The sequence below is a fragment of the Flavobacterium sp. KH_035 genome, from assembly GCF_057839565.1.
Genome location: NZ_CM174492.1, coordinates 1209894 through 1267564 on the forward strand (window position 1 = coordinate 1209894; position 57671 = coordinate 1267564).

Consider the following 57671-nt stretch of genomic DNA (forward strand, 5'->3'; position numbering starts at 1 on the left):
TAAGTGTGATTTTTGGAGAATTAATGAACTATTTTTTATATCCAATTTTTACTCTCTCACTTTCATTTTCATTTTTCTCTGTTAATTCATCTAAATAGGAAAAAACCAATTCAATATTCTTGTCATGATTTTCTAATTTCTTTTGAATTTGTAGAATATCAACTTTAATTTCTGTTGTGTCCAGAAGCATTTGTCTCACTTTTGTGAAAATACGCATGATTTGGATGTTGGTTTGAATTGCTTTGTCGCTATTTAAAATGCTTGAAAGCATTAATATTCCATGTTCTGTGAATGCCATTGGGGCATAGCGCAAACCCATCTTTTCAGAATTGGAGGTCGCAAATTGCGACCTCCAATTTTCAAATTCTATTTTGGTGAGTTCAAACATGAAATCAATTGGAAAGCGGTTTCGATTCCTTTTGACTTGTTCTTTTAATCGTTTAGTTTCCACATCATAAAGCAATGCCAAATCACGATCCAACATCACTTTTTGATCGCGGATGTAATATATTTTATTAGAAATAGTTTCTTCTGAAAGTAAAGATTGATCCTGCATAAGTTTTTAATTAGAAAAACAAATGTAAGATTTTATTTATATTAAAGATAAGATTTAAATTGTTTTAACTTTCCACTTTTGCTTCTTTCTAAGACGGTTTTCCGGGTAAAACTAAAATGTAAATTGGGTTCTAAATACACAGCAATTGCCTGTTCTATTTTTTGAATTTGAGTTGCACTTAATTCAACATCACTTACATACTCAATTTCAAAAGAATTTAAATGTATTTGTTTGATGATAAATTCTTTAACATTTCCGTCATCTTCAATAATGCTTTTGGTTACGTAATAAAAGGTTAGACCAGGTGATTTTTTGCCGCTTGGCAGAATTGCAATGTCGTTGGTTCTTCCAACCAGTTTTTTTAGAATAGGTTTTTGCAGTGTACTTTTTTTGTCTAAAATTCCAATATCACCAATATCATATCTGATAAAGGGATGCGCTTTGTTGAATAAAGAGGTGATCACAATTCGACCTTCGTTACCGTAAGGCAAAACCTGATTGTTTTCGTCTAAAATTTCAACAAACAATGTTTCAGCATTTACTTGCCACTCTCTATTTGGGTTTTCAAAAGCAATCAAATCCAATTCTGAAGCGCCATATTCATTGATAACAGGAATTCCGAATTGTTTCTGCAAGAGTTTTTTATCCGATTCAAAAAGCATTTCCGAAGTAACAAAACATGCTTTTAAAGAGGGACAAATTTCTTTTAAAATTAGATTATTTTGTTCTAAGTATTTGGCAAACAAAACGATTGAACTCGTATAACCGTTGATATAATCGAATTTTTTAGTTTTAAACTTTCGGATAAATTTTTCAAGAACAGCATCGGATAAATCAAAAACCGTAAAGCGAAAACGATGCGTCAAAAAATCTTTAATCCGTTCTTTATGATAGCCAGTAAAATCCATCGGAATACCATAAAAACGAGCCTGATACGAGCGATTAAAATCGATATGGTACCAGCCGAAACGCATAAAAATAGAAGTCCAGGTTAGGGCATGGCAGTATTTATCTTTAGCAAAAACAAAAGGAGTGCCACTGGATCCGGATGTTTTGTTGAGGTATATGTTTTTTCTGGAATAACCTTTTGAGAGCCTCTCTTCGAGTGGTTTCTGTAAATTTTGTTTGTTTAAAACAGGCAAATTTTCCCATTTCAATTCGGTTATATTACCAACTAATTCTTTATAAAAAGAGTTGTTTTCCAGATGAAAAGCGACAATTTCTTCTTTTTTATTCTGAAGAAAACGAACATATTGTGCTTCAGATAAATTCTTGATTTCATCCAATTCGGCTTTGGCTTTCTTTATCGGAAAACCATTTAATTGTAGCGAAATATCGAAAATAGAAATCATTTGAAGGATCAATTTTCGTCAAAAATAATATTATACAATTACTAACAGAGAAGAATCAACAACTTTTTAAGATTTAATTATTTTTTACGTACAAAAGCAATTATTTTTGCACCACAACTAAATACAACTATACCATGACAATTTTACTATTGGGATCCGGCGGAAGAGAGCATGCTTTTGCGTGGAAAATGACTCAGAGTCCACTTTGCGAAAAACTTTTTGTTGCACCAGGAAATGCAGGAACGGCAGCAATTGCTACAAACGTTGCAATGTCTCCAACAGATTTTGATGCGATTAAAGCATTTGTAATTCAGGAAAATGTAAAAATGGTGGTCGTAGGACCGGAAGATCCTTTGGTAAAAGGGATTTACGATTATTTTAAAAATGACGAGAGTTTACAACATATTCCGGTTATTGGACCATCAAAATTAGGAGCTCAATTAGAAGGAAGTAAAGAGTTTGCTAAAGAGTTTTTAATGAAACATAATATTCCAACTGCGGCTTATGACAGTTTTACTGCCGAAACAGTAGAAAATGGGTGTGCTTTCTTAGAAACATTACAGCCTCCATATGTTTTAAAAGCAGACGGTTTGGCAGCAGGAAAAGGAGTTTTGATTATTCAGGATTTAGAAGAAGCTAAAACAGAATTAAGAAACATGCTGGTTCATCAAAAATTTGGAGCAGCGAGTTCAAAAGTAGTTATCGAAGAATTTTTGGACGGAATAGAATTAAGTTGTTTTGTTTTAACTGATGGAAAAAGCTATAAAATTTTACCAACGGCAAAAGATTACAAACGTATTGGCGAAGGTGACACAGGTTTAAATACAGGTGGAATGGGAGCTGTTTCTCCGGTTCCTTATGTTGATGCTGTTTTGATGGAAAAAATTGAAACACGTATCGTAAAACCAACCATTGAAGGTTTCCAGAAAGATGGAATCGAATATAAAGGATTTGTATTTATTGGTCTGATCAATGTAAAAAACGAACCAATCGTTATTGAGTACAATGTAAGAATGGGAGATCCTGAGACTGAAGTTGTAGTTCCAAGATTACAATCAGATTTAGTTGAATTGTTCCTTTCAGTAGCCAATCAAAAATTAGATTCATTCGAATTACAGGTTGATCCGAGAAGTGCGACTACAATTATGGTGGTTTCTGGCGGATACCCGGAAGATTTTGAAAAAGGAAAAGTAATTACTGGTTTAGAAAACATTACTGATTCTATTGTTTTTCATGCAGGAACAAAACTAGAAGGCGAGACTATCGTTAGTAATGGAGGACGTGTACTAACCGTAACATCTTATGGAGACGATTTCCAACAGGCCATAAAAAAATCTTACCAAAATATAGATAAACTAAATTTTGATAAGATGTATTTTAGAAAAGATATTGGCTTCGACTTACTTTAAAAAAGAGTGAGCTGTAGTATCTTGGTTTTCAGTTCCGGCGTCATCAAAAATGCGTAATTGTTTGATCCAATAAACGATTGCGCATGAACAGATGATCATAAAAATCCAGTTAATAGTATTAGCACCAAACCAGGTAACAAGTTCCAAACGACGTAAAAAATCAAGTGGAGCGAATAAAATGTTTACGAATAAGTACTGTATTCCTTCAAAAAAAGCGGTCATAATTTTATAAAATTATATGTTATTATTGTTTTTAACGCATTGAAACCAGAAGTCTAGTAGTAGAATCTTTTTTCAACTTGTTGGTTTTCCTTTTTAAACAAGTATTATATTTACAATCACAAAAGTATAAAATATCCTTATGATAACAAGTGTTTTTAAAAAATCTACGCCATTAAATTATTCATTGGTCGTAATTTTGATACTGGTTTTCTTTTTTCTTTTTCAAATTCAGGAACCATCATGGGTGAGTTCTTATTTTTTGGCGTTCCAAAAAGTGAGTTTGTTGTGCTTTATTTTGGCGTCTTTTTTCCTGATTAATTTTATCGTAAAAAAGAACGGACTTAGTAAAGACAATGGATACGCGATATTTTTTTACTTATTGTTTCTATTGTTTTTCCCCACGATATTTAACAATGCTAATGTAATATATGCGAACTTTTTTGTACTGCTGGCACTTCGAAGATTGATTTCGCTGCAATCTTTAAAAGCTTCAAAAGAAAAAATATTCGATGCTTCATTTTGGATTTTAATAGCTTCTTTATTTCAATTTTGGTGTATTCTCTTTCTGATTTTAGTTTTTATCTCCATCGTTTTTCATGTTTCGAGAGATTATAGAAACTGGATTTTACCATTTATAGCGCTTATTGCGGTATCGATAATCTTTTTATTGATCTCCTTAATCTTCCAGATTGATATAACTGAGTTTTTTCAGAAACGTGCTGTAATCGATTTTAATATTGATTATTTCAAGAGCAATTACGAAAACGGAGCACTTTCAATCTATGTGGCTGTATCTTTATTTTTTGTAGTTTCGATGCTGATGACGTTGTCTAATCGACCGCAAATACTACATTCTTCATACAAAAAAGTAGTAGCATGTTTTTTTATTGCGGCCTTTGTGTACATTCTTTCAACAGATAAAAGTAACGATTTACTCTTCTTTAGTATTGCACCTTTGACCATCATGGCAGCAAGTCATGTAGAGTATATGCAACAAAAATTGAATAACGAAATTGTATTTTATGTGTTGATTTTGTGTAGTTTATTTACATTTTTCTCTCAGTTATAATTTACTTCCGTAAGCAAGATCGCCTGCATCACCAAGACCCGGAACAATGTAGTTCTTTTCATTTAGCTTTTCGTCTAAAGAAGCGACCCATAAATGACAGTTTTCAGGAAGATTTTCCTCAAGAAAAGCAACGCCTTCTGGTGCTGCGATAACCACTACAATATGAATTTCTTTTGGAGTTGCATTTTGAATGAGTTTTTCGTGAACTGCAAGAATAGACTGACCTGTTGCCAGCATTGGATCAAGAAGTAAAACCGTTTTGTCGTTTATGTTTGAAACCGCTTGATATTCAACCCGGATTTCAAATTCAGCATCGTTATTTGGATGATACCTACAGGCCGAAACAAAGCTGTTTTCGGCATGGTCAAAGTAATTTAGAAAACCATTATGCAACGGTAAACCAGCTCTTAAAATAGAACATAAAACCAAATCACTTTCTATTTCGGTAGTTTCTTTAATGCCTAACGGAGTTTGAATTTCGACATTTTTATAAGCAAGATCCTTGCTCAGTTCATAAGCCATAATTTCGCCAATTCGTTCAATATTTCTTCGAAAACGCATACTGTCGTTCTGAACATTTACATTTCTGATTTGGCCTAAAAAATGATTTAAGACACTGTTGTTTTTGGAGATATAATGAATTTTCATAATGAAATTTTAGAATTATGGATATATTGTAGTGCAATAACGAAAAATTAATCGTTTTCTTCACACCATAAAAGTATAAAAAGTATCTTTGTGTCTCTAATAAATAAAGACATGTTTTCAAAATTAGCATATTCTGTTTTCGAACAAAGCATCAAAGATTATCACCAATTTGATAATGTTGATCAACCTATAAACAATCCTTACCCAAAGGATAAGTTTGAGCATTTATTGTATTTAAAAAACTGGATTGACACTGTTCAATGGCATTTTGAAGATATTATTCGTGATCCGAAAATCGATCCGGTAGCTGCTCTGACTCTAAAAAGAAGAATCGATGCCTCAAACCAGGAACGTACAGATATGGTTGAATACATCGACAGCTACTTTTTGCAAAAATACAGTGATGTAAAAGTAAAAGATGGCGCAAAAATCAATTCTGAAAGTCCGGCATGGGCTTTTGACCGATTGTCTATTTTAGCTTTAAAAATTTATCACATGCATGAAGAAGCCACTCGTGCTGAAGCTTCACAAGAACACAGAGATAAATGTCAGGAGAAATTAAATGTGCTTTTAGAGCAAAGAAGCGATTTGTCTACTGCGATTGATGATCTATTGACTGATATTGAAAATGGAGATAAATTCATGAAAGTGTACAAACAAATGAAAATGTACAATGACGATGAATTGAATCCCGTTTTATACCAAAACAAAAAATAATTTGGCAGAGTTGTCCAATAGAATAAAGCATATTGCCGTCATGAGACTATCCGCAATGGGAGATGTCGCCATGACGGTTCCTGTTTTGCGCGCTTTTGTAAAACAGTATCCAACGGTTAGAATCACCGTAATATCGCGTCCGTTTTTTAAACCCTTTTTTGAAGGAATTCCTAATCTTGATTTTTTTGCTTTTGACGAAAAAGAACGCCACAAAGGATTTGCAGGGCTTTTAAGATTGTACGCTGACGTAAAAAAACTTAAAATTGATGCTTTTGCAGATCTTCATAACGTTCTGAGATCTAAAATTATAAGTCTTTTTTTCGCTTTAAGCGGAAAAAAAAGAGCCACAGTTGATAAAGGCCGTGACGGTAAAAAAGAACTAACGCGCGCCGAGAATAAAATTTTTAAGCAATTGCCAACCATGTTTGAAAGACACGAAAAAGTCTTTGAAAAACTCGGTTTTCCTTTAGATTTATCAAATCCGGAATATCCTGCAAAGGCAGAATTAAGTTCAGATATTTTAGAAATCATTGGCAACCAAAACCAAAAATTAATTGGGATTGCACCTTTTGCCCAATACGATTCTAAAGTTTATCCGCAAGATCTGATGCAGGAAGTTATTGCTAAACTGGCCGAAAATAAAGACTATAAAATTTTACTTTTTGGAGGAGGAAAGAAAGAAATTGAAATTCTGGATTCCGTTTCAGAACCATTTAAAAATGTAATTAATATGGCTGGAAAAATTAAATTTCAGCAGGAATTACAACTTATTAGTAACTTGGACGTCATGCTTTCTATGGATTCCGGAAATGCCCATATTGCTGCAATGCTGGGAGTAAAAGTCATCACACTTTGGGGTGCTACACATCCGTATGCGGGATTTTTACCATTCGGACAAACTCTGGAAAATGCTTTGGTTTCAGACAGAAATCAATATCCAAAATTACCCACATCGGTTTATGGAAATAAAATTGTTGAAGGTTATGAAGACGCTATGAGATCGATTGCTCCAAAAGATATAGTAGAGAAGATTCAGTTAAGCATATAATCCATTTAAATCATAGAGAAAATATCCAATGGTTTTCTTTTTGTTTTTATTGGCAACAATTACAACAAAATGATTTTCTTTTTCTGTAGAGAGCAAAATGTGCTCAAAATCTTCGGTTGAATTTCTGTAGATTTTATGCACCAGTTGAGATTCTTTAACTTTGCTCGATAGTACTTTGGCAGCTTTTAATTTGCTTATATAAGGCCAAATATTAAAAGTATTCCTATCAGAAACCGTTATTTCGGTCATTTTACCAATCATTGTGGCACTATATTTCTCTTTGCTAAGTAATTTTGGTCCTTTTTTATTTCGTTGTTTTTTAATGATAAAGTAGATACAAAAAAGAGCTGTAATTACAAAAAGTGCTATAAATGATAAACGAAGTATGTGATGTATTGTCATGATATTTAATATTTAAACGTGTTGACAAATTCGATTTAGCTCTACAAATCTCCGGAAGAACAGGAGATTGAGATTGCTTTAATTTTACCCCTAATATAATGAAAATTTAGTAATATTTTAGAAAAAAAACAGCTTTATTGTAATTACAATTATAGCCAAATCTTCTCATCCTGGCATCTACCATAAATATAACTTTTTAGATTCGAAATCGTGGCTTGATAATTTGGTGCTTCATAACCAAACCGTTCGTGCTCCATTTGTTCTTTTTCTATAGCATCGCAGCCTTTTATAACTTCTTTGAGCATATCCAGCATGGCGAGTTCTTTGTTGTTTGTTTTCTGAAATTTAAATTCTATAAGTTCATCCTGAAGTTCTTCACAATATTCTACAAGTTTCTCAACCTCAGGATCATCTAAAGGATATTCTTTGTTTTTAAAAATTTCCTTTGCCGATTTCATAGCGCAATTTTTTAGTCTCGAATTCCAATTTTACAAAGATTACTAATACTTATAAAACAAAAAAAATTCCAAATCCCAATTGTAAGTTTGGAATTTGGAATTTGAATATTTTGACATTTTAACGTCTAAACATCGTCATAATCTACATAAATAGACTCTGAAGTTGGATGTGCCTGACAGGTTAAAATTAAACCTGAAGCGATTTCCTTATCAGTTAAAATAGAGTTTTTAGTCATTTCAGCACTTCCTGAAGTTACACGAGCCAGACAGCTGCTGCAAATTCCACCCTGACAAGAGTAGGGAGCGTCGATACCTTGTTTTAAAGCTGCATCAAGGATTGTTTGTTTTTGAGACATTTCGAATGAAACTTCATCATCATCTACCAAAACAGTAATTTTGGTATGCCCTTCTAATGAGGTATTTATTTTATTTTCCTGTGTAGAAGAAGTAAAAAGTTCAAATTTAATAGCCGATTCTTTTACATTTTTCTCTTTCAGAATTCCCGAAACCGTATCGATCATTTCCTCCGGTCCGCAAAGGAAAAATTTATCAAATTGCAGTTCTTTGTGTTTGTTATTCAGAACAAAATTTACTGCCGATTTATCGATTCTGCCAAACAAAGCATTTTCGGCTTTAGCCTGACTGAAAACATAATGCACAAAAAAGCGACCTACATATTGCAATTGTAAATCGTGTAATTCCTGATAAAAAATAGTTTCGTCTGGAGTTTTATTTCCATAAACCAATACAAATGAGCTTTTTGGTTCGCTTTTTAAAACCGATTTTATAATAGAAAGAACAGGAGTAATTCCGCTTCCTGCTACAAAAGCTGCATAGTTTTTTTGTCTTTCAGCATCCGGTTCAAAAGTAAATTTTCCTTCCGGATGACCTACTTCAAGAACATCTCCTGCCTTAAGTCTGGTATTGGCAAATTGAGAAAACAAACCATTTTTTACTGCTTTTACAGCAATGCGTAATTCACCGCTTTCCGGTGCAGAACAAATTGAGTAAGCACGACGAATCTCTTGATTGTCAAGAGTTAATTTTAAATTTATGTATTGTCCGGCTATAAATTTATAGTCCGGTTTTAGTTCTTCGGGAACATTAAAAAGTACAGAAACAGCATCGGCAGTTTCACGTTTTACCTCTTTAATTATTAGTTTTAAGAATGAAGGCATGATTGTATTTTTTATGCAAAAGTAGCAAACGATGGTTAATTCACAGGCACTAAGTTATTATTTTTAACTTTTTTTGTAACGTTTTCTTACATTTGACCACATACTAAGAAACTCAAAACAATTAACCATGATTAAAAAGTTTATTTATCTGGAATGGAAAGCCTTTGTTAGATCTGCATCATTTGGCACAAGTGTCGTGATGAAAGTTTTGATAGGTTTTTTAATGGTCTATTTTTCGTTGCTTTTTGTCGGAGCAGGGGTAGGGGCATTTTATATTCTAAAAAAAATGAATCTTGAACCGTTAGTGACCGTCAATCAATTTTTGATTTATTATTTTCTTTTCGATCTGGTCATTCGTTTATTGATGCAGGCAATTCCCGTGTTGAATATCAAACCCTTGTTGATTTTACCTTTCAAAAAACCAACCATCGTTCATTTTTCATTAGGCAAAACAGCTTTGTCTTTTTTTAATTGGGTTCATGCGCTCTTTTTTATTCCTTTTTCAATTGTGCTAGTTCTGGAAGGTTATGATCCTTTGGGGGCTATCTTTTGGTTTTTAGCTGCGTTCTCCTTAATCTATATCAACAATTTTTTGAATATTATTCTAAGCAATATTGATAAGTTATTTGTTGTTTTTGTTGGAGCAATTCTTGTTTTAGCAACAGCTCAATATTATAAACTTTTTGATATTACCAGTTTTACAACACCGGTTTTCCTGGGATTTTATGCTGTGAAAGGATTGTTTTTGATTCCAGTTTTAATCTTAGTTGGGCTTTATCTGTTTACATTCAAGTACTTCAAGAATAATTTGTTTTTAGATGCCGGACTTTCTAAAAAAGAAGACATTGCAACGACTGAAAATCTTTCCTGGCTGAATCAATTTGGAACTTTGGGAACTTTTCTTAAAAATGATATCAAATTAATTAAGAGAAATAAAAGGTCAAAAACGACTATATTAATGAGTTTTTTCTTTTTGTTCTACGGATTAATCTTTTTCGGAAACAAACAGCAGCCGGAAGTGATGAATATTTTTGCCGGAATATTTGTTTCGGGTGGATTTTTGTTTGTCTTTGGTCAGTTTGTACCTAGCTGGGACAGTTCGTATTACCAGCTAATGATGACACAAAACATTCCGTATCGCGGTTATATCACGTCAAAATGGTGGCTGATTGTGATTGCTACTTTTATATCGACCATACTTTCTTCTTTCTACCTTTTCTTTGGATGGGAGATTTATTTAACCGTTGTTGTTGGCGCTATTTATAACATAGGAGTCAATTCACATCTGGTACTTTTGGGTGGTGCCTTCACAAAAACACCAATCGATCTAAGTTCGGCAGGAGGTGCTTTTGGAGATAAAAAAGCATTTAATGTTAATGCCATGCTTTTAACGTTACCTAAGATATTATTGCCTTTAGGACTTTATGCAATCGGACTTTATTTAGGAAACAAAACCATTGGATTAGCACTTGTGGCAGGTGCCGGAGTTTTAGGCTTTGTTTTTAAAGACAAGGTTTTTTCTCTTATCGAAAAAAGATATAAAGTAGAGAAGTACAGTACGATAAGCGCTTATAAACAAAAAAACTAATTAGTTAATTAAAATGGATCGCATATAATTGAAAACCAATTAAATTAACGATTAAACAAATCAACAATTAAACTTTCAAAAATGATACAAGTAAATCAACTTTCAAAAAAATATAACGAAATAACAGTTTTAAACATTAACAATCTAGAAATTCCAAAAGGGCAGAGCTTCGGATTGGTGGGAAACAATGGAGCAGGAAAAACTACTTTTTTCAGTTTATTGCTAGATTTGATTCAGCCTTCCACAGGGAATATAAAAAACAATGATATTCAGGTAAATACAAGCGAAAATTGGAAATCTTTTACAGGATCATTTTTAGATGAAAGTTTCCTGATTGGATATTTGACTCCAGAGGAATATTTTTATTTTATCGGAGATTTGCGCCATCAGAATAAAGCAGATATTGATGCTTTGCTGTTAGAGCACGAAGAGTTTTTTAACGGAGAAATCCTGAACAATAAAAAATACCTGAGAGATTTATCTAAGGGAAATCAGAAGAAAGTGGGTATTATTGCAACACTTATTGGAAATCCTGAAGTCGTTATTTTAGATGAGCCTTTTGCCAATTTGGATCCGACAACTGTGAGCCGATTAAAAAAGATCATTAAAGATCTGGCCGATAATCCAAATGTTACGGTGCTGGTTTCCAGTCATGATTTGCAGCATACAGTAGAGGTTTGTGATCGAATTGTAGCATTAAATAAAGGAGAAGTGGTGAAGGATATTCAGACTTCAGAAGAAACCTTACAAGAACTGGAATCGTTTTTTGCTGTATAAGTTTCTATATTTCAAAAAGAAGCGTATTTTTACAAGTCAATATACTAAAAATCCTTTTTAGAAGTTAATTGATATAAACTCTTTTCTATTGAAAAAGAATACTCTTAAATATAGTTTTTTTATCGTTTTTTTATTCTTTTTGATAGCCTGTTCTACCAAGAAAAATACTTTTTTGGCCAGAAATTCCCATGCGCTTAGTACAAAGTACAACATTTTGTATAATGGCGGAATAGGTCTTGACAAGGGATTAAAGGCTATTCAGGCCAACAATCAGGATAATTTCTGGAAAATGCTTCCGATCGAAAAAATGCAGATCGATGAGAATTTTTCGGAAGGAGAAAAAGCGAAGAATGCTGATTTTGAAAAAGCCGAGACGAAGGCAACAAAAGCCATTCAGAAGCACTCTATGAATATTGGAGGAAGAGAGCGAAATTCACAAATTGACGAAGCCTATCTGATGCTTGGAAAGGCCAGATACTACGATCAACGGTTTATTCCCGCTTTGGAGGCATTCAATTATATTTTGTACAAATACCCCAACAGCAGTAATATCTACACGGCAAAAATCTGGCGTGAGAAAACCAATATGCGCTTAGGCAATGATGCTATTGTAGTAAAAAACATCAACTTGTTATTAAAAAATACAGATCTGAACAAACAGACTTTTTCGGATGCAAATGCTTTATTGGCAGAAGCCTATTTAAATTTAGAAGAAAAGGACAGTGCGGTTACCAAACTTAAAATTGCGGAAAAGTTTACCAAGATAAATGAAGACCGTGCACGGTACCGTTTTATCTTAGGGCAGATGTATCAGGAAGCCGGAATAAGAGACAGTGCCTTTTATTATTATGACGGTGTGATCGATATGAATCGAAAAGCCGATAGAAAATACATGATGCATGCCTATGCAAAAAAGGCGCAAATGTTTGATTATAAAAACGGAGATCAGGATTTGTTTATAGAAATGTACAATAAATTACTGGCAGATCGTGAAAATAGACCCTATCTTGATGTGTTATTTTATGAAATGGGAGTCTTTTTTGATAAAAATGATGAGCAGCAGGATGCCTTATTTTTCTATAATAAGTCACTGGGAAGAAAATCAAAAGACCCTTATTTGGTTGCTTCGACCTATAGGAATATTGGGAATATGTATTTTAAGAACACCAATTATTCGGTGGCTGCCAAATACTACGACAGTACATTAGTAAAATTAGATCCTAAAACCAGAGAATTTGCTTTTATTCAAAAAAACAGAAAAAATCTGGACAACGTAATTAAATACGAAGCGATTGCAAAACGTAATGACAGTATCATTAAAGTATATGGTTTGCCTCCTGCCGACAGAAAAAGTTATTTTAACGATTATATCGCAGCACTTAAAGAAAAAGATGAGGCGAAAAGAATCTTAGAAGAAAAAGAAAAGGAAAAATTAGCCAATATTGATCGTAACACAAATGCCAACGGAGGGCCAACAGCTGTAAATCCGCAAGCTGTAGGAACCAGTAATCCCGGTATAGGAATGTTTAATCCGCCATCAGGAAACGAAACAGCAAGTACAAGTACTTTTTACTTTTACAATCCGACTACTGTTGCTTATGGAAAATTGCAATTTAAGAAGATATGGGGTAACAGAGTTCTGGAAGGAAACTGGAGACTGGCAGCAGTGAAATCAGTAAATACTGCAGCGTTAAATGATACTTTGAATAATGATGCAAATAAACTGAAAGACACTATCGTAGTTGAAAAATACACCACTGATTTTTATGAAAAACAACTTCCTCAAACACAGGCTGCAATTGATAGCATTGGTGTAGAGCGTAATTTTGCGTACTATCAATTAGGACTGATTTACAAAGAGAAATTTAAGGAATATAATCTGGCAAGTGATAAACTGGAACAATTGCTAAAAAATAAACCGGAAGAAAAACTGGTTTTGCCAGCGATGTATAATTTGTATAAAATATATCAAATTACCAATCCTGCACGCGCAGAAAGAATAAAATCGGATATCATAACCAACTACCCAAGTTCGAGATATGCACAAATCTTAAATAATACGAATGCAGGAGATTTGGCCTCACCGGATAAAGAATACCAAAAATGGTACAAATTGTATGAGGAGGAACAGTTTGATACCGTCTTAGACAATATTGACAACCTGATTAATCAATATTCAGGAGATGAAATTGTTTCTAAGTATGAATTGTTAAAAGCCAATACTTTAGGTAAAGTAAATGGTTTGGCTGCTTATAAAAAAGGTTTAGAATCTGTTGCCGATAACTATCCGAACAGTGATGAAGGTAAAAATGCGCGTGAGATTTTAGAAAAGCAAATACCGAGCTTAGAAAAAATGGATTTTACTTCAGTAGATAGTAAAAACTGGAAAATTTTATATGTAGTTCCTAACAACGATTCTAAAACTCGTAAAAAGATTGAAGAAGCAATTAGAGTATTTTTGTTAGTTGAAAACTATGAGAGGTTAACAACTTCTTTTGATAAATACAACAGAACCGAAAGTTTTGTGGTTATTCATGGTTTAAAATCAGAGGCTTACGCCAAAGATATTTCAGGAGTTTTTAGAGATGATAAAAAGTATAAAATATCAAATCCGGCAATTATTATTTCAAGTGATAATTACAAATTGATTCAAATTAAAAAAAATCTCGAAACCTACTTAGCCCCAAAAACCCCATAATCATGTTTGACAAAGTAAAAAAAAACGGAACAGAACTTTTAGGAAAAACAAACCGAATAGTTGAAGGAACCTCTATCATCGGAGATATCGTTTCTAAAGACGATTTTAGACTAGATGGAGAATTGATAGGAAATTTTACTTCGCAAGGCAAATTGGTTATAGGAGCCTCCGGCATTGTAAAAGGAGAAATTGTTTGTAATAATGCTGATATTGAAGGCGTGTTTCAGGGAAAAATTAAAGTTTTAGAAGTCCTTAATATAAAAGCATCGGCACAGATTCATGGAGAAGTTGCCATAGGAAAACTGTCTATAGAACCAGGTGCGAATTTTACTGCTACCTGTACCATGTTAAATCAGACCAAAGAAGTAACCCTAAAAGATGGAAAAGGAACCGAACAAAAACAAAAGGAACAAGTGGCTTCCACTTATTAACATTCCTGTTCAAATGGGAATTATAATTTTTTTATTTTCCTATTTTGGTACATGGCTGGATGAAAATCATCCGAGCCCAAAACTATCTTACAACACCATTTTTGTAATGATTGGGGTTGGATTAGCACTATATAATGTTATTCGCCAGGTTAATGAAATCAATAAAACAAAGTAATTGATCTATTTAGGAGCTTTAAATAAATAGTGCATCTTTGCAGAAAATTATTTTAAATGTTAGTAAAAAGCTACAAACCCATTTTATATTTATTCTTCTTTGCATTGGCCGCTTATGTAGTGCACAAAGCATTATTTTTATTTTTAGACATTAATGCCCAAAATTTTTATTACAGTATAGAATTTTTGTATTTGATTTTTTTCGGGCTATCTGCGCTTTTATACCTTATATTATTAATAGTAAAGAAAAAGAACTTTGAAGTTATTGGAATGGCTTTTCTGTTCGGAACCTTTACACAGATGTTAGTAGGATATCTAATTTTAAGGCCCATTTTAAAAAACAAAAGCGGTGAGGTGATGGCTGAAAAAATCAATTTTTTTATAACATTTATTTTGTTTTTGTTATTTGAGACGCTTTTAACTGTCCGATTATTAAATGAAAAGCGTTAAAATAGGGATTCTGTAAAACAACGTTCAAAAATAATTTTTCATATCCTTTTGAATATTAATAAAAAATGTACCTTTGCACCAAATTTTAGAAACGTAAAAAATAAGATTTTTAACAGATATGGTGATTTCAAACAAACCGCTCAAATTTATTCTTGCAGCTTTAGTAGCTTGTTCTCCAGTAATGAGTTTTGCAAATTCAGAGAATGACTCAACGCATGTACATACTGAGGCAGCTCATGAAGAAAAAGTAATTTCACATAACGCACCTTTGGAAGGTGAGCATGCAGCTCTTGATCCGAAAGCAAAAGTGGATGCTTTTATTGATCATCACTTACAAGATTCTCACGATTTTGTTTTCTTCTCAGATGAAAAAGAAAATAAACAATACGGTTTTCCATTACCTGTAATTCTTTTTGACGGAGGTTTGAAAATTTTCTCTTCTTCAAAATTACACCACGGTGAAGCAGTTGCTGAAGTTGATGGAAACTTTTACAAACTGGTTCACGGTAAAATTTACAAAACAGATGCTGCCGGAACTATTACTTTAAATGATCACGGACATCCGGAAAACGAAAAGCCATTAGATTTTTCTATTACTAAAAATGTAGTGTCAATGCTTTTTGTTTCGGTACTATTATTTTTGATGTTTACCGGATTAGCAAAATCATACAAAAAAGGACCAATCCCAACTGGATTCGGAAGAGTATTAGAACCGCTTATTATTTTCATCAGAGATGAGATCGCAGTTCCAAATATTGGAGAGAAAAAATATAGAAAATTTATGGGTTACCTGTTAACTGTATTTTTCTTTGTGTGGTTGTTAAACTTATTAGGTATGACTCCACTTGGAATTAACGTTACAGGAAATATTGCAATCACAGTTTGTTTAGCTGCGTTTACTTTTATCATTACTCAGTTTAGTGCAAACAAAGAATATTGGGGACACATCTTCTGGATGCCAGGAGTTCCAGTTCCGATGAAAATTATTTTGGCTCCAATTGAAATCTTAGGAACATTGACAAAACCATTTGCATTATTAATTCGTTTGTATGCAAATATTACGGCAGGTCACGTAGTAATTATGAGTTTGATCGCTATGATTTTCGTAGGTAAAAATTTAGCAGCAGATTTACCAATCTCTTTAGGACTTACATTATTTATTTCGGTAATCGAAGTTTTAGTTGCATTTTTGCAGGCGTTCATTTTCACAATGTTATCATCATTGTTTATTGGTATGGCAGTTGCTGACCACGACCACGATCATGATCACGGTCACGAAGACAATGTTATTATTTAATTTAGAAGTTTAATTTTATATATATAAATACTTATGGGAACAATTCCAACTTTAGTAGGTGCAGGTTTAGTAGTAATCGGTGCTGGTTTAGGTCTAGGTAAAATCGGTGGATCTGCTATGGACGCTATTGCTCGTCAGCCAGAAGCTGCTGGTAAAATTCAAACTGCGATGATTATTATCGCGGCTTTATTAGAAGGTTTAGCATTTGCTGCTTTAATCTTAGGAAAATAATAAAGAAAGAACTAACAACATCTTTAACGGTTGGTTAAAGGTGTTGTTACTTTTAAAAAAAGAAATTAAATATTTAATATAGTTATAAAATGGATAAGTTAATTAACGATTTTTCATTCGGTTTATTCTTTTGGCAAGCTCTAATCTTGTTGGTTTTAATTTTACTTTTAGTAAAGTTTGCCTGGAAACCAATTATGGAATCTATCACAGCAAGAGAAGAAGGTATTAAAAATGCATTACTTTCTGCAGAAAATGCAAAGAGAGAAATGGAAAACTTACAAGCTGACAATCAAAGAATTTTGAATGAAGCTCGTGCAGAGCGTGACGCGATGCTAAAAGAAGCTCGTGAAATGAAAGAGAAAATGATTGCTGATTCTAAAAACGAAGCACAAGAAGCTGGTCAAAAAATGATTGAGCAAGCTAAAGCTGCTATCGAAAGTGAAAAGAATGCTGCTATGGCTGAATTGAAATCACAAGTTTCAACTTTATCATTAAGCATCGCTGAGAAATTATTGAAAGAAGAATTATCTAACAAAGAATCTCAAACTAAATTAGTAGAGAAAATGTTAGGTGACGTAAAGCTAAACTAAGATTATGGCAAGTACAAGAGCAGCAATTCGTTATGCAAAAGCAATTCTGGACTTAGCAAACTCTAAAGGTGTTGCCGAAGCTGTCAATAACGATATGAAGTCAATTGCAACAGCAATTGGGAGTAATTTAGAACTGAGTACCTTTATTCAAAACCCAACTACAAAAGTTGAAGTTAAAGAAAGTGCTCTTTTAGAAGTTTTTGCAGATGTAAATGGTGTAACTAAAGGGTTATTTCATTTATTGTTTGAAAACAAAAGATTTGAAATTCTGGAAGCTATTGCTTTAGAATACAAAAAAATATTTGACGAAGGTAACGGTGTTGAAGTAGCAAAAGTTACAACAGCAATTCCAATGGACGCAGCTTTAGAAGCTAAAGTTTTGGCAAAAGTTGCTACTTTATCAGATAAAAAGATAACAATTGAAAATACAGTAGATCCATCTATTATTGGAGGATTTATTTTAAGAATAGGGGATCAACAATACAATGCTTCTGTTGCAAACAGATTGCAGGTATTAAAAAGAGAGTTAAGTAATTAGTTTTATTACACATAAAAGTGTCTAAATTATAAATTAAGATGGCGGAAATCAAACCTGCTGAAATTTCAGCAATATTAAGAAAGCAAGTAGAAGGTTTTGAATCTGGTGCTACGCTAGAGGAAGTAGGAACAGTACTTCAAGTTGGAGACGGTATTGCTCGTATTTACGGGCTATCGAATGTACAATATGGTGAGTTAGTTGAATTTGACAACGGACTTGAAGCTATTGTATTGAACCTTGAAGAAGACAATGTTGGTGTGGTACTTTTAGGACCATCAACTGGAATCAAAGAAGGATCAACAGCAAAAAGAACACAACGTATTGCTTCTCTTAAAGTAGGTGAGCAAATGGTAGGACGTGTAGTAAACACTCTTGGTTTTCCAATTGATGGAAAAGGACCAATTGGTGGAGACTTATATGAAATGCCTTTAGAAAGAAAAGCACCTGGTGTTATCTTCCGTCAGCCGGTAACTGAGCCATTACAAACAGGAGTAAAAGCAGTTGATGCTATGATCCCGGTTGGTCGTGGACAACGTGAGCTTGTAATTGGTGACCGTCAAACAGGTAAATCAACTGTTTGTATCGATACAATCTTAAATCAAAAAGAATTTTACGATGCAGGAAAACCTGTATTCTGTATATATGTTGCAATTGGGCAAAAAGCTTCAACTGTAGCAGGAATTGCTAAAATGTTAGAAGAGAAAGGTGCAATGGCTTATACAGTTATTGTTGCAGCTAATGCTTCTGATCCAGCTCCAATGCAAGTATATGCTCCTTTCGCAGGTGCTGCAATCGGAGAATATTTTAGAGATTCAGGTCGTCCGGCTTTAATTGTTTATGACGATTTATCTAAACAAGCTGTTGCTTACCGTGAGGTTTCTCTTTTATTAAGAAGACCACCGGGACGTGAGGCTTACCCTGGAGACGTTTTCTACTTACACTCTCGTTTATTAGAGCGTGCTTGTAAAGTAATTGCTGATGACGGAATTGCTAAAAACATGAACGATTTACCAGATTCTATCAAGTCTATCGTAAAAGGTGGTGGTTCGTTAACTGCTTTACCAATTATCGAAACTCAGGCTGGTGACGTTTCTGCATATATCCCAACAAACGTAATTTCAATTACAGATGGTCAGATTTTCCTTGATGGAGATTTGTTCAACTCTGGAGTTCGTCCTGCGATTAACGTAGGTATCTCTGTATCTCGTGTTGGAGGTAATGCTCAGATTAAATCAATGAAAAAAGTTTCCGGAACTTTAAAATTAGACCAGGCTCAATTCCGTGAATTGGAAGCTTTCGCTAAATTTGGTTCTGACTTAGATTCAGTTACATTAAACGTAATTGAAAAAGGTAAAAGAAACGTTGAGATCTTGAAACAAGGTTTGAATGATCCTTATACTGTTGAAAATCAAGTAGCTATTATCTATGCAGGTTCTAAAAACTTATTAAGAAATGTACCTGTAAATAAAGTAAAAGAATTTGAAGCTGATTTCTTAGCTTACTTAAACAGCAAACATAAAGATACGCTTAACGCGTTAAAAGCTGGTAAGTTAGATGACAACATTACTGATGTTATCGAAAAAGCAGCAAAAGAAATTTCAGCAAAATATAACTAATTAGATAATTAGTAGATTAGATAATTAGAGAATGTTTCGCATTTTTCTAATTATCTAATTTGCAAATTGTCACATTTTCTAATTAATAGATGGCAAATTTAAAGGAAATCCGTAATAGAATTACTTCCGTTTCATCGACGATGCAGATCACATCGGCAATGAAAATGGTTTCTGCTGCAAAGCTTAAGAAAGCACAAGATGCAATCACTGCGATGCGCCCTTATGCCGAGAAATTAACGGAGTTATTGCAAAATCTTTCGGCTACACTTGATGGTGAAGTTGGAGGTGATTACACTACACAACGTGAAGTAAAAAAAGTATTGCTTGTAGCTATAACTTCAAACAGAGGTTTATGTGGTGCATTCAATTCTAACGTAATTAAAGAGGTTAAGAATCGTACCGAATTTTACGCAGGAAAACAAGTTGACGTTTTTGCTATTGGTAAAAAAGGAAATGATGTTTTAAGTAAAACGCATAAAGTACACGGTCATCATAATGCAATTTTTGATCATTTAACTTTTGAAAATGTTGCCGGAATTGCTGATAATTTAACAGAGAAATTCTTGTCTGGAGAATATGACAGAATCGAATTGATCTACAATCAGTTTAAAAATGCTGCGACACAAATTGTTCAAACAGAACAGTTTTTACCGTTAGCTCCAATTAAATCTGATGCAGCAGTTTCTACAGGAGATTATATTTTCGAACCTTCAAAAGAAGAAATCGTGTTGACTTTGATTCCAAAATCATTAAAGACACAATTATATAAGGGAATTCGCGATTCATTTGCTTCAGAGCACGGAGCGCGTATGACAGCAATGCACAAAGCAACTGACAACGCAACTGAATTAAGAAACCAATTGAAATTAACTTACAATAAAGCACGTCAGGCTTCTATTACAAACGAAATCTTAGAGATCGTTGGTGGAGCGGAAGCTTTGAACGGATAAGAAAATTTCATTATAAGAAAAAGCAAAAGAGCCGACATTTCAATGTCGGCTCTTTTTATATATAGGGTCGTTATTTTTTTAGACCTTGGTTATAAAATGGTGATTCTCAATTTAGTCAAAAACAGAGAATCAATACCATTTTATAAAATCACCAATAGCTTTGTCTTTTATGGGAACAAACTAGCTTTATTAGTCCCGATGCTCTGTTTTTTTAAGGGTTACATTTCAGCAGAATCAGTCCCTGTGCTTTGTCTTTTATAGGAACAAACTAGCTTTATTAGTCCTAATGCTTTTCTTTTTTGAGGGTTGTATTTTAGCTTTTTCATTCCCTTTGATACAAAGTTAAGACAGAAGAGGTTCTGGAAATTTATAGAATTTTCAAACTTTTTTATACATTTTACAGGTGCAGTTGTGGTTCAATTTTGTGAGGAGCTATGAAAAAAATTGAGTATTTTTGAAATCTATTTTTTTAAACAATGAAACTACAAATACAAGAACTCACTACAGTCGAAGAAATGCTGGGACAAATTGAAACCATGCGATTTCTTTATCCTAAGCTTACCGTCGAAAAGTACACAGCATATCTTTCAGAAATGGTTCCACATAACTACATCCAAATAGGTGTTTTTGAAGATGGAGTTTGTTTAGGAATTACTGGTTGCTGGTCGGCTACGAAACTATGGACAGGAAAATATCTTGAAATAGACAATTTTGTCGTAAATCCCGAGGTTAGGTCAAAAGGTATTGGCAAATTACTAACGGAGTATATCGAACAAAAAGCTTTAGATTTAGATTGCAGTAGCATCGTTTTGGATGCTTTTACCGGAAATTTTGCTGCACATCGTTTCTATTATAATCAGGGATATGGACCAAGAGGTTTTCACTTTGTTAAAATTTTGGACGAAAAAAAATTAACTCAATAAAATTACCGGCAAGTTTTTTTATTGAACCTACAAAATCAATAATAAACCAAAGAATTGGTTATTTTTGTTTTATAAATTTTATTACAGACATATTTTGGGATTATATAAAAATCTATTCAAACAAACTGCTATTTACGGACTGGCAACGGTTTTGCCGAGAATGCTAAGTTTTCTATTAGTGCGATTATATACAGGTATTTTACCAACTGCAGAATACGGTGAGGTATCTATTGTTTTGTCTTGGATGGTTTTCTTTAATGTGGTGCTTTCCTACGGAATGGAAACGGCATTTTTTAGATTTTATAGTGCCGAAGAGGATAAGAAAAATGTAATAGCAACGTCTACGATTTCGATATTCTGGTCGTCCATAATTTTCTTATTTGCAGCCTTAATTTTTAGAAATACACTGGCAACTCTGGCCGAAGTAGATGTGCAGTATATCACTTACACCGTATGGATCCTGGTTTTAGATGCTTTGGTTTTAATACCTTTTTCTAAATTAAGAGCCAATCAGCGACCTATGGTTTATGCGGCGATTAAAATAGGTAATGTTGTAATTAACTTATTACTGAACTTGTTTTTCCTGATGTATCTTCCTAAACTGGCAGCATCAAACCCTAATTCTGTTTGGGATAATTTGTATGTCGAGAACTTCCAGATTGCCTATATATTCATTGCAAATTTGCTAGCGAGTTTAGCCACTTTTATCGTTCTTTCCCCTAACTACCTTTCCCTTGGAAGAAAATTTGATCCGATACTTTGGAAAAAAATGATGAAATACGGTTTACCGATTTTAGTTGCGGGACTTGCATTTGCGGTTAACGAGCATTTCGATAAAATTTTATTGGGCTATTTATTGCCTGAGAATCTTGCAAAATCTGAGGTAGGAGCTTATTCCGCTTGTTATAAACTTGGATTGTTCATGGTTTTATTTGCTACGGCGTTTAGATTAGGTATTGAGCCTTTCTTTTTCAGTCATGCAAAAAACGAAAATGCGCCTCAGACGTATGCTGTAATTACTAAATATTTTGTGATTCTGGGTTCGTTGATTTTATTGGGTGTTATTGTTTTTGCCGATGTTTTAAAATATTTATTGCTGGATAATAAATCCTATTGGGAGGCAATGAAAGTAGTGCCGCTAATCATTCTGGCGAATTTCTTTTTGGGAATTTACAACAACCTCTCAGTTTGGTATAAACTAACAGACAAAACACAAATCGGAGCTTATATCTCTATTGTAGGTGCGATCGTAACTCTGGTTTTAAATTATATTTTAATTCCAAAATACAGTTATTACGGCTCTGCAATTGCTACCATCTCTGCTTACGGAAGTATGATGCTGATTTCTTATATTTTAGGAAACAGATACTATCCGATACCTTATGATATGAACAAAATTGGAGCTTATTTAGGTGTTTCAATCGTATTTTCAGCTATTTCATTTTATGGATTTAGAGAAAATTATTTTGTTGGAATCCCTTTATTTTTGGGCTTTGTTTATTTTGTTTATCACAATGAAAAACAAACAATCAAAGGAATGATGAATAAAAAGTAATAGTACTTTTTAACCTTTTATAATAAAAATGAAAATACAAATTATCAATAAATCACAGCACGCTTTACCCAACTATGAAACTATTGCTTCGGCTGGAATGGATTTGCGTGCCAATTTAACGGAAGTTATTACGTTAAAACCTTTAGAAAGAACCATTGTAAAAACCGGACTTTTTATTGAGCTTCCTATTGGTTATGAAGCACAAGTGCGACCAAGAAGTGGATTGGCTGCGAAAAAAGGCGTAACCGTTTTAAACTCGCCCGGAACCGTTGATGCAGATTATAGAGGTGAAATAGGCGTAATTTTAGTAAATTTATCAAATGAAGAATTTGTAATTGAAAATGGGGAACGTATAGCACAACTTATAATTGCAAAACACGAAAGAGCAGAGTGGATTGAAGTTGAAGAGCTTTCAGAAACGTCAAGAGGAGAAGGCGGATTTGGTAGTACAGGAGTAAAATAGAAATTTAATAATTTAATAATTGAAAAATTTAAAAAACAGCAAATCTTTTAATTTTTTCAATTTTTTAATCTTTCAATAAAAAAATGAAAATAATCGTTCCAATGGCGGGTCGTGGATCAAGACTTAGACCACATACTTTAACAGTTCCAAAACCATTAATTCCTGTTGCAGGTAAATCTATCGTGCACCGATTGGTGGAAGACATTGCTAAAATATTAAAAGAGCCTATCGAAGAGGTTGCTTTTATTTTAGGAGACCCTGCTTTTTTTGGAGATGATCTTGTAGCAAGTTTAGAAGAACTGGCAGGAAGTTTAGGCGCTAAAGCTTCAATCTACCGTCAGGATTTACCTTTAGGAACTGGACACGCGATTATGTGTGCCAAAGAATCATTATCAGGTCCGGCAGTAATTGCTTACGCAGATACTTTGATAAGAGCTGACTTTGAATTAGATCCTGCTGCAGATGCGGTTATTTGGGTAAAACAAGTAGACCAGCCGGAAGCATTTGGTGTAGTAAAATTAAATGCCAATAATGAAATTACAGAATTAGTAGAAAAACCAAAAGAATTCGTTAGTGATTTAGCGGTTATTGGAATCTACTATTTTAAAGAAGTGGGTGATTTGAAAAAAGAACTTCAGGGAGTTTTGGATAATAACATCCAAAATGGTGGAGAATATCAGATCAACGATGGAATCAAAGCAATGATGGCAAACGGTAAAGTTTTTAAAACCGGTAGTGTTGATGAATGGATGGATTGCGGAAATAAAGATGTTACCGTTGAAACCAATTCAAGAATGTTAGGGTTTTTGCACAATGACGGTGAACATTTAGTTGATTATGATGTGAAACTGGAAAATTCTACCATCATTCCACCGTGTTACATTGGCGAAAATGTAGTGTTGAAAAATGCAACAGTTGGTCCAAATGTATCTATTGGTAAAGGCTGCCACGTTGTAGACAGTTCAATCAGCAATAGTTTGGTACAAACTTATTCTCAAATAAAAAATGCTCATCTTGACAATGCAATGATTGGTAACCATGTTGTTTATGATGGTAAGTTTACCAGCGTAAGTATTGGAGATTATTCGGTTTTAGAATAGAGTATGAGTTGGAATAGATTCGTTTTTGTTTAAAAAATAAATTTTAAAAATGATACAAAAAGGAGTTATCGCAATTTTATTTTTCGTTTTGCTTGGCAACCCAATTTCGATTATGGCTCAGACAGAACCGGAAGATATTGCTATGGCAACCGACGAGTATCAGGATGCTTTTTATGAATCATTAAAACAAAAAGGAATCGAAAATTATGATAAAGCGATTACCTCATTACAGAAATGTATTAAGTTAAAACCTAATGATGCGGTCGCCTATTTTGAACTCGGGAAAAACTATCTGTCTTTAAAAGATTATCGAAGTGCACAGGATTCATTTGAAAAAGCAACTCAGCTGGATCCAAAAAATAAATGGTATTGGTTGGGAATCTATGACGTAAGTTATGAAACCAAAAATTATCCTTTAGCGATTGAAACGATTCAGAGAATTATTGCTTTTGATGAAGAGTACAAAGACGATCTGATCTCGTTGTATATGATTACCAATCAATTTGATAAAGCATTGGTGGCGATCAATGAAATGAATGATAAGTTTGGAAAATCAGAAGATCGTGACCGATACAAAATGCAGATTTTATCTCAGGGGAAATATCAAAATGCAGAAATTGATAACTTAATTGATCAGATAAAACAACATCCCAAAGAGGAATCAAATTATGTAAATCTGATTTTTTTATATTCAAAAGCAGAAGAAACAGATAAGGCGTTGAATGTTGCGAAACAGCTGGCTAAGGAAATTCCAACGTCAGAATGGGCGCAGGTAAGTTTGTTTAAAGTTTACTTAGATGCGAACCAGGCTGACAAGGCTATTAAAGCTATGAATGTAATTTTGGCAAGTTCAAAAATTGATTTTAAAATAAAACACCGTACGTTAAATGAGTTTTTGATCTACGCAAACAAGAACCCGCAATATGCGCCGGAATTAGAGAAAGCGATTTCTTATTTTGATAATGATTCGAATGTTGATGTGGCGAAAGAAATTGGAAAATTTTATCACAGCAAAGGTCAGTTTGAAAATGCGATTAAATATTACCTAAAAGATTTAAAAGCGAATTCAGATACTGATCGTGAAACTAATTTGCTTTTACTTGAAGCATATACGCAGACCAAACAGTTTGAGCCGATGACCAAACGGGCAATGAATATGATTGAGGTTTATCCAAGTCAGCCGCAATTTTACTATTATGCTGGTTTAGGAAATAATCAGTTAAAGCAATTTAAAAATGCAAAAACCGTTTTAGAAATGGGGCTTGATTATGTGGTAGAGGACAAAACACTTGAAGCAAATTTTAATATTCAGTTAGGAGAGGCTTACAATGGTTTAGGAGATGCTAAGAAAAAAGAGGAATACTTTTTGAAGGCAAATGAATTATTAAAGAAAAAAAAGTAAAAGAATAGATGCAGATGAAAAAGTATATAGCGATAGCATTATTGTCGATCTTTATGATTTCTTGTAAATCAAAGGCGGTTGCAGTGCAGAACAATAATAGCGAAGTAAAAGAAGTTACTCCAAAAGAAGAAAAAAAAGTAATAGAGAATCATTATAACAATAAGTTAGATTTTTCAACGCTGTACATAAAAGCCGGAGCGCGATACGTTGACGAGAAACAAAGTCAAAACGTTACGGCTGAGATTAAAATTGAAAAAGACAAACAAATTCTAGTAAGTGTTCGTTTTCTGGGGATTACCATGGCAAAAGCTTTGATTACCCCAACAGCAGTAAGCTATTATGAGAAAATAAACAGCACCTATTACGAAGGCGATTTTACAAGTTTAAGCAAATGGCTGGGGACAGAACTGGATTACAGTAAAGTTCAGAATTTATTAGTTGGTGAAGCCTTAGATGATTTGAGAAAAGGAAAATATGCACAGACCATTGTAGACAACCTTTTTCGCTTAGAGGATGAAAAAGATTCTAAATTGAAAAAGACATTCTATTTGGATGCTGAAAAATACCTGTTGCAAAAAGAAGAAATTTCACAGCCTGAAGAAAACAGAATGTTACAGATTTCTTATTCTGATAGTAAAGTTTTCAATCAGGGAACACTACCAACAAGTGTTGAAATCAGTGCGATTCAGCCAAAAGGAAAAACAAATATTAGTTTGAATTACAATACTATTTCATTTAACGAAGAACTTTCTTTCCCTTACAGTGTGCCAAGCGGTTATAAGAAAGTTATAATTAAGTAAATTTGCAAAAAGAAAATATAAACATGCCAAAATTTCTCCTAAGCCTAATTTTTATATGTGCCACTACTTTTATGTGGGCGCAAGATTCGCAACAAGAAAAACTGGAACAGCGTAAAGCTCAAATTCAACAGGAAATTAGAGATAATGAAAAAATGTTGCAGTCGGTAAAGAAAAAAGAAAAATCGGCAGTAAATGTTTTTTTAATTCAGGCGAATAAAATAAAATTGAAAGAGAAGCTGATTAATACTACGGCTAAGCAGGAAAAACTTTTGAGTAATGATATGTATATTAATCAGGTTAAGGTTAATAAACTCAAAAAAGAACTTGAAGTGTTAAAAGCGGACTACTCTAAAATGATACTTAAATCATACAAAAGCCGATCGGAGCAAAGTAGAGCCATGTTTATTTTATCTTCAGAGAGTTTTCTACAAGCTTATAAAAGAGCACAATATTTAAAACAATATACCAATTTCAGAAAAAATCAGGGATTGGAAATTCAATCGAAAACAGCACAACTGGAAGATTATAATGCGAGACTGAATGGTCAGCGCATTGTAAAGAAGAAAATTATTGCTGAAAATGAAAAAGAAAAACAAAGCTTAGAAACAGAAAAGAAAGAGCAGCAAAAATTAGTTAATTCGATTAAAAAGGACAAAAACAAAATTATTGCTGATACCAGAAGTAAACAGCAGGAAGCTAAAAGAATTGACAGACAAATTGATCGTTTGATTCGTGAGGCAATTGCCGAAGCCAACAGAAAAGCGGCTCTGGAAAGAGCAAAAGAAAACCCGGGTTCGACAGCGTCTAAAACTCCAGTTTCATCGTCTAAAATTGCATTGACTCCGGAAGGAAAAATTTTGGCGGCCGATTTTAAAGCAAACAGAGGAAAATTACCTTGGCCGGTAGAAAAAGGATTTATTTCACTGGGATATGGTGATCAGCCGCATCCCCTTTATCCATCATTAACGGTACACAATTCAGGAGTTGAGATTACTACAGAACAAGGAGCCAGTGCCCGTGCTGTATTCGAAGGAGTCGTATCGAGTGTAATTGTTTTATCTCCAATCAATAGAGCTGTTATGATTCAGCATGGAGATTACTTTACGGTTTATCAAAATCTTAGTCAGGTTTTTGTAGAGAAAGGCGATAAAGTAAATGTAAAACAAAGCATTGGAAAAGTAAGAACCAGTGGAGATACCGGAAAAACAATCATTAAGTTCTTAATTCTTCAAAATACATCCAATAATAATCCGGAAGGATGGCTGCAAAACAGATAATAGTAATCGCTTGCCGGTTTTAAATGTAACGGTTAAAAGGTTCGGAAAACTATAGAATAATAAAGTTGATTCAGACTTTAAAAAAATCCTTTTCACCAGAAGTACAATGGTGAAAAGGATTTTTTATGTGAAGTTAATCGTATTGTTCAAGTAAATATTTCATAACATCTGTTGTAGTTACAATTCCCGTAAGCTTTCCATTATCTACAACGGGCAGTGCATGAAATTCTTCGACAACAAAAATTTGAGCCAAATCCCGAATACAGAGATCTGATGAAACTGTTTTCGGTTTTGAAGTCATAATCTGAGGAATAGTAAGCATGTCTAAAATAGCTTCGTCTGCTTCTTCCTGTCCTTCGAAGAGTGCGCCAAAAGTTAAACGGTTAATATCCGTGCGGCTTATAATACCAATTACTTCTTTGCCTCTCAAAATTGGAATATGGCGGACAGTATGCTGTTTTATAAGTTCAACTATTTTTCTAAGTCCGTCATTTTCATTTGCAGTAATGACGCTTTTAGTCATAATATGACTGATAGGTTCTCTCTTTTTCATAATATAAAGTGTTGTTGTATTTTTATTAAAATTGTAAAATAATTCAGATAAAACAAATGACCTTTATCATGTTTTAAAATGACTTGAAATATTGAAGGAGAGAGAATATTTGTTGAATTTTCTTTAGAAGAAGAGCCGTTTTTGAAAGAAAGTGAACCGGAATAGAAAAATCATCCTATTGTTCATTTGAAATTGTATCGATTGAAATTTAAAAATAGTATTTTTGCAGTATGGAAACAAACAGACAGAAAAAAATAGGCGGTGTCATCCAAAAAGATTTGGTTGATATTTTGCAAGGTGAAGTGCGAAAAAACGGAATCACTAATTTAGTAATTTCAGTATCCAAAGTTAGTGTTACTTCAGATTTATCTGTGGCGACAGTTTATTTAAGCATTTTTCCTCAGGATAAAGCCAAAGAAACTTTAGAAGGTATAAAGTCAAATACAACTTTAATCAAGCATGATTTATCACAACGTGTGCGTTTGCAATTGCGTCGTGTACCAAATCTGGTATTTTTTATTGATGACTCTTTAGATTACATCGAAAAGATTGATAATGCGTTATCAAATCGTGAAAACCCAATTGAAAATCGTGATCTTTTAGAAAAAAGAAGAAAATCATAAATTGAATTTCCCTCTTTACATAGCCAAACGTTATATTTTTAGCAGAAGTAAAAACAATGCTATCAATATCATCAATCGTATTGCCAGCATGGGAATTATTGTTGGAACGATGGCTTTGTTTGTGGTTTTGTCCGTTTTTAGCGGACTAAAAGTTTTCAGTCTTTCGTTTACAAACGAAATAGATCCTGATTTAAAAATAAGCAGTACCTATGGGAAATCATTTTTGATAACACCGGATCAGGAAGCTCAGCTTAAAAATATTGAGGGCATTGCGTCGTACAGTAAGATAATTGAAGAGCGAGTTTTGTTTTTGTTTAAAGACAAACAGCTAGTAACTTATCTAAAAGGTGTTGACAAAAATTATGTCGTTGTTAACGACATCAGGAAAAAACTTTTTAATGGAGAATGGTTGAAACCAGATACTTATCAGGTGGTTATTGGTTATGGAATTGCCCGTGATTTTTCGTTAGGAATTCTTGATTTCGAAAATCCTTTGCAAATATTTGCGCCTAAACCAGGAAAAGGAGCAATTGAAAATCCGGAAGAAGCATTTAATAAAACAGACGTTTTACCGGTCGCAATTTATTCCATAAGCGAAGATTTAGATTCAAAATATGTTTTTGCTGATTTAAGTCTGGCCCAGGAATTACTGATGTACAAATCAAATCAAGTTTCGGGAATAGAATTCAATCTGAAAGAAAATGCCAATGAAAGCGCAATCAGATCTCAGCTTGAAAAGATATTCAAAAATAAAATAACGATAAGAAACAGAGCACAGCTAAACGAGTCTTTGTACAAGATGCTCAATACCGAAAATATTGTGGTTTACCTGATTTTTACACTGGTGATCATCGTGGCTCTTTTTAATTTAGTTGGAGCTTTAATCATGATGATTTTAGAGAAGAAAGCGAATTTAAAAACACTTTATAATCTGGGAACAGAAATTAACAGTTTGCGAAAAATATTCCTGCTTCAGGGAACGTTATTGAGTGTTTTTGGAGGTGTAATTGGTCTTGTTCTGGGAATTATTTTGGTCCTGCTTCAACAGGAATACAACCTGATTATGCTGACACCCACTTTGGCATATCCGGTAGTTTTTACTTTAGATAATGTACTTATTGTTATGGGAACCATTGTATCATTTGGTTTTGTAGCTTCTTTAATTGCGAGCAGCCGGGTAAGTAAAAAGCTTTTAGATTAGTATTTCTACCAGGAAAATATTACTTATATTTATCGTCTTAAAAATTTACAGCATATGATTGTTTCTGCCTAGTCCTATTTTATTTTTGGAATAATTAGGATACTTACGTTTATTTTTTGAGTTCAGATTACTACATCTGAACAAATTTTATCATTTATCTTAATATATCATGACAGAAGCTACTATACAGAAAAATCTATTTTCTAAAATTTATACTACTTTAAAACAAGCACTCACAGGAGACGAGTCTTTTGACTATACAGCAGGAAGCATAAAAAAAGCAGTCATTCTATTAGCCATTCCGATGGTTTTGGAAATGATGATGGAATCTGTTTTTGCGCTGGTTGACCTATATTTTGTCGGACATTTGGAGCATAGTAGTTTTGCCATCCAAACGGTTGGATTAACCGAGTCGGTTTTGACAATTGTATATTCTATTGACATTGGGTTAAGTATGGCAGCAACCGCTGTTGTGGCAAGGCGAATTGGGGAAAAAGATCCTGTTGCCGCTGCAAAAGCAGGTATGCAGGCGTTATTTATTGCATTTGTGCTGAGTATTTTTCTGAGCATTTTCGGAATTATCTATGCAAAAGATATTCTTCTTCTAATGGGAGCATCTGCAGATGCAGCTGAACATGGTTTTAGGTACACTCAAATTATGATTGGTTCCAGTTTAAGTATTACCTTTTTATTCCTAATTAATGGAATTTTTCGTGGTGCGGGAAATGCGGCCATTGCAATGAAAAGTCTTTGGATTGCCAATATTTGTAATATTATTTTATGCCCGATACTAATTAATGGCTTCGCAGCAATTCCTGCGTTTGGCTTAGTTGGTGCCGCAATTGCTACAACAACAGGAAGAAGTCTTGGAGTTGTGTATCAAATTTATCATTTGTTTTATGGGAATGGAGTCTTAAAAATTAAAGGTTCTTATTTAATTCCCGATTTCACACAAATAAAAGCTTTAGTTAAAATTGCAGCTCCGGGAGTATTACAATTTGTTATAGCTTCCTGCAGTTGGATTTTTCTGGCGCAGTTGGTGGCTACCACGGGAGGCGATCACGGATCGGCAGGTTATCAGACAGCTCTTAGAATAATGATGTTTTTTATTCTTCCGGCCTGGGGACTAAGTAATGCCGCCGCAACTTTGGTGGGGCAAAATCTGGGAGCCAAACGAGTCGATCGTGCGGAAAAATCAGTATTTACCACAGCAAAATATAATGTAGTTTTTATGGCAACGATTATGATCGTTACATTATGTTTTGGGGAGTATATTATCTCGTTTTTTACGAATGATGAATTGGTTAAAAGCGTTGCGGTCGAAGCATTGCAAATCATGAGTATCGGATTTGTCTTCTACGGAATAGGGATGGTTTTGACCAATACCTTTAATGGGGCAGGAGATACATGGACACCAACAGGAATTAATTTCTTTGGGTTTTGGTTGTTCCAGATTCCGTTAGCCTATGCATTAGCCAAACATTTTAATATGGGGCCAAAAGGTGTTTTTATAGCAATTCCGGTTGCCGAAACGGCCATTACGCTAGCGGCAATTTTCTTTTATAAAAGAGGGAAATGGAAACGTATTCAGGTTTAGTTTGTATAATATTTCTTAAAAAAAAACGTTAAAATACCGGTAACCAATAACTAACATTATGAGAAATCAAATTAAGGTTTTAACCTTTTTAGGAATTTTAGGATTAGGTATTATTTTTGCTTTTAAACCTGTTGGCAAAAAGATTATCGTAATTGATGCCGGTCATGGAGGAAATGATTTTGGAGCAACCTTAAATGATGTTCAGGAGAAGAGTATTGTAGAGAAAATTGCGAGAAAAATTAAAGCTCAGAATAACAATGAGAACCTGGAGATTGTTTTATTGCGCGAAGGAGATCATGACATGGAATTAAAAGAAAGAGTTTCAATGATCAACAACATAAATCCAAGTTTAGTGATTTCACTGCACCTCGCTTCTTCACCAAATTTTAGTAAGAATGGGATAGAAGCCTACATTTCTTCAAATGCAAAATTTCACGATCAATCTAAAGCATACGCGGAAAATTTACTTGAAAAAGTAGCCGCTAATTACTTTTCAGAAGGAATAGTTAAAGAAGCTCCTTTTTATATTTTGAAAAATGTGAATTGCCCGTCAGTTAGTTTAGATTTGGGATACTTGTCAAATGTAAATGACAGAAATTATATGACTACTGAAAAAGGGCAAGCCGAAATTGCAGATAAAATATTAGAAGCAGTAAAGTAAAACAGTTTTTATTAAATAGAGAAAGATCTTCAAATTTGAAGGTCTTTCTTTTTATCCGGATCTTTGTTAAAGTTTCAGTCTCCTCAATATCTATTGTTTTGGATCTATTTAAAAAGTAAGGTTTCTTCAATTTTTTCAAATTGATTTTTTTCAAATTCTTCAATCTTCATGTTTTTTACCAAAAAGATTTTACGACAATCTTTGTAAAGAATTTCTAAAATATGTGACGAAATAAAAACGATGCTTGTTTTAGAAAGCTGTCTAATATAATTCATAAGTAAAAAATTAGATTCCAGATCAAGCCCGTTAAACGGTTCGTCCAGTATATAGAAACTATATTCTTTTTGAAAAACTGCATTTAAATACACTTTTTTCTTCATTCCGGTAGAGAACTCTTTTATAAGTTGATTTTCAGAAACTTCAAATAATGGCTTATTAGCTACTTCTTTTATATCTAACAAATGAGTATAAAAGTTATAAAACTCTTTAGCAGTGAGTTCGTCATATATAGGAGGTTCCGTCGGAACCCAACCCGTATTTTGTAAAAGAACACTATTATTGTTAATAGAACAATTCCCGTTATATTTAGTTAAACCCAAGATGCATTTAAAAAATGTAGTTTTCCCATGACCATTTTTACCAATAATGCCATAAATTCCATTTTCCTTAATGCAGATATTAATATTTTCTAATATAGTTTTGTCGGAATACTTTTTTTTGGAAATATTAATTTCTAGCATATTTTTAGTTTATTAATGTTTTTAATTGCTTTTCTATACAGGAAAGGAATTAATAGTAAAGGAAGACCGTAGAGTAAAATAGTTAAAGTAATAAAAGCAGTAAATACAATTTGATGGAGATAATCATTACTAAAGTAATTATATTTTAATACAATATTTACTAGTGGTACAATAAAAATAATAGGAACAAATAGCAACTTATCCCATTGTAAAAAACAACAAACAATTACAATAACGGGACATATTATATAAAAGGTATTAATAAGTGAATTTTTAAATTGATAAAGTAAATATCTTTCAGAATCAAAAGGATTTCGCTTTATTTCTTCTGTCCTTTCCCGTTCAAAAGAAGAAACAGAGGAGATTACGATCAGAATAAGAAACACAAAAAAAATAAGATTTTCATTATTGTATTTTATCGATATAAAAGTTAAAGCAATGGATAATGGAATGGTATAAATAAGTTTAAATTTTCTAAAAGTAACATGCCAGAATATATTAAAGGTATGAAATGGATATGAAATTACCTTTAGATTTATCTTTGGCAGGTTTATTAAAAAGATCTGGAACAATAGAATACCCATAATAAACGCGAGCTCTTTTTTAAAGAGTAAAACTAAATAAAAAGGAAAGAAGCAAATTAAATATTCTATAAAAAGTATTGTTTTGTAGTTTTTTTTAAGTCTTAAAAGCTCGATATCAGATCTCTGGATATGATATATTACAATTTCAAGAAAAGGAATAAAAATATATTTATTTAAGGAATTATAGTTCTTATAAAATAAAAATGCAACGGCAAAGTGAAATAATATTATTAAACAAATAGCTAAGTTATCATCTTTAGAAACTAATTTTCTAAAACGGACAAGGAACAAATAATGTAAGATTGTTTTCAATTTCTGAGATGTATATTGTATTTAACTCAACTAAACCATGGTTTTCAAAATTAACTAATTCTTACGCCATAATCCTCAATTTTAAAAGGTTATTAAAAACAGCAACAAAATCATTTTCGCGAAAATTTCTTTTTATAAAGATTCTATTTTATAGTTTTTTCGGACATCATATTTTTAAGATTATCAATTACAAAAATGACTATAAAAAAGAAAGACCTTCAATTTTGAAGGTCTTTCTTTTTTATCTGGATCTTTGTGAGAAATTAATTTATTATTTAAACGAACTCATACCCGGCATAAACCTGTTCGATTTCTTTCATAATGGCGAAAAGATTTTCAGGTTCATCTGTGGTAACCAGTTTTTGTTTGTATTCTTTAAACGAATGGATTCCTTTGAAATAATTGGTGTAATGACGGCGCATTTCTACAATTCCTAAACGTTCCCCTTTCCATTCCATTGACCACATTAAATGGTTTCTGGCGGCTTCAACGCGATCAATAACGGTTGGAGCAGGTAAGTGCTCACCGGTATTAAAATAGTGCTTTATTTCGTTAAAAATCCACGGATAACCAATCGCGGCACGGCCAATCATGATTCCGTCGATACCATATTCATTTTTATATTTTAAGGCTTTTTCAGGACTGTCGATGTCTCCATTTCCAAAAATAGGCATGGTGATTCTCGGGTTGTTTTTTACACGTGCAATGTGCGACCAATCGGCGTGGCCTTTGTACATCTGTGCACGGGTTCTGGCGTGAATTGTTAAAGCCTGAACACCTATATCCTGAAGTCTTTCGGCAACTTCATCAATGTTGATGGAGCTTTCATCCCAACCCAAACGTGTTTTTACAGTCACAGGTAAATCAGTACTTCTGATAACCGCTTTTGTTAAACGTACCATCAAATCTACATCTTTCAAAACTCCAGCTCCGGCACCTTTACAAACTACTTTTTTTACCGGACATCCAAAGTTAATATCAACCAAATCAGGTTTAACAGTAGAAACAATTTTAGACGAAAGTGCCATTGCCTCTTCATCACCCCCAAAAATCTGAATTCCAACCGGACGTTCGTAATCAAAAATATCCAGCTTCATTCGACTTTTGATAGCATCACGAATTAATCCTTCCGACGAAATAAATTCAGAATACATTAAGTCAGCGCCATGCGTTTTGCACAATCTGCGAAACGGCGGATCGCTCACATCTTCCATCGGTGCGAGTAATAAAGGAAATTCGGGTAATTCTATGTTGCCAATCTTGACCATCTTCAATATTTTTTGCAAAATTACAACATTTAGTTCAATTTAAAAGACTCTAAGTCTCTAAGATGCTAAGGTTCTGAGTTTTCATTCTTATTTAATAGTAAAAGAAAAACTTAGAACCTTAGAATCTCAGTACCTCAGTACCTTAGCAACTTTAAACAGTAACTCTGTAATCAAAAAAACGAATAGGTTTTCGGCTCATCGGATTAAAAACTAAGGGATTCAAAGCTTCTTTTGCAGCGAATTCAATCTTTGGTGTTACTCTTAATTTGGCTCTGAAGTGATCTTTTATTTCCTGTAAAAATTCCGGACTTTGATTTTTTACAGCTATTTTTATCAGGATTTCATCGGTTCCTAAATCGTTGGTAGAGATTTCGATAATATGGTTCTCGATATTATCAAAACCACTCAAAACATCATTCATCGCTGGCGGGTAAAGTGTTGTGCCCTTGTATTTGATCATTTGTTTTTTGCGGCCCACTACAGGACCAACACGCAACGTATTTCTTCCGCAGGCACAAGGGCCGTTGTGGAGTTGTACAATGTCTCCGGTTTTGAAACGCAGTAAAGGCATGGCTTCAATACCTAAGGTGGTAAAAGTCAATTCGCCAATTTCACCTTCTTTTACAGGAATATTATTTTCATCTAAGACTTCAACAATGATCAGTTCGGGATGGTGATGACCACCAACGCCGTGTTCACATTCGGTAAAAGCAGTACTCATTTCTGTGGAAGCATAAGTCGAGAACAACTTAATATTCCACTTTTCAGTGATTTTGTTAGACAAAGTATTCATGGAAAAATCCTGATTTCGTAAAGATTCTCCAATACAAATTGCTCCTTTTATGCTGGAGTTGTTGTAGTCAATACCATGTGCTTCGGCATATTCAATTAATTTTAGTAAGAAGGAAGGAACAGTAATCAGGTAAGACGGTTTGTATTTTAAAATAGAATCCCATTGCAGTTCCGGAATTCCGGCACCAACCCGAATGACACCTACTTTTAGTTTTCGCAATCCCAGAAAATAAGCCAGACCAGCCATAAACTTTCGGTCAATTGTAGTCATAAGCTGTACGACATCACCTTCGGCAATTCCGGCACAGGCAAACGAAATGGCTTCGTTATAAGCCAGACGATCGAGATCAGAATCGGTTAAACCAAAAGTAACAGGGTCGCCTAAAGTTCCGGAAGTAGAGGCATAATCAATAATTTGATGCTGCGGTACACATAAAAAATCATCGTTGTATTCTTGTAAATCCTCTTTTGTCGTTACGGGTAAATGCTGTAAATCTTCAAGTGTTTTAATCTTCGAGAGATCAATATTTTGTCCGGCAAAAAGACGTTTGTAAAAAGGAGAATTTTGACTGATATAGTGTAATAGTTCCGCTAATTTTTGCTCTTGAAAAATTTTAATTTCTTCTAAAGAATTTCTTTCTATTAATGGAATCATTGTAATTTTCTTTTGATTTTTTTTAAATATTTTTCAATCGCTGTTTTGTCAGGAACAGTTGTAATTTCTTTGGTTAAAGCTTTTTCAAAATTGGACTGAGAAAGCCTGTACTCTTTTTTTTGATAAAAGTACAACCCTGCTTTGTAATACACAACCCAATAATCAGGGTTTAGCGATTGGTAATTGCGGATAAACTCGGGGTTTATCGTTTCTTTGTTTTTCAGATACAAGTCGATCTTGTGCTCTTCGGTTCTAAATTTCCTGTAATTTTTATAGGAAATGGTTTCTAAAAAAGGATCTTTCGGAATGTCTAAATTTATTTGCTGAAATGAAACAATTGAGTCTGTTTTTCTTTCTTTAAAAACGGTATCCAGATTATAGCAGACAAATTCGCCCAATTGATAAGGATTTGCCGATACCCAAACCTGTTTTGTTGCAGGTTTAAAGATAACACCGTGATGGGCCATCAACTGGTTTAATGCTTTTTCATTTCCATATCCCAGACTAATGTTGTTTATACCTTTTTTATTGCGCAGTATATCGGATGCAATTTTGGGATTGATTTTAGGGTTTTCAGAAAAAAGCTCCTTCATTTTTTCGAGACGATATGCGGAATGACTATTGGCAATCTGGAATTGGTTGTGTTTCTCGTTTTTTAAGTCCTCTCCCTGAAAATGATTGGAGCAGAGCAATTGATCACTGTTTGGAACGTCGTAAACGTCCATTTTTTTGGGTGTGACTTCAATTAAAACGGCTCTGTTATCCTCGGCACTTCCCACCATTATGGATTCTGATACAAAAACGGCTCTTTTTTTGGCAATGATAATTGCTTCGTTTATATTTTTGGCATGCTGTAATATTTCGCGGGTAAGAATCGAAATGGGTGTTTTGGCAATGAGCGGAATTTTAGATTTTCCGGCATTAATGGTAACGGTTAATCCTTTTTCATTCATTCCGGAAACAGCACCAATCATTCCGGGCCAGGTAATCATCATAAATTTGTGGCCTTCTTTTGGATTGATAAACGCTACGATTTTGTTTTCTGCGAAAGCATCATTGACATAAAAATCAAAGTTGCGTCCCAGGATTAAGTTTCCGTCTTCCGACTTCTCTCCCCAGGCAGCAAAAGAGGAACAGCCTACCAAAGCCAGATCCTGCAACGCATGACCAATATCGTGTGCGGCATGCAGGTATAAACTGCGTTGGTACTGCGGTGCTATATTATCAAAATTACGTGAGGTATATTGTGAAACGCCAAAAATCTCGGTTTGATATTCGTCAGGGACATTTAAATATAGTTTTCGATTGTACCATTTGAGAAAATGGCGAAGGAGTTTTTGCTGAAATTTTGAAGGAACAATATCCTGTATTTTAGAGAAAAAAATATGCTCCTGCTTTTTTAAAAGAGAATCTGACAAAGCACCGGTATTGAGTCCTATTTCCAGAGGATCACCTTCGGCATACAATTCCCAGAGGCCTTGTTTGTTTTTTAAAAGTGAATTTTTTCCGGAAACAAAAACGCTGTCAGATATTTTGTTTACGTTAGGTTTTGTTGCATTATAATGAGTAAGATCAGGTTGGTGACGCATGGATTTTGATGTTCCGCAAGATGCTAACATCGTTAAAAAACCGATAATGAAAAAGAGTATAATTCGGTTTTTCATAGCTTTTTATTCAGAAGCCTGATTGATTTTGGTTACTAAATATTCTTTTCCAACAATTTCAGAGCAGGTTACCACAGCGCCAATGGTGACTCCCAAAACACCGTGCATGTTAATACTTTGGCCTGTAAGATATAAATTATTCAGTTTGGTTTTTGACGGAATTAGCGTTTTCATCGGATTATTGGAATCTTTAACATATCCGTACATATTACCGCTGTCACCTCCAATATAATCCCTATAGGAAAGAGGTGTCGAGGTATGAATCGATTGAATACAGTCTTTGATACCCGGAAATTTCAGTTCGATCTCTTCTAAAAATTTCGCTGTCTTTCTGGATTTAAATTCTTCATAACTTTCTCCGCGGTCATTTTCTTCAACGGTAGTATTAAAAGTATCGCTCCAAGGAAGTACATCATCGTATTTCATATAAGTAATAAAAGTCATTCCTTCGGCCCATTCTTCCTGCTTTTTTGAGACATTCATGGAAGCCATAAAAGCTTTTGGCCAGGAAGTATCGTCATAATCATGAGAGCTCCAGACTTCGCAGCTTTTCTTAAAATGATAGTGATTGTGATTGATGTATTTGAAAGTTTCCGGTTTAAAAACGATATACAGACTAAAAGCAGATATGACACCTTCAAGACTTTGAATCCGACTGTAAAATGATTTTCGGAAGTGTTCTTCACCAGTCATTTTCAAGGTCGTTTTGGGTTCAATGTTGGAAATAAAATAAGAACCGGAAACACAGGTTCCGTCTTTCATGTCTACCGAAGTTACTTTTTTGTCTTCGACATTAAAACGGGTAACTTCTTTGTATTTGTAAAATTCGCCACCGTATTTTTTGAGCTGCTTTAAAAGTTGTTTCGTAATCTGACTTCCACCATTAATGCACCGCCAGGAACTTTGTATGTAGGAGTTTACAGAAAGTGCATGAACATAAAACGGTGATTTATCGGCAATTCCGGCATACAAAAAGTTAGAACCGGCCAGAACCGCTTTTAGCTTTTCATTTTGGGTGCATTCTTCAATCGTTTGTTTGGCGTTTAAACCTAAAATTTCATTGTCGTATTTACCTTCCCATTCTAAATTGTAGAGCGGAAAAGATTCGCAAATTGCTTTTATTCTTTTGCAGTATTCCTCGATATTGGCTTTTTCCTCGGGAAAAAATTGTAGGAGTTGAGCGGTAAAATTGGCATAACCCTGTGCATGAGGATATTCATTTTGATCGTCTTCAAAAGAAATGATATCAAAACCGTTATCGTCTAATTTCTTAAGATTTAGATGATCCATAATTCCCAAATACTTAAAATATTTGTAAAGATTTTGTCCTTCACCTAAACCTCCGATATAGTGAATTCCGGTATCAAAAATGGTTTTATCGCGCACAAAAGTCTGGAGATTTCCACCATACTGATTGTTTTTTTCGAGTACACAAACGCTATAACCTTCTTTGGCGAGAATAATCGAAGAGACTAATCCGCCAAGTCCGCTGCCAACAATTACAACATCGTATTGCTCTTTCATGCTAATTTTTTCTTTACTATCGTAATTCCTTTTTCTTCTGAGACAATTTCAAAGCTGGAGGCCATTAATTTTGTTTTATAATGCAGGCAATATATTAAAATTATGGAAGAAAATTTTGAAATGATTTTTTCAAGATCATTGTTATAATTTTCGTCAGAAATCAAAAGAACATCGTATTGATTTTCAAGTACAGCTTCTAATTGATCCGGATAAATTATTTTTCTTTTCTTTAAAAAATAGTTGGTCTTAGAAACCGCTCGCTTTTCTTCATCATTGTTAAAGGAAGTTATTTTTCGCTGGGGTTCCTGCAAGGTTAGCAACACATCTAATTGTCCATAATCATTAGATAAATGCAGTATTTTGGCATTCGCCGAAAGATGATTGTTTAAACTGTAGTAGGTTTCCAGATTGTTTTTTAAATCGTTTTTGACACTGTTGATAATTTCAATTTCCTTGTAATCGTAACTGTGCAGAAGCATTTTTTTGAAATAGTCAGGACCTTCTAACTGTTGACGAATTTTGCGGTACTCTTCTTTAAAAAAAGCACTCATTTGTTTGGTTCTCTCGGCATAATTTTTTCCAAAAGAAAGATCATTAGGAGCAATTCTTTCTAAAATTGAAACCGTAAGTTGGCTGTTATGGATGACGAAATCACCTTTTGGAATCGCTTCTGAAGCTCCGTGAATGACCACAGGAATAATATCCAGATTGAATTCTTCTGCCAGATAAAATGCACCTTTGTGAAAACGCTTGACCAGATTGCTTTCAGAACGTGTTCCTTCAGGAAAAATCATGAGCGAATAACCTTCGTTTATTTTTTGACGCAAATGTTCAACTCCGCCTTCGATTCCTTCCGAAACCGGATAAAAACCTGCTTTTCGAACAGTACCGCCAAAAATAGGAGAGTTGTACACCCAGTCGCTTACCAAAAAGATAATTTTAGGGCTAAGCATTCCCATCGCCAGAATGTCAATAAATGAAGAATGGTTGGCAATGATAATGGCCGGTTTTTCAAAGGTTTCACCAAATGTATTAATGACCTTTTTGCGAAGAAACGGATTGGAATACAATACCGATTTCATGAATTTTGAGATCACGTAACGGAATGCCTTCATTTTTGTTTTCTCTTTTATCGGAAGAATCGGCATGATGGTGATGCTAAAAAGCGACATCACAATTCCGCCCAGACCGTAGTAGAAAAAGGAAATTACACCGTGAATAAAAGTGCGCAGGACAAATGGAGGGTTTCCTTTTTTGGAACGGTTTGAAATGAATAGTTTAAAAAGAATCGGGTAGAAAATAAACGTAATAATAAGTGCCGCAAAAACCCCGATTAAAGATACAGATGAGATAGATCTCAAAGCCGGATGCTGTGCAAAAATCATGGCACCGATTCCTAAAATAGTGGTGATGACTGCAAGAATGATAGAAGTCCGGTAAATGGCAATTTCATTCTTCCCTGTCGTATATTCTTTTTGAAGGGCACTGGTCATAAAAATACTGAAATCGACACCATGACCAAAAATCAGTGTACAAACGATCATGCTAAAGATATTCATTTGAATTCCGAAAACGCCCATAATTCCGGCTGTAACAACTCCGGTTAAAGCAATCGGAATGCAGCTTACAATAACTAATTCCAGTCTACGGAAAAAGAAAAACAGAATCAGAATTACAGCTATAAACGAATAATTTACCAGAGAGTTAAAATCGGTTTTTAAAGTGCTGAAAAACGTTTCGTTCATTTGCTGGCGATCAATTGCAATCAGGTTTTTTTTAGCTGTGGCCAATTTTACAAAAGCGTCTCTTTGCTCTGGACTTACTTTTACCAGAGTAGAAATCGTGAAGAAACCGTTTTTTTCGGTTACAAACTCTTTTAGTTGTAGAGGCTGTATTTTCAGGTATTCTTGTGCCGAAATGGGTTTGAAGTCAAAGTTTAAATGATCAAAAAAGGCAGTATAGGTTGTGGGTTTAAATCCAAGTTTTAAACCTTCAGCAATTAGTCCGGTTTGTAAAAGCTGTTTTTTGTTGGCGTCCCAAAACGAATTCCACTGATCGATTTTTTGCTGTTGTTCCTGTCGGGAAAGCATGATGCCCCCAACAGAACTAAAATTCAATATTTTGGCGTTTTGTTTTTCTTTTGATAAATCGGTAAATAGGGCAGAGTTGTTTTGCAAAACCTCTTCCATACTATTTCCGTAAGAGGCCACATAAATGGTTTTTGAGGTAAGATTTGTGCTTTCTTCCAGGTCTTTTTCAGCAGCTTTTATTTCCTTCGGAATAAAATTCAATTGCGACAAATCGTTATTGAATCCTACATTTTTATACGTAAAACAACAAACAATGGTAATTAAAATACAAAAACCGATTAGAAATTTGTTGTTGTGAAAGGAAAAATGAGCGAGTTTATCGATCACATTTTTTTTGTGTTCAAAATTGTTTTCTTTTGGTTTGTAAAGATGAGGAACAATTAAAAGAGAGAAAAATGCGGAGGCCATTACAATGACGGCAGCAAAAATACCTAAATCATTTAAAGCATCAGATTTTACAAAAAGCAGACATAAAAAAGCAACGGCCGTGGTTGAACTGCTCATAATTACCGGCATGGTAATGTCTTTGTACAGTGTTTTTACATCGCTGTTGTGTTTGTAATGGGTAAGGATATGAATCGAATAATCAATGGTGATTCCCAACAAAATAGAACCAATTCCGAGTGAAATGGCCGAAATATGTTCTTTCACAAAATACAAAAAGGCTACGGCAAACAAGGCTCCAAAAAGTGTGGGAAGAAAAATAATTAAAGGAATAAGTACTTTTCGATAAAATAAAATCAAAATCAACATCAAGGTAAACATTGCGATCGAAGTGGTCAGAATGATATCGCTTTTGATTTGATCAGCATTTGCCACGGCAATAAGCGCCGAGCCAAAATAACGGATTGAAGTTTTGGTTTTAAATTTTTGATTCAGGTTATCCTGAATGGATTTTAGTTTTTCGGCAAAAATGGTATTCTGTTCGGTTTCACTCGAAGGAAGATTTGAGGTGATAAAAAGAAGCAGTTTCTTTTTGTCTTTGGTCATGACAAAACCATTGTCAAGTGTAAAATCGTCGCCAATATTTAATTGTTGTAATTTTTTTAAAGCGATAAAAGAAATGCCCAGCGGATCTTGTAGAATAAAATCTTTTGTAATAAATCCGGACGGAGAGATAATTGACTTATAATTGCCCTGAACTGTCGCCGCAATACTGTCTTTTTGAAGTTTATTTTGGAGGACTTCATAATCTTTTTTTTCCAGAAAAAGAGGCAGATTGTTGTAGACAAAATCAATGGTCTCCTGAATATTTTCTTCATCAATTTTCCCCTGAATACTGGTTACATAAGGTTTACAGGATTGGGCAACACTGTCTGAAAAAGCAGTTGCCATTTCTTTTAAATCTTCTTCGGTTCCGTTTTTATCGAGTTTGAAAATAACGGTAATTTTATCGGCAAAATTAAGCTGCTTGAGCACTTTTGCCGTGGCATCGGCTTTATCGTTGGTCGGAATCAGTTTGGTGATGTCCTCTTCAAATTTAATTTGAGAGGCAAAAAAACCAAAAGCGAAGAGCATCAAAATGGCCAAAGCAACCGATAAAGTTTTTCGTCGGTTTACAAATAAATGAATGGCGTAGAAATAGTGATGCATAAGTATTTAATATTATTTTTGGGCTATAGCTTTTTTTCGCCACAGATTAAAAGGATTATAAATGCTGTTACCAGTTTGCGACGAATTTCACAAATTTTCACGAATTAATTTGTACAAACTTGTGAAATTGCTTTACTAGTTTACTTTCGTTCAAGTAGTGGTAACTTGACATAGATTGAAAATCAATTTAATCCTTTTAATCTGTGGCATTTTTTCGTTACGTTTCCGCAATTTATTAAAAATTAATTCGTGAAAATTTGTGAAATTCGTGGCAAAAAAACAATGAAAACCTTTTCAATCTGTGTCAAAACGTTACGTAATCTTTGTTTTGTTTTTAGTGCTAAAAGCGGTTAAAAGTAAATAACTTATAAAACCAATTGAGAGCGCTAAAACGGATGCTAAAATAAGACTTCCCACGATATATTGTGTTGCATTTTTTTGAATATCATCAAGTGTAACCGAACCATTTGCAGTTTGCATAACATCGTTTGAAACAAAGTAACTTCCCATTTTTAAAGATCCGTAAATAACAAAAGGAATGAAAGGCGGAAAACTCACATTTGAAGCTAAAAAAGCAATCACTTTGTTAAGCTTAAATAAGGTAGCAAAAGTTAAAAGTAGGATGGTTTGGAACCCCCAAAAAGGAGAAATTCCGATAAAAATGCCCAAAGCAATTGCCGCCGATTTCTTGAAATTAGAATCGCTGCTCTCTAAAATATCTTCAAGGAAGAATCTTTTAAAACCTTTTTTTTTTGCTCTTCTAAAAAAATCTCTCGGTTTGATATACAGCAAGGCATTAAGGACCAAAATGGTATTTAAGATACTGATTCGCGTAAAGTCTTTAAACGGACGAAAGTGTGAAACACGTTCAGCGGGATCGTACAAAATCTGAATAGGAATGTTTTTAACGACAATACCTTTCCAGGCAGAGCGAACGATTACTTCAATTTCGAATTCAAATTTATTGGTATAAAAACGTTTCGGAATAAGCCGCAAAGGGTAGAGTCTGTAACCTGATTGGGTATCGTCAAGTTTAATTCCAGTTTCAAATTTAAACCAGAAATTAGAAAATTTATTTCCAAAACTACTTTTCTTAGGCACGTTTTCCTGTGTCATATTGCGGCTTCCTATCAATAACGAATTGGGTTCGTTTTGAATCTCAGCAATAAAATTCGGAATATCTGAAGCAAAATGCTGTCCGTCTGAATCAATAGTAATCGCATACTCAAAATTCAACTCGATTGCTTTTCTGAAACCATTTCTTAAAGCTCTTCCTTTCCCCAGATTTTCAGGATGATGAATTTGAGTGCATTGCGAATATTGTTTCAGGATTTCAGAAGTTTCATCAGTCGAACCATCATTAACAATAATGATATTTGAAGTGAAATCTAAAACAGAATCGAGAACTCTTCTCAGCGTTTTATGATTATTGTACGTTGGAACAATAACACAAAAGTGAGTCGAACTTAACAATTTCTGTTGTGGTAAAGTAGGTTTCATGGGGACTTTGTTCCTTAATTTACTTTACAAATTGTCTCTCTTTTTCGGAGAAACTCTTTGATTGTAAAATAAAGTTTTTTAGGTATTCTTTTAAAGTGGCATTTTGCTCAGCGTAGTGGTCCGTGAGGTATTTTTTGTCTTCTTTAATGTTTTTTTTATAACCGGTAATTCCGGGAACGTTCTCCTGAATGCTCAGTCGAATCATTCGCATTTCAATATTATTCGGATCGTTTTTTATAGTGGCTTCCAATAATTTGGCACCTTCTTTAAAACGGGCCATTTTATTTTTTAACCGATCTTCATATTTTGAATCCAATAAAATAGAGGCCGCTTTGTAGGCCACCAAAATGGTATCATCGTTGTTAGAAACAGCGGCAAGTTTTTGTGAAAATTCTTTAGCATTCGATTCTGACTTTGTCACGTCAGAGTACATTTTTCTAACGCTGGCCAAATCCGGAGTACCTGCAAAATTAATCCATAAAAGCAAGGACAGTAATAGTTTCATAGTTATATCTTTTTGTACACATTGCTCAGTTTCAGGGCAACGGTGTCGTTAAAATAAGTGGTGTTTTTCACCTTAACCAAATCATCTTCAGTTGTAACGATATCCAGTTCTAAACGCAATTCAGGATTTACTTCGGGATTGATTAATGCCATAAATTTTACATTTGAAAGCGTCTGGATCATCAAAGTACTTTTGGTAATTGATTCCGTAAGTTCTTTAATAATCTGGATCATGCAAACTCCTGGCATAATTGGATTCCCTGGGAAATGACCTTTGAAAACTTCATGTTTTTCATTGACCAAAATCGCAATTGTATATTTAGAATCTCCTGTTTTTTCTTCGGAAAGAACTGTGTAAAAATCTTTTAAAACCATATTTTTTTATTTGCCAAAAGGATAAGAAACACCTAATTGAAAACTAACATTTGTATTATAATCACTAAACCAATAATCATTATTGTTACCATTGCTGCCGTAATAATCACTATCCAGAACATCCACAATTCCTTTTTTGAAACGAGCTTCAAAAGTTAATCCGGAAGGCAATCTATAACCAATACCCATTATAAACGCCAGGTCAATATCTGATTTTTCATAAAGTAAATTGTCCTGTAATCTAAAGTCTAAAGTTGGACCAACCTGAAACTGAAAGCCATTTTTTAAAGTAAACTTATTAATCATAGCAATAGAAAGATAGTCGATTTCTAAATTTTTAGTTTGAACAACATCATTGCCATTATTATAATTGATATAAGTTTTAACATTACTCGCTCCTTGCTGGCTATAAGTGATTTCCGGCTGTAAAGTGTAAATTTTAGTTAATTTAATTTCACCAAAACCACCAATATAAAAATCAGTTCTATAGTCTGAACGGGTATTGGAGAATGTAGAAAAAGAAGCTCCGGCTCTTAAACCCGGTTTGAATGTTACTTGTGCCTGTACACTTGTTAGGGCAAACAAGGCCAATACGATAATTACTAAATTTCTTTTGTTCATGATTTAATTTATTTTACTTTGAAAGTGTAACTAATACCTATTTGAAAAACCTGATTTAAAGTAATGTCATCATAATAGCGTCTGTTTTCATTGTCATAATCATATCTGTCGTATCCATAAATATCAACTAATCCTTGTTTTAATCGAGCTTCAAAAGTTAATCCGTTTGGCAGGGTATATCCAACTCCGCCAACAATAGCAAAGTCAACATCAACTGGGTTCTCACCAAATTTGTCAAAATTATCATTGGTTTTAAAATCTATAGATGGACCGGCTAATACGTGGAAACTTTTTCCTTTAAAATGAAATTTAGCCACTGCTCCAAGTGTAATATAGTTTATTTCGGCTTTCTGACTTCTGCGACGGGAAGTGTTGTTGTCAAAATCTAAATAAGACAGACGAATATCAGAACCCTGTCTCGAATAATTTAATTCCGGTTGCAACGTAAAATATTTATTGAATTTTATGGCCATTAATGCACCAACATAAAAATCAGATTTTGAACTGCTATTTTCCGGCATATTACTTAAATCCGATATATTTAAACCTCCACGAAATCCCGGACTAACCTTTACTTGTGCATTTGACGTTATAATTCCAATAAATAAAACAAAGGCAATTACGGTTATTTTTCTCATTTTGGTTTTGATTTAAGTTTAGGTTTAGTTTAAATTTTTATTCTGATTTAAAGTAATTTAATTCAATTTTCAACTTAATATTTTGGTGATTAATCAAAATCTTCTCGGCAAAAATATCGTTTTCTGAACTAAATGTTAGTGTAAATTTTTCTTTTGTTTTAGAAGACTGAACGACCTTTTCTAATTTGTGATCTTTTTTGGAGATATAAAGATAGTTGTCACGCTTCCCATCCGGCGATTTATAAATGTCAGCGGATTCGTTTTCAAACTGTTGCTGAATCAGATAATCCTTTTTTAGTAACAAACGGAAATCTTCTTTTAGCGTATGAATCAGGATTTTTCGGTCTAATTCGGATACAATCGAATTGACTTTAAAGTCCGTTTCAGAAATCTCAAAGTCTAGTAATTTGTTGCCAAATTCGGTAGTAAAAACAATACGATGTGTAGTGTCATTGATTTTTTTGGCGATGAAGATTCCCGACATTTCATGACCGTAAACCGTAATGTTGGTTTTATACACATAATCGGTTTTTGAATCTGCGAAATAAGGAACCTGGTAAGACGTTCGGTCTAGTTTTTTTGGGGTATAGTTTTTTGTGACTGCGCTACAAGAAACCAAAACAATCGCTAGGAAGCAATTAATTATTAAAAACGGAATCGTCGATTTTTGCATTGATCACTTTATTTTTAAGTACAATTCGAGTATAATCTTCAGAGGATTCTAATAATTTGACCTGAATTACGGTTGCTTCTTCCTTGTCGAAAGTCAGTTCAATTTGTTTGATGTATTTTTTTAAGGCGGCATCTTTAGGAACAAATTTCGCTATATTTTGTCCTTTTGATTTGAAATAGGAAATCGCAAATGCTGCGTCGTCAAACATATTGCCGCTTACACTTCCGACAATTAATTTGTTGATTCGTCCAAAGATTTTGCTGTTGCCAATATCAACGGCACTTTTCTTTCCTTCATCGTTAATTAGGATTTTCCCGTTTTTAAAAACAATACTGTAGTTGTATGGTTTTTTGTATTGCCATTGCAGCAATGAAGGCTCTTTAAAAATCATCTTTCCCGAAGTTTCAATGTCTTTTGATAAAAAATCAAGATGTTTGTACTGAACAAAATCAGTACTCAGGGTTTTTATTTTTTTTGAAACCACATTTACATCCTGCTTGAAAGCCGTAATTTCTGCATCAGACATTTTCTGTTCCTGAGCAAACAAATTGCCGGAGATAAATAAAATTAAGAGTGCTATTTTAGTTTTCATATTTATTACGAATTGCGCTTTATTATTTTGCCACAGATTAAAGGATTTTCACAGATTAATCATTAAAATCCGTTTTTTATCCGCGTCTTCGCGTAAGCGAATCTGCTACATCCGTGTTCAGTTTTCATAAGCTTTAAGATTCAAAAGTTCTTCAGTTGAAATCACGGTATACTTGTTTTGCTGCAAAAATTGCAAAAACTGTTCCAGTACCAAAATAGAGTGTGATCCGGTGTCGTGTAAAAGTACAATTCCACCCGGAGAAATACGTTTTATAATTCGGTTGAAAATTAAATTCTGATTTTTGGTTCCGCCATCCAGCGAGCGGATATTCCATCCTATCACTTTGTGACCAGTTATCTTTAAAGCTCTTCTGATCGAGGGTGTTGTAACTCCATATGGAGGACGAAAGAAGTTTATTTTTTTGGAGGTGTATTTTTCTAAAAGAGCATCCGTTTTCTGAATTTCACCAGTGATTTTTTTAGCATTATAAAAATCAAAAAAAGGAGAATGACTGTACGAATGATTGCCAACCAAATGTCCTTCTTCAATAATTTGTTTTACAATTTCAGGATGTTTTTCAAGGTTTTTTCCAATGCAAAAGAAAGTCGCTTTTACTTTGTATTTTTTCAATAATTCCAGAACTTCTAAAGTGAAAATGCCCGGTCCGTCATCGAACGTAATGGCAATTTTTTTTTCGGTTTCCAACGGATTATTGCAGTATGCTTTTACATGATAATTAGAAGAAATTATAGAAGAGCCTACAGCGTTTATGCCTAACCAAATAAAAACAATTGCTATAAACCATACCCAGTTAATTGCGATATATAGCTTTAGAAGAAGCAATAGCAGCAATAAAAAGAGAAAGAATAACGAAATGTTTTTATGCGTTATCATTTTGAAAGTAACGTAAAACTATGATTTTTTCCGTTGAGCTGATTGTACAATAAAATGGTTTGGTAAGCCGGTTTTTCAACCGAATTTGCTTTTATGATTTCAGGAATTTCCTGTGTTTTTAAAATTTTAGACGCCATCCATAAAGCAAAGGCCGATGCGGTATCGTATTCACCACTCAGGTGTTTGTAATACAATTGAGGGGTTTGGGTGAAGGCATTTTCTGCCAGATTTTTATAATAACTTTCAAAATCTACATTACCGTCAAATCCTAAAATCAGAGCATCAATAGCTGAAACTTCTAATTGATTGGATTTCAAAAAGGAGATAATTTCAGCTTCAACTTCATTCTCCTCCAAGGTGTTTACGATCGCAATGTCTAGCACTTCTGCGTAGGTGGTCTCTTTTCTTTCATTTTCTAAAACGAAAAAACTGGCACCTTCGCCATAAACAGCACCACTTGTAGTAGAGTCTAAAAGGTTGTAGGGTTGCTGATCGTCTGGTTTGATACGTCCTGACAATTTAAAAAGAGCAGTAGTATATTCGCCATTCTCATCAATTCCGCCCACGAGAACAGATTGTGCTTCTTCTTCTTCAATTTGCATTTTAGCATCTAAAAGTGCCGATTCAAAAGAAACAGCTCCGTTTACATAGGTAAAATTGTAACCGTTGCATTTTTGTAACAGTGCAATTTGAGCACCAACCGTATTATGGGTCGATTGAATAAAGGATGTTGGGGTTAAGAACTCCTCATTATTGTCAAGGATATTTTTCAGGAATTTTTCGGAGTCTTCAATACATCCTAAGCCTGTTCCGGTAATAATGGCATCAACATTCTCGATTTGTGCGTCTTTCATGGCAATTGTCGAAGCCACGATTCCGTTTTTTACTCCTTTTGCCATTCTTCTGATGGCGGCCGGAGAAATATAATCTTTGTAAACCGGAGGAACAATTTCAAGGACGTTCTTGTCATGATTGTGTACGGCTTCTTCTAAAAAAACAGTATTAAATGTTTTTTGAGTCGAAATACAACCTATTCCATTTATATATGTTTTTTTTAATTGCATTTTGAAAATATAAGTGTTGAACAGTTACCTCCAAACCCGAAAGAGTTGGACAAAACATGTTCGATAGTTGCATTTTTTAAAGAAGTTTGCGGTTTTAAATCAAACTCTTCCATTGGTGTTTCGAAATTCAGATTTGGGTAAACCACGTTATTCTGAATGGCCAAAACGCTATAAACGGCTTCAATGGCAGCCGCAGCGGCCAAAGTATGTCCTGTAAAAGGTTTTGTCGAACTAAAATCGGGTACTTTTTCGTCTCCGTAAATTCGAAGGAGTGCTCTTCCTTCAGACAAATCATTGTTTGGAGTTGCTGTTCCGTGAACGTTGATATAGTCGATATCACCAGGTTTTAAACCCGAAACGTCAAAAGCTTTTTTCATGGCCAGGTAAGCACCGTCTCCATTTTCTGAAGAAGCCGTTTGATGAAAAGCATCATTTGCATTGCCATAACCTGACACACGGGCCAGAACTTTTTTGTTTTGTTTCTGAACGACTTCATCAGATTCTAAAACCAGGTAAGCAGCTGCTTCACCCAGATTTAGTCCTTTACGATTATTGTCAAAAGGTTTGTTGTAATCGTCAGATAAAATCATGAGGGTTTTGAATCCGTTGATCGTAAATTTAGCCAGAGCATCGGTTCCGCCCACAATTACGCGGTCCAGTTTTCCGGATTTTATCAGTCTTGCACCCAGCATAATTGCGTTTGCAGCCGATGAACAGGCTGTACTTATAGTGGTAACAATCCCTTTTAAACCCAGCTCTTCTGCAATTTTTTCGGCTACATCACCGCCATCGTGACAAGTAATGTATTTCACAAGTTCCGGATGTTTGAAATAATCGTAATAATGCTTTTCAGTCATATCCATTCCGCCTACGCTTGTTGCCGAAATAAGTCCGGTTCGGAATTCATTTATGGAAGTAATTCCGGCATTTTTAACGGCCTGTTTTGCGGCGAAAGTGCCAATCATGGCCGTTCTCGAAAAGTTATTATCAGGAGTAAGTTCTAATTCTTTGACCAATTCGTCATTGGTTTTTTTAATTTCCCCTACTTTAATGATATCAGCGTGAACCGTTTCAATGTTTTCGATACGCGTTACCGCAACTTTATTTTCGATTAACGAAATGTAGTTTTCTTCGACTGAATTTCCAATCGAGGAGATAATTCCCATTCCGGTTATTGCAACACCTTTTGTCATTTTAGATTTTAGATTTTTAGATTTTAGATTTTTTAAACGATTATTCAGATTTCGAATATTTCTGTTTAAGAAATCTAAAATCTGAAGTCTAAAATCTGAAATCTATTTCGTTCTGTTTGCGCTAATGTACGCCGCCATAGTTTCGATGGATTGAAAGATGGTTTTTCCTTCTTTTGGATCAACTAGTTTAATTCCGTAATCCTTATCTAAAATTACGATCAATTCAAGCGCATCAATGGAGTCTAAACCTAAACCATCTCCAAACAAAGGGTCGTTATCTGCAATATCTTCGATCGCGATATCTTCAAGGTTAAGAGTTGTAATGATTTTGTTTTTTAATTCTTCTTTTAATGCTTCCATGATTATTTATTATATAATGTATTGATATTTTCGTTGTTATATTTTGTGCTTTCTTCTTTGCTGATGGTGCAAAGAAAAGCCTTGTAATCGTCGTTGAAAAATTCTACCCAGCCACAAAGAACAGTATCTGCTTTATTTGTATTCAGAAGAATAGTGGAATAATTGGACATAAATTCAGTGTTAAAGGCATCAAATATAAAGAAAGAATTTTCACTTTTCAGCTGATGGCGAATACTTATTTCACCCAGACAAATATTTGGCAGTGTATAGACAAAAACCGCCGGACTCGGAAAGTAGTTTTCTTTGTCAGAAATAGATTCCTGATACTTAACATCGGTATCTAAACTCGATGATTTATTGGCCAGAACCAAGGCAATATTGTTTTCCTGTTCCGTTGAAGTTATCGGACTCAAAAGCAGTTCAGCTCCTAAAAAAGCCAGTTTGCTCAAAGCATCCATTTTGAAAAACTTCGGGTATTGAATGTCAAAATTGCGATAGGCCTGTTTAGAGAAATCACCAAAATTGGTCGGTTCAATTTTGAAAACAGAAGTTCCGTTCAAAACAATTTCGTTGTTTTCAATGGTGCAATAGGATTGTATGTGAGCTTTGTTTGGATTCATTATTTTAATTTAACACTAATTGCACAAATTAGCACTAATTGATTTTGAGGTTTAAATTATACTACTTAATCTGTGAAAATTAGTGCAATTCGGGTTTACTCTTTATTTTATCTTTTCAAATACCACAGCTGTATTACAACCTCCAAATCCGGAAGGTGTTTTTAGGGAATATATTATCTTATTTCTTTTACTATGCTATTATATGTTTGTTCAATATCTGTCCAATTTGTTTTATTAACTGGTTCTTGTTTTAGTATTTTGAATGCATTCCAAAAATCTTCTTTTCTTTCTTGATGTTCTTCAACTAACCTTTTTTTATCAATATGTATATTTTTAAAATCTTTAGATAATGCTAATTCAATTTGGTTGTCCATTTTATTAAAAAAATCTTCTCCGAACAATTTGATTTCATTCACAAAATCATGGTAGTTCATTTCGCAGAGGCCATCTTTCACTGTCCATAAACTTATACCATTTTCTAAAGTATATTCAGCTTCCCAAATAATTTTTATTTGATCATTTTTTCTGAAGAAAAATAAATTCGGACCACCAATTAAGTGTGCTGAATGTAATGTTCTCTCATTAATCCACGAAAGTAATTTATAATATTCATCAAAATAAAAATCAGTATTCTCATTTTCATCTGTATCATGAATATTAAACCAATTTTCTGATTCATTTTTAAACTTTTCTAAATCTTCAGTTAAAGAGTAAAATTTTTCAGGAATGCTTTCATTTATTTTCCCAAAAAGGTTTGTAAAATCCTCAATGAATCTGACTAAATAATACTCATTATATGATGTTGATTCATTTCCAAAATAATAAGTTGCTTCATCAGAATACTCGTAAATTATCTCATTTTCGAAATCGAGCCATAACTCTCCATCTGTTAGCCAAAACCAACTTAAACGTTGATTTGGTTCTTGACCAACAGGAATTATTTCATCAATATATTTTAATTTAAAATTTATCATTTTTAGGATTTACATGAAATAATAATTATTTTTTCTCTCCAACTTTCTATGAATTTTGAATTGTTTGGAAATTCTGAATAATTACAATCTATTTGATCTTTTCAAATACCACAGCCGTATTGCAACCTCCAAATCCGGAAGCTGTTTTTAGGAAAAAATCAATAGTTGCCTCTTCGTTTTTCTCAATAACATTGATTAATTCGCTAACCCCAATTTCATCAAAACCTTTCGATTCAAAAAGTGTGTTTTGATTTACAGATTCAATAGCGATTACGGTTTCTAATAATCCGGAAGCGCCTAAGGTATGACCGTAAAATCCTTTCAGACTATTGACTGGAACATTTTGCAGACCTAAACGGTTTAGGGCAATGGCCTCCATTTCGTCGTTGAAGGGAGTTGCGGTTCCATGCGCTGAAATATAATCGATTTTATGGGGTTCAATTTGAGCTTCTTTCAAAGCATTTTGAATACTTCTGAACAAACCTTCGCCCGTTCTGGATGGACCCGAAATATGATTGGCATCGTTTATCGAACTGTCTCCAATAACTTTTATTTTAGCATTTGCAGTTTCGGCAGTAACTAACACTGCTGCCGTCGCCTCCCCCAAGCTTACGCCGGTTCTGTTTTTAGAATACGGTTTACAGGGCAAATCGCTCATGGCCTGAAAAGCATTAAAACCGGACAAAACAAATTCTGAAACTTCGTCGCCGGCCACAACAAAAATATTGTCGTACAGTTCAGACTGGATCATTCTTTTGGCAACAGAAATCGCTAAAATTCCTGAAACACAAGCATTAGAAACGACAATGGGTTGTGTTTGAAATCCGAAAAAAGCAGCAACATTTTTTGCCAGGACATCTAAATGTGCGTTAGCAAAACTTTCTTCCGAATTATCTTTTAAAGCCGTTACATTTCCTTTTGTGGTCGAAAGTATAAAAGCCGTTTTTGAATCTAATTGAACCGCTGCATTTTTGATAATTGGCTCTAAAGCCAGAATCATCATTTTCTCCAAGCGGGAGTATTTTGTTTCAGTGCTGATTTTTGCAAAGGCACTGTTTATTTTTTCATCAGGAATTACCGAACCATAAAACGGAACCGGCATCAAAGAAATGTCATTATTTAGCTGAATGCCCGAATCACCGCGAAGAATTGCTTCAACATTTGATTTGACATCAAAACCTAATGGTGTGATGCAGTTGGTTTGTGTAATGTATATTTCTTTTAACATTTTATGATTTTATTCCGGCGTATTTTTTAGGACACGCAGATTTAACAGATTAAGCAGATTTACACAGTTTGTTATTTTTTTAATTTGTGTCAATTCGTGCAATTCGTGTTTTATTTCAACAATCCAACTTTCTTTTTCCATTCTTCATAAAAAGGAGGATTCGTCAACATTAGATTTCCTTCCTGATCTAAAAAAACCTGAACGGTTTCTCCGGTGCAGGCCACCTCACCTTTATCATCCAGTATTTTAAAACGGTAGATCATTTTTGCAGCGGGTGTGTCAATGACTGTAGTTTCTATTGTTACGACATCGCCATAACGCAAAGACAATTTGTGTTCGCATTTTGATTTTACGATTGGAGTTGTGTAGCCTGTTTTGGCAATATCCAAATAGGTAAGTCCGTGTTGACGGCCAAACGCTTCACGTCCATCTTCAAAATAGGTGATGTAATTGCCGTGCCAAACGATTCCAAGCGGATCTGTTTCGTTAAAACGAATTCTGATTTCATGTGAAACGGTTAGGGCAGTGGCTTCGTTATACTGTTCTTTTCTTTTTGTCATAAAATAGGGCAATGGATGTTGTGATAATAAAGAACAAAAATAACAAACTTATTTTTGGGATGATTTCAAGGAAAGAAACGTTGCGCAATAGAACATCATAGAAAGCTTCTAATCCCCAATTCATAGGAGATGATTTGGCAATAAGTTGCATGATGCTTGGCATTGCAAAAACGGGAACCCAGATTCCGCCAATAGCAGCCAGAATAATAACGCTTGTGGCGCCAAATGGAGCTGACTGTTCCTGTGTGCTCGCGATAGTTCCGAGTAAAATTCCAAAGCCAATGGCTGCAAAACCTGAAAATAATGCTACCACACTCATTAAGAACAAATGGCCTTCGACATTTAAAGAAGGCAAACCAATATGTGGGAATAAAAAGATTGCCACGGCCACCATCATGTAAAACTGTATCATACAAATGGCCGAATAGGTAATGGTTTTACCAATAATAACCACGATGTTAGAAACCGGATTGGTCAGTAATCGAATAAATGTTCCCTGAGATTTTTCTTTTACGATATTGATGGACAACGGTATCACAATAAAAAATATGGCAAAAAGTGTCCAGGCCGGAACGTTGTGCTGTACAGAATTGGGACGTACTTCTTTGTTGTTTATTTTTGGAATGATTTCTTTGAACGTGATAAAGCTCTTTTGCTCAAATTCGGCATTTCCTTCTCCCAATTGATTTTGAAAAGTCGTATAAATGGATTTTGTCTCGATTTGAGAAATCATCTTATCGATCGAACTCATCACGGCATTTTTGAAGCTCATTTGAACTGCCGGATCAAAATACAATTTGACTTCTTTTTCTTTAATTACTTTTGGTTTTTTGGCTTGAGCCGAGGTATCTGTTTCTGTTAACCCCATTTTGCTCACAATGTTTTCGACATTCTGATCAATTTTAGTTTGCAGATCAACACTTAGTTTTTCCGGAATTACAATCGCCAGTTGAAATTTTCCTTTGTAAACGGCTTCCCTGGCAATTTCTTCTGTAATGGGTTTATTATCAATTTGTGTGACCACACTAAAAAGCTGACTTTTTTCCAGATTATCAAAAACGGTTTTAGACACTGAACCTTTGTCCTTATCGACCAGTAAAATCTGAATTTTGGTATCGCTTACGGTTTTAAAAGTGTTGTCCTGAATTAAGGTTACGGTAATAACTAAAACCAAAGGCATGATAAATAAAATGATTAATCCGCCTAGATCTCGTTTGAGCAGGAGGAATTCTTTTACGACCGACATCCAAATTTTATATACCATCTCTAAAGTCTTTACCGGTTAATGAAATAAAAACTTCTTCAAGATTGCGGGCTTCTTCAGTAGAAGCAATTAGGCTTGAAGGTGTACCCTGAGCGTAAATTTTGCCGCGGTCTAAAATGGCAATATTGGTACAGAAATCTTCCGCTTCTGCCAAATGATGGGAGGTATAAATAATGGTTGTTCCGTTTTGATTTAAGAGTTTCAGATAGTCAATAATGGCATTTTTAGACTGTACATCAACTCCAACGGTTGGTTCATCTAAAAACAAAACTTTGGGATTGTGTAAAATTCCCGCGATCAAATTGACTCTGCGTTTCATACCGCCTGAAAAAGTTTCGATACGTTTGTCGGCAAATTTTAATAATCCTAAAAGATCTAAAGTTTCAATGACTTTGTCTTTTAGATAACTGCCTTTTAAGCCGTACATACTTCCAAAATAATGCAAATTTTCTCTGGCCGTTAGGGTAGGGTACAAAGCATATTCCTGTGGAACAACGCCAATGATTTTTTTGATTTTGGAAGAATGATGGGTATAATTTAGCCCGTCGATCGTGAAATGCCCTGAGGTTGGTTTTATTAGACCGCAAAGCATTGAGATTAAAGTGGTTTTTCCGGCACCATTTGGACCTAATAACCCAAAAATCTGACCTTCACTGATCTCCAACGAAACATCGTTCAAAGAATACAGATCTGCATTTTTGTACTTTTTCGAAAGGGATTCTATTTTTATAATGGATTGCAAAATATTTTTAGCTAATAGCTTTTTTTAGTTTTTTGAAAAAGATTTCTTCTCGATTGGCTATGTCCAGAAGTTCGTTAGCAATCGTATTGTAGG

At 34.1% G+C, this 57671-nt stretch carries 58 protein-coding genes (1 of these 58 only partly in view); 26 read left to right on the forward strand and 32 right to left on the reverse strand.

The window, feature by feature from the left end; translation table 11 throughout:
• Positions 1 to 28 precede the first annotated feature (28 nt).
• Entirely contained in the window at positions 29 to 556 is a 528-nt protein-coding gene (locus tag AC3IS6_RS05290) for an ORF6N domain-containing protein (RefSeq protein ID WP_489163987.1), read from the reverse strand.
• 41 nt (positions 557 to 597) lie between these two features.
• Positions 598 to 1908, reverse strand: coding sequence for a phenylacetate--CoA ligase family protein (locus AC3IS6_RS05295; RefSeq protein ID WP_489163988.1), 1311 nt, complete (start codon positions 1906 to 1908; stop codon positions 598 to 600).
• 134 nt (positions 1909 to 2042) lie between these two features.
• On the opposite strand from AC3IS6_RS05295, the gene purD reads away from it, so the two are divergent.
• Positions 2043 to 3317 (forward strand): phosphoribosylamine--glycine ligase, encoded by a 1275-nt coding sequence (gene purD, locus AC3IS6_RS05300; protein ID WP_489163989.1) that lies wholly within the window; start codon positions 2043 to 2045, stop codon positions 3315 to 3317.
• Here the strand turns inward: purD and AC3IS6_RS05305 are convergent.
• Positions 3309 to 3539, reverse strand: a complete 231-nt coding sequence (locus AC3IS6_RS05305) for a DUF6341 family protein (RefSeq protein ID WP_017496855.1) — start codon at positions 3537 to 3539, stop codon at positions 3309 to 3311. The genes purD and AC3IS6_RS05305 overlap by 9 nt on opposite strands.
• Positions 3540 to 3678: 139 nt before the next feature.
• Between AC3IS6_RS05305 and AC3IS6_RS05310 the strand changes: the two genes are divergently transcribed.
• Positions 3679 to 4608, forward strand: a complete 930-nt coding sequence (locus AC3IS6_RS05310) for a DUF6427 family protein (RefSeq protein WP_489163990.1) — start codon at positions 3679 to 3681, stop codon at positions 4606 to 4608.
• Here the strand turns inward: AC3IS6_RS05310 and upp are convergent.
• Positions 4603 to 5256 (reverse strand): uracil phosphoribosyltransferase, encoded by a 654-nt coding sequence (gene upp / locus AC3IS6_RS05315; protein WP_489163991.1) that lies wholly within the window; start codon positions 5254 to 5256, stop codon positions 4603 to 4605. The genes AC3IS6_RS05310 and upp overlap by 6 nt on opposite strands.
• Before the next feature lie 111 nt (positions 5257 to 5367).
• Between upp and AC3IS6_RS05320 the strand changes: the two genes are divergently transcribed.
• The gene (locus tag AC3IS6_RS05320; RefSeq protein ID WP_173968135.1) at positions 5368 to 5973 is read left to right on the forward strand and encodes a DUF4254 domain-containing protein; all 606 of its coding nucleotides are present in this window, start codon (positions 5368 to 5370) and stop codon (positions 5971 to 5973) included.
• Positions 5974 to 6013: 40 nt separating this feature from the next.
• A complete protein-coding gene (locus AC3IS6_RS05325; RefSeq protein WP_489163992.1) occupies positions 6014 to 7021 on the forward strand; it encodes a glycosyltransferase family 9 protein in 1008 nt (335 codons plus the stop codon).
• On the opposite strand, the gene AC3IS6_RS05330 is transcribed toward AC3IS6_RS05325, so the two are convergent.
• The 3 genes from AC3IS6_RS05330 to AC3IS6_RS05340 form a co-directional block, all read right to left on the reverse strand.
• A complete protein-coding gene (locus tag AC3IS6_RS05330) occupies positions 7010 to 7423 on the reverse strand; it encodes a hypothetical protein (protein ID WP_489163993.1) in 414 nt (137 codons plus the stop codon). The genes AC3IS6_RS05325 and AC3IS6_RS05330 overlap by 12 nt on opposite strands.
• A gap of 149 nt (positions 7424 to 7572) precedes the next feature.
• Positions 7573 to 7881 (reverse strand): hypothetical protein, encoded by a 309-nt coding sequence (locus AC3IS6_RS05335; protein ID WP_489163994.1) that lies wholly within the window; start codon positions 7879 to 7881, stop codon positions 7573 to 7575.
• A gap of 125 nt (positions 7882 to 8006) precedes the next feature.
• Entirely contained in the window at positions 8007 to 9059 is a 1053-nt protein-coding gene (locus tag AC3IS6_RS05340) for a ferredoxin--NADP reductase (RefSeq protein ID WP_291286390.1), read from the reverse strand.
• 127 nt (positions 9060 to 9186) lie between these two features.
• Here AC3IS6_RS05340 and AC3IS6_RS05345 point away from each other — a divergent pair, with 127 nt between their 5' ends.
• The 18 genes from AC3IS6_RS05345 (at position 9187) to AC3IS6_RS05430 (ending at position 27919) form a co-directional block, all read left to right on the forward strand.
• Positions 9187 to 10647 carry a DUF5687 family protein gene (locus tag AC3IS6_RS05345; protein WP_489163995.1) on the forward strand — a complete coding sequence of 487 codons (1461 nt, stop codon included), beginning with the start codon at positions 9187 to 9189 and terminating at the stop codon, positions 10645 to 10647.
• Between the two features lie 81 nt (positions 10648 to 10728).
• Positions 10729 to 11424, forward strand: coding sequence for an ABC transporter ATP-binding protein (locus AC3IS6_RS05350; RefSeq protein WP_489163996.1), 696 nt, complete (start codon positions 10729 to 10731; stop codon positions 11422 to 11424).
• An 88-nt stretch (positions 11425 to 11512) separates the two neighbouring features.
• Complete coding sequence (porW, locus tag AC3IS6_RS05355; protein ID WP_489163997.1) at positions 11513 to 14122, forward strand: type IX secretion system periplasmic lipoprotein PorW/SprE; 2610 nt, start codon at positions 11513 to 11515, stop codon at positions 14120 to 14122.
• Positions 14123 to 14124: 2 nt separating this feature from the next.
• Positions 14125 to 14553 (forward strand): bactofilin family protein, encoded by a 429-nt coding sequence (locus AC3IS6_RS05360; RefSeq protein ID WP_489163998.1) that lies wholly within the window; start codon positions 14125 to 14127, stop codon positions 14551 to 14553.
• On the forward strand, positions 14501 to 14728 hold the full coding sequence (locus AC3IS6_RS05365; protein WP_264525845.1) for an AtpZ/AtpI family protein: 228 nt from the start codon (positions 14501 to 14503) through the stop codon (positions 14726 to 14728). The genes AC3IS6_RS05360 and AC3IS6_RS05365 overlap by 53 nt, the downstream gene beginning before the upstream one ends.
• Before the next feature lie 567 nt (positions 14729 to 15295).
• Positions 15296 to 16474, forward strand: coding sequence for a F0F1 ATP synthase subunit A (gene atpB, locus AC3IS6_RS05370; protein WP_489163999.1), 1179 nt, complete (start codon positions 15296 to 15298; stop codon positions 16472 to 16474).
• Positions 16475 to 16507: 33 nt separating this feature from the next.
• Positions 16508 to 16705, forward strand: a complete 198-nt coding sequence (gene atpE / locus AC3IS6_RS05375; protein ID WP_008465835.1) for an ATP synthase F0 subunit C — start codon at positions 16508 to 16510, stop codon at positions 16703 to 16705.
• Positions 16706 to 16794: 89 nt separating this feature from the next.
• The gene (locus AC3IS6_RS05380) at positions 16795 to 17295 is read left to right on the forward strand and encodes a F0F1 ATP synthase subunit B (protein ID WP_026727280.1); all 501 of its coding nucleotides are present in this window, start codon (positions 16795 to 16797) and stop codon (positions 17293 to 17295) included.
• Between the two features lie 4 nt (positions 17296 to 17299).
• Positions 17300 to 17833, forward strand: a complete 534-nt coding sequence (atpH, locus tag AC3IS6_RS05385; RefSeq protein WP_489164000.1) for an ATP synthase F1 subunit delta — start codon at positions 17300 to 17302, stop codon at positions 17831 to 17833.
• Between the two features lie 38 nt (positions 17834 to 17871).
• Positions 17872 to 19449, forward strand: a complete 1578-nt coding sequence (atpA, locus tag AC3IS6_RS05390) for a F0F1 ATP synthase subunit alpha (RefSeq protein ID WP_053472983.1) — start codon at positions 17872 to 17874, stop codon at positions 19447 to 19449.
• Between the two features lie 89 nt (positions 19450 to 19538).
• The gene (gene atpG / locus AC3IS6_RS05395; RefSeq protein WP_173968123.1) at positions 19539 to 20399 is read left to right on the forward strand and encodes an ATP synthase F1 subunit gamma; all 861 of its coding nucleotides are present in this window, start codon (positions 19539 to 19541) and stop codon (positions 20397 to 20399) included.
• A gap of 476 nt (positions 20400 to 20875) precedes the next feature.
• Complete coding sequence (locus AC3IS6_RS05400; RefSeq protein ID WP_489164001.1) at positions 20876 to 21322, forward strand: GNAT family N-acetyltransferase; 447 nt, start codon at positions 20876 to 20878, stop codon at positions 21320 to 21322.
• 94 nt (positions 21323 to 21416) lie between these two features.
• On the forward strand, positions 21417 to 22877 hold the full coding sequence (locus AC3IS6_RS05405; protein ID WP_489164002.1) for a lipopolysaccharide biosynthesis protein: 1461 nt from the start codon (positions 21417 to 21419) through the stop codon (positions 22875 to 22877).
• Between the two features lie 28 nt (positions 22878 to 22905).
• Positions 22906 to 23340, forward strand: a complete 435-nt coding sequence (gene dut, locus AC3IS6_RS05410) for a dUTP diphosphatase (RefSeq protein WP_173968120.1) — start codon at positions 22906 to 22908, stop codon at positions 23338 to 23340.
• Between the two features lie 83 nt (positions 23341 to 23423).
• On the forward strand, positions 23424 to 24440 hold the full coding sequence (locus tag AC3IS6_RS05415; RefSeq protein ID WP_489164003.1) for a sugar phosphate nucleotidyltransferase: 1017 nt from the start codon (positions 23424 to 23426) through the stop codon (positions 24438 to 24440).
• Between the two features lie 49 nt (positions 24441 to 24489).
• Positions 24490 to 25842, forward strand: a complete 1353-nt coding sequence (locus AC3IS6_RS05420; protein WP_489164004.1) for a tetratricopeptide repeat protein — start codon at positions 24490 to 24492, stop codon at positions 25840 to 25842.
• Positions 25843 to 25856: 14 nt separating this feature from the next.
• Positions 25857 to 26642, forward strand: coding sequence for a lipoprotein insertase outer membrane protein LolB1 (gene lolB1 / locus AC3IS6_RS05425; protein WP_489164005.1), 786 nt, complete (start codon positions 25857 to 25859; stop codon positions 26640 to 26642).
• Between the two features lie 23 nt (positions 26643 to 26665).
• Positions 26666 to 27919, forward strand: a complete 1254-nt coding sequence (locus AC3IS6_RS05430) for a murein hydrolase activator EnvC family protein (RefSeq protein ID WP_173968116.1) — start codon at positions 26666 to 26668, stop codon at positions 27917 to 27919.
• A gap of 133 nt (positions 27920 to 28052) precedes the next feature.
• Here the strand turns inward: AC3IS6_RS05430 and AC3IS6_RS05435 are convergent, their stop codons facing one another.
• Positions 28053 to 28472, reverse strand: coding sequence for a CBS domain-containing protein (locus AC3IS6_RS05435; RefSeq protein WP_263362316.1), 420 nt, complete (start codon positions 28470 to 28472; stop codon positions 28053 to 28055).
• A 230-nt stretch (positions 28473 to 28702) separates the two neighbouring features.
• Here AC3IS6_RS05435 and rbfA point away from each other — a divergent pair, with 230 nt between their 5' ends.
• The 4 genes from rbfA (at position 28703) to AC3IS6_RS05455 (ending at position 32554) form a co-directional block, all read left to right on the forward strand.
• Positions 28703 to 29095 (forward strand): 30S ribosome-binding factor RbfA, encoded by a 393-nt coding sequence (gene rbfA / locus AC3IS6_RS05440; protein WP_264525857.1) that lies wholly within the window; start codon positions 28703 to 28705, stop codon positions 29093 to 29095.
• A gap of 1 nt (position 29096) precedes the next feature.
• On the forward strand, positions 29097 to 30296 hold the full coding sequence (locus AC3IS6_RS05445) for an ABC transporter permease (protein ID WP_489164006.1): 1200 nt from the start codon (positions 29097 to 29099) through the stop codon (positions 30294 to 30296).
• 169 nt (positions 30297 to 30465) lie between these two features.
• Positions 30466 to 31893 (forward strand): MATE family efflux transporter, encoded by a 1428-nt coding sequence (locus tag AC3IS6_RS05450; RefSeq protein ID WP_489164007.1) that lies wholly within the window; start codon positions 30466 to 30468, stop codon positions 31891 to 31893.
• Between the two features lie 58 nt (positions 31894 to 31951).
• Positions 31952 to 32554: an N-acetylmuramoyl-L-alanine amidase family protein gene (locus tag AC3IS6_RS05455; protein WP_489164008.1), complete on the forward strand. Its 603-nt coding sequence runs from the start codon at positions 31952 to 31954 to the stop codon at positions 32552 to 32554.
• Between the two features lie 104 nt (positions 32555 to 32658).
• Here AC3IS6_RS05455 and AC3IS6_RS05460 read toward each other — a convergent pair whose 3' ends face one another.
• From AC3IS6_RS05460 to darH, 24 genes are all read right to left on the reverse strand, one after another.
• Positions 32659 to 33294, reverse strand: coding sequence for an ATP-binding cassette domain-containing protein (locus AC3IS6_RS05460; RefSeq protein WP_489164009.1), 636 nt, complete (start codon positions 33292 to 33294; stop codon positions 32659 to 32661).
• A gap of 1171 nt (positions 33295 to 34465) precedes the next feature.
• A complete protein-coding gene (gene dusB / locus AC3IS6_RS05465) occupies positions 34466 to 35458 on the reverse strand; it encodes a tRNA dihydrouridine synthase DusB (RefSeq protein ID WP_264525861.1) in 993 nt (330 codons plus the stop codon).
• A 151-nt stretch (positions 35459 to 35609) separates the two neighbouring features.
• Positions 35610 to 36905: a flexirubin biosynthesis putative acyl-CoA ligase FlxY gene (gene flxY / locus AC3IS6_RS05470; RefSeq protein WP_489164010.1), complete on the reverse strand. Its 1296-nt coding sequence runs from the start codon at positions 36903 to 36905 to the stop codon at positions 35610 to 35612.
• Positions 36902 to 38569, reverse strand: a complete 1668-nt coding sequence (locus AC3IS6_RS05475) for a C45 family autoproteolytic acyltransferase/hydrolase (RefSeq protein ID WP_489164011.1) — start codon at positions 38567 to 38569, stop codon at positions 36902 to 36904. Before AC3IS6_RS05475 ends, flxY begins: the two co-directional genes overlap by 4 nt.
• 6 nt (positions 38570 to 38575) lie before the next feature.
• Positions 38576 to 40093 carry a phytoene desaturase family protein gene (locus tag AC3IS6_RS05480; RefSeq protein ID WP_489164012.1) on the reverse strand — a complete coding sequence of 506 codons (1518 nt, stop codon included), beginning with the start codon at positions 40091 to 40093 and terminating at the stop codon, positions 38576 to 38578.
• Positions 40090 to 43776 carry a 1-acyl-sn-glycerol-3-phosphate acyltransferase gene (locus AC3IS6_RS05485; RefSeq protein WP_489164013.1) on the reverse strand — a complete coding sequence of 1229 codons (3687 nt, stop codon included), beginning with the start codon at positions 43774 to 43776 and terminating at the stop codon, positions 40090 to 40092. The genes AC3IS6_RS05480 and AC3IS6_RS05485 overlap by 4 nt, the downstream gene beginning before the upstream one ends.
• Before the next feature lie 312 nt (positions 43777 to 44088).
• Complete coding sequence (locus tag AC3IS6_RS05490; RefSeq protein WP_489164014.1) at positions 44089 to 45276, reverse strand: DUF2062 domain-containing protein; 1188 nt, start codon at positions 45274 to 45276, stop codon at positions 44089 to 44091.
• Between the two features lie 19 nt (positions 45277 to 45295).
• Positions 45296 to 45781, reverse strand: coding sequence for a hypothetical protein (locus AC3IS6_RS05495; protein ID WP_489164015.1), 486 nt, complete (start codon positions 45779 to 45781; stop codon positions 45296 to 45298).
• Positions 45782 to 45783: 2 nt separating this feature from the next.
• Entirely contained in the window at positions 45784 to 46155 is a 372-nt protein-coding gene (locus tag AC3IS6_RS05500; RefSeq protein ID WP_489164016.1) for an ApeI family dehydratase, read from the reverse strand.
• A gap of 6 nt (positions 46156 to 46161) precedes the next feature.
• Positions 46162 to 46776, reverse strand: coding sequence for an outer membrane beta-barrel protein (locus tag AC3IS6_RS05505; RefSeq protein ID WP_489164017.1), 615 nt, complete (start codon positions 46774 to 46776; stop codon positions 46162 to 46164).
• 8 nt (positions 46777 to 46784) lie between these two features.
• Positions 46785 to 47414 carry a porin family protein gene (locus AC3IS6_RS05510; protein ID WP_489164018.1) on the reverse strand — a complete coding sequence of 210 codons (630 nt, stop codon included), beginning with the start codon at positions 47412 to 47414 and terminating at the stop codon, positions 46785 to 46787.
• Between the two features lie 37 nt (positions 47415 to 47451).
• Positions 47452 to 48087, reverse strand: coding sequence for a flexirubin biosynthesis protein LolB2 (lolB2, locus tag AC3IS6_RS05515; RefSeq protein ID WP_489164019.1), 636 nt, complete (start codon positions 48085 to 48087; stop codon positions 47452 to 47454).
• Positions 48053 to 48679 carry a flexirubin biosynthesis/transport protein LolA2 gene (lolA2, locus tag AC3IS6_RS05520; RefSeq protein ID WP_489164020.1) on the reverse strand — a complete coding sequence of 209 codons (627 nt, stop codon included), beginning with the start codon at positions 48677 to 48679 and terminating at the stop codon, positions 48053 to 48055. The genes lolB2 and lolA2 overlap by 35 nt, the downstream gene beginning before the upstream one ends.
• Before the next feature lie 117 nt (positions 48680 to 48796).
• Complete coding sequence (locus AC3IS6_RS05525; protein WP_489164021.1) at positions 48797 to 49573, reverse strand: polysaccharide deacetylase family protein; 777 nt, start codon at positions 49571 to 49573, stop codon at positions 48797 to 48799.
• Entirely contained in the window at positions 49570 to 50637 is a 1068-nt protein-coding gene (locus tag AC3IS6_RS05530) for a beta-ketoacyl synthase N-terminal-like domain-containing protein (protein WP_489164022.1), read from the reverse strand. Before AC3IS6_RS05530 ends, AC3IS6_RS05525 begins: the two co-directional genes overlap by 4 nt.
• A complete protein-coding gene (locus AC3IS6_RS05535) occupies positions 50628 to 51830 on the reverse strand; it encodes a beta-ketoacyl-[acyl-carrier-protein] synthase family protein (protein WP_489164023.1) in 1203 nt (400 codons plus the stop codon). Before AC3IS6_RS05535 ends, AC3IS6_RS05530 begins: the two co-directional genes overlap by 10 nt.
• A 102-nt stretch (positions 51831 to 51932) precedes the next feature.
• Entirely contained in the window at positions 51933 to 52190 is a 258-nt protein-coding gene (locus AC3IS6_RS05540; protein ID WP_017496902.1) for a phosphopantetheine-binding protein, read from the reverse strand.
• A gap of 2 nt (positions 52191 to 52192) precedes the next feature.
• Positions 52193 to 52810, reverse strand: coding sequence for a 3-oxoacyl-ACP synthase (locus AC3IS6_RS05545; protein ID WP_489164024.1), 618 nt, complete (start codon positions 52808 to 52810; stop codon positions 52193 to 52195).
• Between the two features lie 173 nt (positions 52811 to 52983).
• The gene (locus tag AC3IS6_RS05550; protein ID WP_489164025.1) at positions 52984 to 53784 is read right to left on the reverse strand and encodes a DUF5984 family protein; all 801 of its coding nucleotides are present in this window, start codon (positions 53782 to 53784) and stop codon (positions 52984 to 52986) included.
• 88 nt (positions 53785 to 53872) lie between these two features.
• Positions 53873 to 55012, reverse strand: coding sequence for a beta-ketoacyl-[acyl-carrier-protein] synthase family protein (locus AC3IS6_RS05555; RefSeq protein WP_489164026.1), 1140 nt, complete (start codon positions 55010 to 55012; stop codon positions 53873 to 53875).
• A 110-nt stretch (positions 55013 to 55122) separates the two neighbouring features.
• A complete protein-coding gene (locus AC3IS6_RS05560) occupies positions 55123 to 55572 on the reverse strand; it encodes an acyl-CoA thioesterase (protein WP_489164027.1) in 450 nt (149 codons plus the stop codon).
• Positions 55547 to 56836, reverse strand: a complete 1290-nt coding sequence (locus AC3IS6_RS05565; protein WP_489164028.1) for an ABC transporter permease — start codon at positions 56834 to 56836, stop codon at positions 55547 to 55549. The genes AC3IS6_RS05560 and AC3IS6_RS05565 overlap by 26 nt, the downstream gene beginning before the upstream one ends.
• Positions 56826 to 57578 carry an ABC transporter ATP-binding protein gene (locus AC3IS6_RS05570; protein WP_489164029.1) on the reverse strand — a complete coding sequence of 251 codons (753 nt, stop codon included), beginning with the start codon at positions 57576 to 57578 and terminating at the stop codon, positions 56826 to 56828. Before AC3IS6_RS05570 ends, AC3IS6_RS05565 begins: the two co-directional genes overlap by 11 nt.
• A gap of 7 nt (positions 57579 to 57585) precedes the next feature.
• Positions 57586 to 57671, reverse strand: partial view of a BtrH-related acyltransferase DarH gene (gene darH / locus AC3IS6_RS05575; RefSeq protein WP_291286425.1) — the final stretch only. 913 nt of this gene lie beyond the right edge of the window; the window shows 86 of its 999 coding nt (coding positions 914–999); its start codon lies beyond the right edge, outside the window; the stop codon is at positions 57586 to 57588.

Bases quoted from the DNA above. Each gene is read 5' to 3' on its own strand.
- AC3IS6_RS05290 (WP_489163987.1), bottom strand. From the start codon at position 556: ATGCAGGATCAATCTTTACTTTCAGAAGAAACTATTTCTAATAAAATA.
- AC3IS6_RS05295 (WP_489163988.1), bottom strand. From the start codon at position 1,908: ATGATTTCTATTTTCGATATTTCGCTACAATTAAATGGTTTTCCGATA.
- purD (WP_489163989.1), top strand. From the start codon at position 2,043: ATGACAATTTTACTATTGGGATCCGGCGGAAGAGAGCATGCTTTTGCG.
- AC3IS6_RS05305 (WP_017496855.1), bottom strand. From the start codon at position 3,539: ATGACCGCTTTTTTTGAAGGAATACAGTACTTATTCGTAAACATTTTA.
- AC3IS6_RS05310 (WP_489163990.1), top strand. From the start codon at position 3,679: ATGATAACAAGTGTTTTTAAAAAATCTACGCCATTAAATTATTCATTG.
- upp (WP_489163991.1), bottom strand. From the start codon at position 5,256: ATGAAAATTCATTATATCTCCAAAAACAACAGTGTCTTAAATCATTTT.
- AC3IS6_RS05320 (WP_173968135.1), top strand. From the start codon at position 5,368: ATGTTTTCAAAATTAGCATATTCTGTTTTCGAACAAAGCATCAAAGAT.
- AC3IS6_RS05325 (WP_489163992.1), top strand. From the start codon at position 6,014: ATGAGACTATCCGCAATGGGAGATGTCGCCATGACGGTTCCTGTTTTG.
- AC3IS6_RS05330 (WP_489163993.1), bottom strand. From the start codon at position 7,423: ATGACAATACATCACATACTTCGTTTATCATTTATAGCACTTTTTGTA.
- AC3IS6_RS05335 (WP_489163994.1), bottom strand. From the start codon at position 7,881: ATGAAATCGGCAAAGGAAATTTTTAAAAACAAAGAATATCCTTTAGAT.
- AC3IS6_RS05340 (WP_291286390.1), bottom strand. From the start codon at position 9,059: ATGCCTTCATTCTTAAAACTAATAATTAAAGAGGTAAAACGTGAAACT.
- AC3IS6_RS05345 (WP_489163995.1), top strand. From the start codon at position 9,187: ATGATTAAAAAGTTTATTTATCTGGAATGGAAAGCCTTTGTTAGATCT.
- AC3IS6_RS05350 (WP_489163996.1), top strand. From the start codon at position 10,729: ATGATACAAGTAAATCAACTTTCAAAAAAATATAACGAAATAACAGTT.
- AC3IS6_RS05360 (WP_489163998.1), top strand. From the start codon at position 14,125: ATGTTTGACAAAGTAAAAAAAAACGGAACAGAACTTTTAGGAAAAACA.
- AC3IS6_RS05365 (WP_264525845.1), top strand. From the start codon at position 14,501: ATGGAAAAGGAACCGAACAAAAACAAAAGGAACAAGTGGCTTCCACTT.
- atpB (WP_489163999.1), top strand. From the start codon at position 15,296: ATGGTGATTTCAAACAAACCGCTCAAATTTATTCTTGCAGCTTTAGTA.
- atpE (WP_008465835.1), top strand. From the start codon at position 16,508: ATGGGAACAATTCCAACTTTAGTAGGTGCAGGTTTAGTAGTAATCGGT.
- AC3IS6_RS05380 (WP_026727280.1), top strand. From the start codon at position 16,795: ATGGATAAGTTAATTAACGATTTTTCATTCGGTTTATTCTTTTGGCAA.
- atpH (WP_489164000.1), top strand. From the start codon at position 17,300: ATGGCAAGTACAAGAGCAGCAATTCGTTATGCAAAAGCAATTCTGGAC.
- atpA (WP_053472983.1), top strand. From the start codon at position 17,872: ATGGCGGAAATCAAACCTGCTGAAATTTCAGCAATATTAAGAAAGCAA.
- atpG (WP_173968123.1), top strand. From the start codon at position 19,539: ATGGCAAATTTAAAGGAAATCCGTAATAGAATTACTTCCGTTTCATCG.
- AC3IS6_RS05400 (WP_489164001.1), top strand. From the start codon at position 20,876: ATGAAACTACAAATACAAGAACTCACTACAGTCGAAGAAATGCTGGGA.
- dut (WP_173968120.1), top strand. From the start codon at position 22,906: ATGAAAATACAAATTATCAATAAATCACAGCACGCTTTACCCAACTAT.
- AC3IS6_RS05415 (WP_489164003.1), top strand. From the start codon at position 23,424: ATGAAAATAATCGTTCCAATGGCGGGTCGTGGATCAAGACTTAGACCA.
- AC3IS6_RS05420 (WP_489164004.1), top strand. From the start codon at position 24,490: ATGATACAAAAAGGAGTTATCGCAATTTTATTTTTCGTTTTGCTTGGC.
- lolB1 (WP_489164005.1), top strand. From the start codon at position 25,857: ATGAAAAAGTATATAGCGATAGCATTATTGTCGATCTTTATGATTTCT.
- AC3IS6_RS05430 (WP_173968116.1), top strand. From the start codon at position 26,666: ATGCCAAAATTTCTCCTAAGCCTAATTTTTATATGTGCCACTACTTTT.
- AC3IS6_RS05435 (WP_263362316.1), bottom strand. From the start codon at position 28,472: ATGAAAAAGAGAGAACCTATCAGTCATATTATGACTAAAAGCGTCATT.
- rbfA (WP_264525857.1), top strand. From the start codon at position 28,703: ATGGAAACAAACAGACAGAAAAAAATAGGCGGTGTCATCCAAAAAGAT.
- AC3IS6_RS05450 (WP_489164007.1), top strand. From the start codon at position 30,466: ATGACAGAAGCTACTATACAGAAAAATCTATTTTCTAAAATTTATACT.
- AC3IS6_RS05455 (WP_489164008.1), top strand. From the start codon at position 31,952: ATGAGAAATCAAATTAAGGTTTTAACCTTTTTAGGAATTTTAGGATTA.
- AC3IS6_RS05460 (WP_489164009.1), bottom strand. From the start codon at position 33,294: ATGCTAGAAATTAATATTTCCAAAAAAAAGTATTCCGACAAAACTATA.
- dusB (WP_264525861.1), bottom strand. From the start codon at position 35,458: ATGGTCAAGATTGGCAACATAGAATTACCCGAATTTCCTTTATTACTC.
- flxY (WP_489164010.1), bottom strand. From the start codon at position 36,905: ATGATTCCATTAATAGAAAGAAATTCTTTAGAAGAAATTAAAATTTTT.
- AC3IS6_RS05475 (WP_489164011.1), bottom strand. From the start codon at position 38,569: ATGAAAAACCGAATTATACTCTTTTTCATTATCGGTTTTTTAACGATG.
- AC3IS6_RS05480 (WP_489164012.1), bottom strand. From the start codon at position 40,093: ATGAAAGAGCAATACGATGTTGTAATTGTTGGCAGCGGACTTGGCGGA.
- AC3IS6_RS05485 (WP_489164013.1), bottom strand. From the start codon at position 43,776: ATGCATCACTATTTCTACGCCATTCATTTATTTGTAAACCGACGAAAA.
- AC3IS6_RS05490 (WP_489164014.1), bottom strand. From the start codon at position 45,276: ATGAAACCTACTTTACCACAACAGAAATTGTTAAGTTCGACTCACTTT.
- AC3IS6_RS05495 (WP_489164015.1), bottom strand. From the start codon at position 45,781: ATGAAACTATTACTGTCCTTGCTTTTATGGATTAATTTTGCAGGTACT.
- AC3IS6_RS05500 (WP_489164016.1), bottom strand. From the start codon at position 46,155: ATGGTTTTAAAAGATTTTTACACAGTTCTTTCCGAAGAAAAAACAGGA.
- AC3IS6_RS05505 (WP_489164017.1), bottom strand. From the start codon at position 46,776: ATGAACAAAAGAAATTTAGTAATTATCGTATTGGCCTTGTTTGCCCTA.
- AC3IS6_RS05510 (WP_489164018.1), bottom strand. From the start codon at position 47,414: ATGAGAAAAATAACCGTAATTGCCTTTGTTTTATTTATTGGAATTATA.
- lolB2 (WP_489164019.1), bottom strand. From the start codon at position 48,087: ATGCAAAAATCGACGATTCCGTTTTTAATAATTAATTGCTTCCTAGCG.
- lolA2 (WP_489164020.1), bottom strand. From the start codon at position 48,679: ATGAAAACTAAAATAGCACTCTTAATTTTATTTATCTCCGGCAATTTG.
- AC3IS6_RS05525 (WP_489164021.1), bottom strand. From the start codon at position 49,573: ATGATAACGCATAAAAACATTTCGTTATTCTTTCTCTTTTTATTGCTG.
- AC3IS6_RS05530 (WP_489164022.1), bottom strand. From the start codon at position 50,637: ATGCAATTAAAAAAAACATATATAAATGGAATAGGTTGTATTTCGACT.
- AC3IS6_RS05535 (WP_489164023.1), bottom strand. From the start codon at position 51,830: ATGACAAAAGGTGTTGCAATAACCGGAATGGGAATTATCTCCTCGATT.
- AC3IS6_RS05540 (WP_017496902.1), bottom strand. From the start codon at position 52,190: ATGGAAGCATTAAAAGAAGAATTAAAAAACAAAATCATTACAACTCTT.
- AC3IS6_RS05545 (WP_489164024.1), bottom strand. From the start codon at position 52,810: ATGAATCCAAACAAAGCTCACATACAATCCTATTGCACCATTGAAAAC.
- AC3IS6_RS05550 (WP_489164025.1), bottom strand. From the start codon at position 53,784: ATGATAAATTTTAAATTAAAATATATTGATGAAATAATTCCTGTTGGT.
- AC3IS6_RS05555 (WP_489164026.1), bottom strand. From the start codon at position 55,012: ATGTTAAAAGAAATATACATTACACAAACCAACTGCATCACACCATTA.
- AC3IS6_RS05560 (WP_489164027.1), bottom strand. From the start codon at position 55,572: ATGACAAAAAGAAAAGAACAGTATAACGAAGCCACTGCCCTAACCGTT.
- AC3IS6_RS05565 (WP_489164028.1), bottom strand. From the start codon at position 56,836: ATGGTATATAAAATTTGGATGTCGGTCGTAAAAGAATTCCTCCTGCTC.